Here is a 55,468-nt window from a genome sequence, read left to right as displayed (position 1 = left end):
CAGCGGGCCGTGCGGAGCCGCGTACATACGGGTCCTGTCCGAGCTGCGCCCCGACCTCCGGCTCGCCACCTTCGAAGTGGGGCCGCTGCTCGCCGACCCGCCCGGACTGCACGTGAAGAACATCGCCGACCCGGCCGAACGCGAGCGCGCACAACACCGCTCCCAAGGCCCCGACCCCGCCCCGGACGACGGCCGTCTCGCCCGTCCCGGCACCTTCCTGCTGCCCGGCACCGACCGCGAACCCGGCGAGGACGGACTCCCGAACGCGGCGATGTCCAGCAACGTCGGCGGCATGGGCGCCCACTGGACCGCCGCCTGCCCCCGCCCCGGCGACAGCGAACGCATCGCCTTCGTGCCCGGCCTCGACGAACTCCTCGACGAGGCCGAGCGGCTGCTCGGCGTCGACGCCCACGCCTTCGACGACGCGCCGTTCGCCGCCGAGGTCCGCAAACGCCTCGCCGACACCCTCGACGGCGGCCGGTCCCCGGAGCGCCGCGTCCGCCCGATGCCACTCGCCGTGCGCCGCGCCCCCGACGGCCGTGTCACCTGGTCCGGCGCCGACGTCGTCTACGGCGACGTGACCCGCGCCAACCCCCGACACACCCTCTTCGCGCAAGCCCTGGTGACGGGCGTCGTCGTCGAGGACGGTCGGGCCGTCGGCGTGCGCGTACGCGATCTGCGCGCGGGCGGCGACGCGAGTGAGCACGTCGTCCGGGCCTCCCGCGTCGTGGTCGCCGCCGACGCGCTGCGCACGCCGCAACTCCTGTGGGCCTCCGGCGTGCGCCCCGCCGCCCTCGGCCGCCACCTCAACGACCAGCCGCAACTCGTCTACGCGGTGCGGCTGCGGGACGTGGGAGCGGCCCACGACGGCGCCGCCGAGCCGGGGCTCGCCCGGCACAGCGGCGTGAGCTGGGTGCCGTACACCGACGACGAGCCCTTCCACGGGCAGGTGATGCAACTCGACGCCTCACCCGTGCCGTTGGTGGACCACGACGTGCCGGCGCCGGGTTCGATCGTGGGCCTCGGCTGGTTCTGCGCGAAGGACGTGCGGGCCGAGGACCGGGTCGAGTTCGACGCCGACCGCCGCGACGGCTACGGCATGCCCGCGATGCGCATCCACTACCGGCTCACCGACCGCGACCGCGCCGCGCTCGACGCGGCCCGCGCCGCCGTCCGCCGCGCCGCCGAAGCCCTCGGCGACCCCCTCGACGACGCACCGCGCCCCCTCGGACTCGGCGCGTCCCTGCACTACCAGGGGACGGTCCGGATGGGCGCCGTCGACGACGGCACGTCGGTCTGCGACCCGTCCGGCGAGGTGTGGGGTGTGCAGGCCCTGTACGTCGCGGGCAACGGGGTCATCCCCACGGCCACCGCCTGCAATCCGACCCTGACATCGGTGGCGCTGGCCGTGGCGGGTGCCCGGAGCATCGCCGACTCGCTTCAGGTGGAAGGGGGGTGACCTCATGTCGGACGGCACTGTGTCCGCTGCCGCCCACCCGTCCACCGACGCCCGCCCCGCGGGGCACCGCCCGCCCGGCCGCGCCTTCCAGCTCGGCTACGGCCTCGGCGACCTGGCCTCCAACCTCACCTGGACCACCCTCACCGCGTTCCTGCTGTTCTTCTACACCGACGTCGCGGGCCTGGCCGCCGCCACCGCCGGCACGATCCTGCTCCTCGGCCGCGTCGTGGACGCCGTGGTCGACCCGGTCGTCGGGATCGTCGTCGACCGCACGCGCAGCCGCTTCGGCCGCGCCCGCCCCTATGTCCTCTTCGGGGCGCCGGTGCTCGCCGCGGCCTTCGTGCTCGCCTTCACCTCCGTCGGCCAGGGCACGGGCGCGGCCGTGTGGGCGGGTGTCACGTTCGTCGTGGTCGGCATCTGCCACTCCCTGGTGAACGTGCCCTACGGCGCCATGCTGCCGATGCTCACCTCCGACCAGGACATCCGCCTGAAGATGAGCGGCTACCGGTTCGTCGGCGCCTCGCTCGGCCTGATCACCGTCTCCCTCGCGGTCATGCCCCTGGTGATGTCGATCGGCGGCGGCGACCTCGGGCGCGGGTTCACCGGCATGGCGCTCGTCTTCGGCGTCGTCGGCACCCTGCTCTACTGGACCGTCGGCGCGCTGTGCAGGGAACGGATCGCCCCTGCCGCGGTGGCGCCTGCGACCGGAGTCGCCCTCAAGTCCCTGCTGCGCAACCGGCACTGGCTCGGCGTCTGTCTCGCCTCGCTGCTGGCCTTCGTCCGCCTCGGCGTGATCACCGCGGGCGCCGTCTACTACGCACGCGACGTGCTCCACGACTCCTGGGCCACCAGCTACATCCTCCTCGCCTTCTCCGCCTCCGCGCTGGCGGGCTCCCTGGCCACCCCGTGGACCCTGCGCCACCTCGGCAAGCGCCGCGGCATCATCGTCGGCCTGATCGCCACCGCGGTGCTCTACGGCGCGCTGTTCCCGCTGCGCCACAGCCCGATCGGCTTCCTTGCGCTGTTCCTCTTCGCCAATCTGCTCGGCGGCTTCGGGTTCGTCGCGGCGCCCGCCCTGGTCTCGGACACCATCGACCACCACGAAAGCGTCACCGGACGGCGCGACGAGGGACTGCTGTACGCCGGGTACAGCTTCGCCACCAAGGTCGGCACCGCGCTGGGCGGCTCCCTGTTCGCCTGGGCCCTTGCCCTCGGCGGCTACCACGCCGGACACGTGGACGCCTCGGCGTCCCGCGCGATCGAGATCGCCTTCGTCGGAGCGCCGTTGCTGCTCTGCGTGCTCCAGGCCGCGGCCATGACGCTGTACCGCCTCGACCACCCGGCCGCCTGAACTCCCTCCACCTGCACCGCACTACCCGGAAAGGACGGGCCGACGTGCTCGAACGCACCCTCATCCAGCAGCGCGGCTTCCGCAACGTCACCGACAACGGCAGCGTCACCGGCTTCCAGCTTCGCCTGCGCAACCCCAACTACCGCGGCATCGCCGGCAGTCTCGTCGACGGCGCCGACATCGTCGTCGACGGCGAGAAGTTCGCCCCGGAGCAGACGAGTTGGACGTTGCAGGGTCGCACCTACACCCTCGACGCCCTGCGCGCCTCCACCGACGTACGCTGGCCACTGGACGAGGACGCCGTCGTCACGGTCCCCAAGCCGGGCGGCCTGAGCGCCGGAACGCACCGCATCGAAGCCGCCGTTCACATCCGGCGCCCGTACATCCCCGAGATCGCGGGTCCTTCGGTGTTCCGCGCGGCGGCGACCTGCACCATCGTCCCCGACCGGTCGCCCGCTCACGGAATCGGGTTGGGTGTCTCCCTCTACAGCTACTCCGGCGACCTATACACCTCGATGGGCCTCGAGGACGCCATGGCCGACATCGCCGACCTCGGCGGCACGGGCATCGAGATCCTCGGCGAAGGCAACATCCCCGGCTACCCGCACCCCGAGCCGGCCTGGATCGACACCTGGCACACCCTCCTCGACCGATACGGCCTGACCGCCACCAACTACGGCTCCTGGGTGGACACCGCGATGTGGCGCGAGCGCGATCTGACCGTCACAGAGGGCCGTGCGCAACTGGAGACGGACCTGCGCCTGGCCAAGCAGCTCGGATTCACCTCCATCCGCCCGAAGTTCGGCGTCGTCTCCCCGGAGCTCGACCCGCACCCCATCTGGCGGCCCGCCGTCGAGCAGGTCCTCGATCTCGCCGCCGACCTCGACATCGTCATCTGCCCCGAGATCCACAGCCCCACCCCGATCAAGCACCCGGTGACCAGGGCGTACCTCGACTTCATCGAGGACACCGGCAGCGAGCACTTCAAGCTCCTCGTCGACACCGGCATCTTCCAGACGGCGCCGGTCGACGACGGCCACGAGGGCTTCGAGGGCAAGAAGCGCCCGCCGTTCCTGGAACCCCTGGCCGTCCCCATGGGCGACCTGATCGACGTACTGCCGCATGTCCACTTCATCCAGGCGAAGTTCTTCGAGATCGACGACCGGCTGAACGACCTGCACGTCCCCTGGTCCGACATCCTCGACGCCCTGCGCACGGCGGGCTGGAGCGGCTGGCTCTCCAGTGAGTACGAGGGGCGCCGGGAGCCGTACCGGGGGCGTGACCAGGTACGGCGTCAGCATGCGCTGCTGCGTTCGCTCCTGGCCGGGTGACCCGGGGAGCCGAGGCAGGCGCGGCCGCTCAAGCCGCGCTGCCTCCGGCGGCATCCCCTTCCGGCGCGGGCTTCCAGCGGCCGAACAGCCGGGCGCCGCCCCCGTCGTAGACGAAGCCCACGAGTATGCCGACGGCGAGGGAGGCCAGAAGAAGAACCATGTCGTTCCGCTCGATGGTGAAGAGCGAGTAGCAGCCGACGAACGTGCCGGGAACGAACGACGTCCACCGGAACCGGCCGAGCAGCACGATGCACGTGACGAAGACCCCGACCGTCAGCGCGTACGCGGAGTCGGCGCTGCCCAGTACCTCGGCGCCCCGGATCATCAGCCACGCGCACAGCGGACCGGCGTAGCTGCTCGTCAGGGTGAGGGCGGCGCCGGGCAGGAGCCGCTTGTCGCAGGCGAAGTAGGCGGTGCAGCCGGCGAATCCCGCCCGGGCCGACAGGTCGAGCACCCCGGCGAAGCCTCCCCACGGATCCGGTGCGTCGCTACGCCTGTTCGGCGTTTTTCGTCCCGTCGTACGCCTCGCGCGCCGCCACCACTTCGGACAGTCGCCGGTCCGTCCAGTCCGCGAGCGCGCGGACCTGGGCCGCGGCCTCGCGGCCGAGTGCGGTGAGCGAGTAGTCGACGCGGGGCGGGATCACGGGCTTGGCGTCGCGGTGGACGATGCCGTCGCGCTCCAGGGTCTGCAGTGTCTGCGCCAGCATCTTCTCGCTGACCCCGCCGATCTCCCGGCGCAGCTCGCTGAACCGGTACGACCGCTCCTCCAGCGCCAGGAGCGCGAGAACGCCCCAGCGGCTGGTCACGTGCTCCAGGACCAGGCGCTGCGGACACATGCCCTCGCTGGTCGACGTCCATTCCCTGACCCTGCTCACCTTCACACCAGTACCTTACTTCAAAGTGGGTACTTACGAATCCTTAGTGGTCGCTTTACGGTGGAGGCGAACCACCGATCAAGGAGATTTCAGACATGAGCTACGTCGTCACCGGCGCCACCGGGAAGCTCGGCCGTTTGGTCGTCACGGGACTGCTGGACGCGGGCGTTCCCGCCGCGGAGATCGCCGCCGTCGTGCGCGACAAGGACAAGGCCGCCGACCTCGCGGGCCGCGGCGTCGAGCTGCGCGTGGCCGACTACAGCGCCCCCGAGACGCTCGCGGGCGCCTTCCGCGCGGGCGACCGCGTCCTGCTGGTCTCCGGCAGCGAGGTCGGGCAGCGCGAGGCCCAGCACCGCGCCGTGATCGATGCCGCGAAGAACGCGGGCGTCGCCCTCCTCGCGTACACCGGTGTGCTCGGCGGCCCGGACGCCGACTTCGAGCTCGCCGCCGAGCACAAGCTCACCGAGCAGGCGATCCTCGACTCCGGTCTGCCGTACACGTTCCTGCGCAACGGCTGGTACAACGAGAACTTCACCGAGAACCTGGCCCCGGTCCTGGAGCACGGCGCCGTCGTGGCCAACGCGGGCGAGGGCCGGTACGCCTCCGCCGCCCGCGCCGACTTCGCCGCGGCCGCCGTCGCCGTACTGACCGGCGAGGGCCACGAGGGCAAGGCGTACGAGCTGAGCGGCGACGTCGCGTGGTCGCTCGCCGAGTACGCCGCCGAGGTCGCGCGGCAGTCCGGCAAGGAGATCGTCTACCGGCCCGTCACGCCCGAGCAGAACCGGGAGATCCTCCTCGGTGCGGGCCTCCCCGCCCCCTTCGCCGACATCCTCGTGGGCGTGGACACCGCGGTCGAGAAGGGGCTGCTCGCGCGGCGGAACGGCGACCTGGCGCGGCTCATCGGCCGCCCCACCACCCCGATCGCCGACTCGATCGCGGACGCGCTGCGGTAGCCGGGCCGCAGGCGGGCGAGGTGGGGGAGGGGGCGCGGAGCACCCCGAATAGACTCGTCCGCATGGTTCGAACGTCCCGTGGTGCGCAGAGCCCCGGGACGTCTCCGCGCGTGGCGGGTGCGACGGCGGCGGGTACGGCGGTGCGCGAGGTCGTGCCGCTCCCGGAGCAGGTGGCGGCCCCTTTCGCCATCGCCTCCGGGTTCCGGGTGCCCCGCGTTCCCACCGAGTGGGCGCCGCACTCGCACCCCTTCCACGAACTCGTCTGGGTGCGCGGCGGGACGCTGACGTCCCGTGTGCGGGACCGCGTCTTCACCGTCTCCGAGGGGCAGGGGCTGTGGATGCCCGCCGGCGTCGCCCACGGTGGCCGGTCGACGGCGGGCGCCCGGTTCCACGACGCCTTCTTCGCCCCGGACCGCACGCCGCCCGCGTTCGCCTTCGAGGAGCCGAAGGCGATGGCGATGACGCCGCTGCTCGAGTCGCTGCTGATCCATCTGTCCCGCACGGATCTCGACGAGGCGGCCAGGATCCGGGCCGAGTCGGTCGTCTTCGACGTACTGACCCCCTCCGAGCGGCAGTTCACGCTCCAGCTGCCCAACGATCCCCGGATCGACCCGATCGCCGAGGCGCTGCTGGACGATCCGGGCGACACCCGCTCCCTGGAGGAGTGGGCGGCGCGGCTCGGGATCAGCGATCGCACGGTCACCCGCGCGTTCCGCGGGGCGACGGGCCTCTCCTTCGCGCAGTGGCGGCAGATGCTGCGCGTGCACCGGGCGCTGACACTGCTCGCCGACGGCTTCGACGTACTGACGGTCTCCGAGGCGCTCGGCTATGCACAGCCCAGCTCCTTCATCGCCGCGTTCCGGCGGGTCATGGGCACCACGCCGGGCGCCTATTTCGACTCGGCCGACGACACCTCGGGCGATGTCCGGAATCCCGTATCGGGTGTCCCGAACACGTGATTGTCGACGCGGCGGGCGGAATATAACCTGCTCGGAGTTAGGTAACCCTTAGTTGTTGCTCGACGCGAACGGTGCTGCCCGTGCGCGGGAGAGTTCGCGGCCCGGTCGACGGCGACCGGACGGAGGGTGCCGCGGTCCACACCCCTCCGACCACCGGGACTGATCGATGTTCACGCGCTCCCCTCGCCCCACCGAGCGTTCGGTCGCCGACACGTCCGCGCCGCCGGCCGCCGCCCTCAACGGGCACGACCTGGTCCTGCGGTACGACGGCAAACCGGTCGTCCACGGCGTCTCGATCGACCTGGCACCCGGCCGCGCGACCGCCCTCGTGGGGCCCAACGGCAGCGGGAAGTCCACGCTGCTGCGGGCCCTGTCCCGGCTGCACCCGGTGGACGGCGGCCGGGTCACGCTCGGCGGCCCCGACGGCCCGGACGAGCGCGACGCGGCGCTGCTCAGCGCGCGTCAGTTCGCCCGAGAGGTCACCCTGTTCGCGCAGTCGAGGCCCGCGCCCCAAGGGCTGACGGTCGCGGAGGTCGTGGCCTTCGGGCGCCACCCCTACCGCCGGGGCTTCGCCGGGCCGACCGCCGAGGACCGGGCCGCCGTCGACCACGCCATGGGTGTCACCGGCGTACGGGACATGGCCGGCCGTCCGGTCGGGGAACTCTCCGGCGGCGAACTGCAGCGCGTCTGGCTCGCCGCCTGCCTCGCCCAGGACACCGGCGTCGTCCTGCTCGACGAACCCACCAACCACCTCGACCTGCGCTACCAGTTCGAGACGCTCGACCTGGTGCGCGACCTCGTCGAGCAGCACGGCATCGCGGTCGGGATCGTGCTCCACGACCTCGACCAGGCGTCGCGGGTCGCGGACACGCTCGTCCTGATGCGCTCCGGGCACGTCCACGCGTCCGGCGCACCCGCCGACGTCCTCACCGCCGAGAACATCGGCGAGGTCTACGACATCCGGGTCGAGGTCAGCACGGACGCCCGCACGGGCCGCCTGCGCATCGACCCGATCGGACGCCACTCCGCCTGAAGCGGCATACCGCCTTTCCTTCCTCTCTTCCCTCCTCACTTCCGCGTACCGCGGTCACATCTCAAGAAAGAGGCCCCTTCATGAACCGTGCCCGTCTCCTGGCGGCAGCAGCCTCCACCGGGCTCCTCCTCCTCGCCGCGACGGCCTGCGGCACGACCGGTGTCGACGAGGCCGGCAAGGCCGGAGCCGGCAGCGGTGCCAGTGCGTCGCCCGCGTCGAAGGACTGCGCCTCAGACACCACGACCACCTCGACGAAGCCGGTCTCCTTCAAGGACGGCGTCGGCCGCACCGTGAAGCTCGACAAGCCCGCCGAGCGGATCGCGGTCCTGGAGTGGCAGCAGGTCGAGGACGCGCTCACGCTGTGCGTCACCCCCACCGCCGTGTCCGACGCGAAGGGCTACAGCACGTGGGTCAGCGCCGAGAAGCTGCCCAAGGGGGTGACCGACATCGGCACCCGTGAGGAGCCCGACCTCGACACCCTCTACGCGGCGAAGCCCGACCTCGTCGTGGTGGAGGCGTTCGACGCCGACGACGAGACCGTCAAGAAGCTGGAGAAGCGGAAGGTCCCCGTGCTGGTGACGAAGGGGGCCGACCCGAAGGACCCGATCGGCAACATGCGCGACGTGTTCAGCATGATCGGCAAGGCGACGGGCCGCACCGAGCGCGCCGATCAGGTGCTGAAGGAGTTCGACGAGCACCTCGCCACGGCGAAGAAGAAGGTCACCGACGCCGATCTGCCCACGAAGGACTTCCTGTTCTTCGACGGATGGCTGGAGGGCGGCAACCTCACCGTCCGCCCCTACAGCGACGGCGCCCTGTTCACCGAGATAGGCAAGGAACTCGGCATGAAGCCGGCGTGGACCAAGGCCGTCAACAAGAACCACGGTGACGGCGGCGTCGACAAGTCCTACGGCCTGGCCCAGACCGACGTCGAGGGACTCACCGCCGTGGGCGACGCCAACCTCTTCTACGCCAACGACGAAGGAGCCGGCGGTTACGTCTCGGCCCTGAAGAAGAACCCGATCTGGAAGACCATCCCCGCCGTCAAGGAAGGCCGCGCGCACTCCTTCCCCGCGCGGGTCTGGGGCGCCGGCGGCCCGCGCTCCTGCGAGCAGGCGATCGACGCGTACGTCGACGTACTCGACAAGAAGTGAGCACACGACAGGACATGGGCGCCCCGACCGAAGCGAAGGCGTCACCAGAGGCGGGCGCGCCCCTCGTGCCGTCCCCCGGAGGGCAACCGCCGCCGCGCGTCGAGCGTGGTGACGGCCCGTCCGGCGTGGCGGTCCTCGTGACGCTCCTCGGCGCGACCGTCCTCGTCGGCATGTGGCATCTGACGCAGGGGACTTCGGGGGTCGGCGTCGGGGACCTGGTGCGGTATCTCGTCGGAGGCCGGGAGCACACCGGTGACGGCGGGGCGCCGGTCGGTGAGATCTTCACCGGTTCGCGCCTGCCGCGCCTGCTCGCGGGCGTGGCGGTCGGTGTCGCCCTCGGCGCCGCCGGCGCGCTGCTCCAGTCCGTCACGCGCAACGCCCTCGCCTCGCCCGACACCCTCGCGGTCACCGCCGGTGCCTACTTCACCCTCACCCTCGTCGCGGCCTTCGGCCTCGCCGTCCCGCTGTGGGCGTCCGGCGCCGTCGCGTTCGTCGGCGGGCTCGTCGCGGCGGGGCTCGTCCTGATGCTCGCGGGCCGCGCGGCGGGCACCTCCGGCACCCGCCTCATCCTCGCCGGATCGGCCACGGCGATGGCCCTGGACGCGGCGACCGGGGCGCTGCTCATCCTGTTCAACCAGAACACGACCGGCCTCTTCGCCTGGGGGAGCGGCTCGCTGGCGCAGCTGAACATCGACGCGGCGGTGCGCGCCTGGCCCCTCGTGGTCCTGGTGTTGTGCCTCGCCCTGGCGCTTTCCCGGCGCCTCGACGTGCTGAACCTCGGCGACGACACCGCGGCCACCCTCGGCGTCCCGGTCCGGAGCACCCGCGTCGCGGCCGTGCTCTGCGCGGTCCTGCTGACCAGCACCGCGGTGACGCTCGCGGGGCCGATCGGGTTCGTCGGCCTCGGCGCCCCCGTCCTGGTCCGCCTGCTCGCGGGGCGCGTCCGGGCGCTGCGCCGGCACCTCTACGCGGTGCCCGCCTCCGGGCTGCTCGGCGCGCTGCTCATCCTGCTCGCGGACGCCGTCCTGCGCGCCGTGCAGGGCGCGGACGGAGCCGCCGCCATCCCCACCGGCGTACCGACCGCGCTGCTCGGGGCCGTCGTGATCGTGGCCCTCGCGCTGCGCATGCGGGACACCGGTCGGACCGCGCGGCCACCGCACGCGCGGATCGCCGCACGGACGCGCCGCGCGTTCCTCCTCGTCGTGCTCGGCGCGGTGGCACTCCTGGCGGTGGCGGCCGTCGTGGCGGTCCTCGCGGGAAGCCTCTGGCTGCGTACGGGGGACATCGCGCTGTGGGTCCAGGGCCTGGCACCGGACCTGATCGGCCAGGCGCTCGACGACCGGGTGCCGCGCGTGACCGCAGCGGTGCTCGCGGGCGCGGCGCTCGGACTGGCCGGCTGCGTCGTGCAGGGCGCGGTACGCAACCCGTTGGCGGAGCCCGGCGTGCTCGGCATCACCGCGGGCGCCGGGCTCGGGGCGGCGAGTGTCGTCACGTCGGACCTGCCCGGCGGGCAGCCGGTGCTCATCGCGGTGGCGGTCGCGGCGGGGCTCGCCACGTTCGCTGTGGTCGCCCTGCTGTCCTGGCGCGGCGGTTTCCTGCCCGACCGGTTCGTCCTGATCGGCATCGGCTGCGGATACGGGCTGAGCGCGATCACCACGTTCCTCCTCCTGCGCGCCGACCCGTACAACACGCCCCGCATCTTCACCTGGCTCTCCGGTACGACGTACGGCCGCACGCTGCCCGACGTCGTACCCGTCGCCGTGGCCCTGGCGCTCGCGCTGCCCGTGCTGCTCGCCCTGCGCGAGCGGCTCGACCTGCTCGCCGTCGACGAGGACACCCCGCGCATCGTCGGCGTCAAGGTCGAACGCACCCGCTTCACCGCACTGGCGATCGCCGCGGTGCTGGCGGCGCTCAGCGTGGTCGCCGTCGGCGTCGTCGGCTTCGTGGGGCTCGTCGCCCCGCACCTCGCCCGCTCATTGGTGGGCGCCCGGCACGCCCGCGCGATCCCGGTCGCGATGCTGCTCGGCGCGGTGCTCGTCTGCGTGGCCGACGCCATCGGCCGCACGGTCGTCGCACCCGCCCAGATTCCGGCGGGCCTCATGATCGCGCTGGTCGGCGCCCCGTACTTCGTGTGGGTGCTCCGGAGGTCCCGCGCATGACGCCGCGCCACAGAACGTCCCCCGCGAAGGAAACACCCGTGCACCCTTTCGAGCCCGATACGTCACCAGCCTTGCTGAAGCGCCTCGCACACCTCGACGTGCCGGAGCGCTGGCACACGGTCGACCGCTCGCCCCACGGCCCGCACCTCGTGACCGTCCCCGGCGACGACGGCGCGGAGTGGGCCGCCGCCGCTCTCGTGTCGGCGCGCCCGGGCACCGCCTACCTCAAGATCGTCGACGCGGTCGGCGACGTACAGGCGGCCGTCGCGGCCGTCGTCGCCCACGCACGCGACCGGGGGCTTGCCCAGGTCAAGTGGGAAGGCTGGACGGCAAGCCCCGAGGATGCCGAGGCCGCCGGCTTCACCCCACTGCGCGCACCACTCACGCCGCCCGGGGAGGGAGAAGGGCCTGCCACCGGTTACGTACGCTGGCTGCACGACGGCGAGGTGGGCGAACCCCCGTACTACCGCCAGACCACACACTTCACGTGCGGCGCGGTCACCGCCCTGATGGCCCGGGCGCACGCGGGGACGGTGCCGCCGGAGACGGTCGACCGGCGGGCGGAACTGACGCTGTGGCGCGACGCGACCAACTTCCCCGCGTGCGAACCGGTCGGCCTGGGCGTCGCCGTGCGCCGGGCGTGGCCGTCGTCCCCGGTCACGATCCACCTCGACGTGGACGAGCCGGTCCTGCTCGACCACCTCCCGGACGACGACCAGGACTGGCGCGCCCTGCTCCAACGCGAGTCACGCGAACAGGCCGCACGGATCGGCGTCCCCGTCGACTCGCGCCACCTCTCCATGAACGCCATCCGCGACGCGCTCGCCCGACAGGAACACGTGCTGCTCCTGCTCTCGCTCGCCGCGATGCAGGGCTTCGACGTACCGCACTGGGTGCTCTGCCACGGCGCGGTCCCCGGCGCACTCGTGATCGACGACCCGTGGGCCAACGCGGCGACGGGCGACACCTGGGTCGACGCCCACCTGCTCCCCGTCACCGACATCTCACTCGACACGATGTCGACCATCTCGGCGACGCGCTTCCGGGGCGCCGTGACGATCGGCAAACCAGACGCCAACGTGAGCTGAAGGAAAGCGAGTTGGTGCGCGGGTCCGGGGAGGGGGAGCGGTGGTCTCCACCGTCTCGTCCGGTCGATGTCCACCCGGAGGTCCACCCATGGGTCCAGGTGGTTCGCGGGCTTCCGCAGCAGTCTTGGGGCATGACAACGACCGAGTGGATCACCGACATCGCTCTCATCCTCGTCGTCTTCCGGCAGCTGCGGGAAGGGCGGCTGGACTGGAAGTCCTTCCTCGTCCCGCTGGGGATCGTGGCCTTCGTGGCGCACCAGTACCTCGACTCCGTCCCGACCGGTGGCAACGACCTGGTGCTGATCGGCACCCTGGTGGCCGTCGGCGCCGCGCTCGGCATCGGGGGCGGCGTCTACACCCGGATCCGGGTGTCGGGGGAGCACCTTCTGATCAAGGCCGGTGCGGTCTCCGCGGTGCTGTGGGTGCTCGGCATGGGGGCACGCATGGGGTTCCAGCTGTGGACCGAGCACGGCGGTGGTGACGATGTCGCGCGCTTCAGCATCACCCACCACATCACCAGCGATCAGGCGTGGGTCGCCGCGTTCGTACTCATGGCACTCACCGAGGTCGTCACGCGACTGGCCACCATCTTCGTCCGCAGCCGTCTCGTGGACCGCGGGCGGCGCACGTCGGTGACGGGACCCGTGCCGAGCGTGGACCGTGCCGCCTGATGGTGGGTTATCGTCACGCCGTGGCAACACCTGAGAGCCGTCCGGACACCGGGCCCGCCCCGGAGTCCGGGCGACCGGCGCTCCCGCGCAGGGACCCCAGGATGCACGGAGCCGTCACGCTGGCGGTCATCGCCTGCGGCTTCGCGACCGTCCGGCCGCTGGGGTTCGGCGGGCGGGGCCTCGCGGTCGCCGCCCTCCTCGTGCTGTGTTCGCTCGCACTGCTGGCGCGGCAACTGCCCGAAGACAGGTTCTCGCAGCGCACCGTTCTCGTAGGACTGTCGCTGGGTGTCGTCGCGTCGGCCGCGCTCATCGGAGTCAGCCGAAGCGGTGCCTGCTATCTCTTCGCGTTCTTCCTCGTCGGCCACATCGGCTACCGCTTTCCTCCCAAGTGGTCGATTCCGCTGGCCGCGTCGAGCAGTCTCTTGTGCGGCGCCGTGCTGTACTTCGGCGTCGGCGCGCAGCAGGAGCTGCCGTGGGGCCTGGGACTCGCCACCGGGCTTCCCGTGGTGGCGGGCATGCTCAGCCGGAGCAAACAGCGGGCGCTGGAGGCCGTGATCGAGGCCGCCGAGTCCTCCGAGCGGGCGGCGCGTGCCGAGGCGCAGGCCGCCGTACTGACCGAGCGCGGCCGGATCGCCCGCGACGTGCACGACGTCCTCGCGCACTCGCTCGCCGGGATCAACATGCAGCTGGAGCTCGCCGACGCCCTCCTGGACACCGGCGACCTGGACAAGGTCCGCGAGGCGAACCACAAGGCGCACAGCATGGTCAAGGAGAGCCTCAAGCAGGCGCAGTGGACGGTGCGCGCGCTGCGCGAGGACGCCCTGCCGCTCGTCGAGACGCTGACCGCGATGCTGGAGTCGTCCGGTCACCGCGACGCGCTCACGGTCACCGGCACCGTCCGGCCGCTGTCGGCGCGCGGGACGCAGAACCTGCTGCGGATCGCCCAGGAGGCCCTGACCAACGCGGGCCGGCACGCTCCGGGCGGGACGGTCGCGGCGGCGCTCGCGTTCGGCGGGGCATCGACGACGCTGACGATCCGCAACGGGCCCGCGACCCGCGCGGTGACCGCCGGGCTCGGCAGCGGGATGGGACTCATCGGGATGCGCGAACGGGTCGCCCTGCTGGGTGGCACGCTTACGGCAGGGCCGGTCACCGAAGGACCGGACGCAGGTGGCTGGCAGGTGGAGGCGGAGATCCCCGATGAGTGAACAGGCCGACGGGACACAGCGGTTGAGAGTGGTCGTCGCCGACGACCAGGCCGCCGTCCGCGAACCCCTCGCGGCGGTGCTCGCCCTGTCCGAGGACATCGACGTGGTCACGGCCGCGGCCAACGGTACGGAGGTGCTGGCCGCCGTGGCGGCCGGACCGGTCGACGTGGTGCTGATGGACCTGCGGATGCCGGAGATGGACGGCACCGAGGCCACCCGCCGACTGAGCGCGGAACACCCCGGCGTGGCGGTGGTCGTGCTGACCACGTTCGCCGACGACGAGTCCATCCTGGCCGCACTGAGCGCGGGCGCCCGCGGCTACCTGACCAAGAACGCCGGACGGCAGGACATCCTGCGGGCGATCCGCGCGGCCGCCGCAGGCCAGTCCGTCCTCGACCGCGAGGTCCAGGACCGGCTCCTCGCCACGGTGCGCACCACCCCGCCGACGGCCGCCGCGCCGCAGTCGCTGCCCGCCGACCTCACGCCGCGCGAACGCGAAGTGCTCACGCTCATCGGCCAGGGCCTGCCCAACCGCGCCATCGCCGAAAAGCTCTTCATCAGCGAGGCCACGGTCAAGACACACATCAACAACCTGTTCGCCAAGGCCGACATCCGCGACCGTGCGGACGCGGTGCGCCGGGCTCTCGCGGCGGGCCTGGCCTGACCCGGCGGACCCTTACATGCACTTTACGTGCGTGATCCGTTACGTTCTGTCGCGATGGGGATCTCGTCCGTGCGTCGCGACCACCGCACCGGGTCATGGGCCGGTGCGGTTCTTGTGGTGCTGCTGGCGGCGCTGCTCCATGTCCTGTGCTGCGCCCACGGCCCCGCGCCGACGGGCTCCGTCGCCCGCGCCGACACCATCGCCGCCGTCTCCTTCGACCCGTGCGACCGGTCGGCCGCCCATCCGTCGCATCCCGCACACGACGGAGACGAGGAGTGCCGCGGCGCGGACGAGCCCGGCATGCAGGCGCCGCGCGGCGTTCACGTCGCGCCCGACGCAGTGCAGTTCACGGTGCCTCGCGCCGAGGCCGGCGTAGCGACGCGGCAGCGCAGGCTCCCTCCTGACGGGCCACCCAGTGCCCTTCCCGATGTGCGGGAACGCTCCCGGCTCGGTGTCTGGCGGACCTGACGGCGCACCGCGCAGTCACGTCCGAACAGCCGGTCCCGTACACCGAGCGGCCGACCGTCCAGGCATCCCCTGACGTCGGCCGTAGGAGAGCCACGCCATGAACCCGAGTCCGACCACCGCTCCTCGCACGCCCGCCCCGCCCGCCCAACTCCTCGCCGACGCCAAGCGCCCCCAACGCACCCCGGCCGGTCTGGTCGGCGACACCCCCGTGCTGTGGATCGGCGCCCCCTTCACTGCCGACGGCCGCGGCTTCTGGGCCAAGCTGGAAGGCCACAACCCCGGCGGCATCAAGGACCGCACCGCCCTCCACATGGTGCGCGCGGCCCGCGAGCGCGGCCGACTGGCCCCCGGCGCGCGGATCGTCGAATCCACCTCCGGCACCCTGGGGCTCGGCCTCGCGCTGACCGGAGCCACGTACGGACACCCGGTCACCGTGGTCACCGACCCCGGCATGGAACCGCTCATGACCGGGCTGCTCACCGCCTACGGCGCCGACGTCGACCTCGTCGTCACCCCGCACCCCGTCGGCGGCTGGCAGGAGGCCCGGCGGCTGCGCGTCGCGGAACTCCTCGCCGACCACCCCGACGCCTGGTGCCCCGACCAGTACAACAACCCCGACAACGTGGCCGCGTACGCCCCGCTCGCCCATGAACTCGTCGCCCAGCTCGGCCGGATCGACACTCTCGTCGTCTCCGTGGGCACCGGTGGCCACTCGGCGGGGATCGCCTCCGTGCTGCGCGGCTTCTTCCCGCACCTGCGCGTCGTCGGCGTCGACACCACCGGATCCACGATCTTCGGCCAGCCCGCGGCGCCGCGCCTCATGCGGGGCCTCGGCAGCAGCATCCATCCGCGCAACGTGGCCTACGACCTGTTCGACGAGGTGCACTGGGTCGCCGCGCCCGAAGCGGTGTGGGCGGCCCGCCACCTGGCCCGCCGCCACTACGCGACCGGTGGCTGGAGCGTAGGCGCCGTCGCCCTGGTGGCCCGCTGGCTGGCCCGCACGCTGCCCGCCGAGGAGCGCATCGTCGCCGTGTTCCCCGACGGGCCGCAACGCTACGTCGGCACCGTCTTCGACGACACGTACTGCCGTGAACACGGCCTGCTCGGCGGTGATCCGCCCGCCGACGATCCCGAGGAGATCGAGCGCCCCCGCGACCGTGTGGTCACCCGCTGGACGCGCTGCACGCACGTCACGGACCCGCTGGCCGAGGAAGCCGGGGTCGAGCGGTGATGATCGGCATCTGGCGTCAGACCCGCTCCTTCTCGTCCCCCGTACAGCTCTTGATGGTCAATCAGTTCGCCATCAACCTCGCCTTCTACATGCTGATGCCCTACCTGGCGGCGCACCTGTCCGGCGCGCTCGGCCTCGCGGCCTGGGCGGTCGGGCTCGTGCTCGGCGTACGCAACTTCTCCCAGCAGGGCATGTTCCTCATCGGCGGCACCCTCGCCGACCGCTTCGGCTACAAGGCGCCGATCATGGCGGGCTGCCTGCTGCGCACCGTCGGCTTCGGGCTGCTCGGCTGGGTGGACAACCTGCCGACGCTGATCGTCGCGTCCGCGGCCACCGGTTTCGCGGGCGCCCTGTTCAACCCGGCCGTCCGCGCCTACCTGGCCGCCGAGGCGGGGGAGCGACGCGTGGACGCCTTCGCCACCTTCAACGTCTACTACCAGGCGGGCATGCTGCTCGGCCCGCTCGTCGGACTCGCCCTGCTGGCAGCCGACTTCCGCCTCGTGTGCACCACGGCCGCCCTGGTCTTCGCGGCGCTCACCGTCATGCAGGCGCGGTCGCTGCCCGCGCGGCGCGGGGCGGGCGCGGAAGCGGGACGGGAGAGCGTGCTCGCGCAGTGGCGCACCGTCGTGGCCAACCGGCCCTTCCTACTCTTCTCCCTCGCGATGATCGGCTCGTACGTGCTGACCTTCCAGGTGTACCTGGCGCTGCCGCTCGCCGCGCGGAGCGCACTGGGGGACCGGGGGACGTGGGCCACGAGCGGACTGTTCGTGGTGTCCGCGGCGGTCGCCGTGACCGGTCAACTGCGCCTGACGGGTTGGGCGAAGCAACGCTGGGATCCGCCGCGGGCGCTGGTGCGCGGGCTGACCGCGATGGGGCTCGCGTTCCTGCCCCTCGCCCTGGCCCCGGCCGGTGCCGCGTGGGCGGTCGTCGGCGCGCTCGTCGTCGCCGTGACCCTGCTCGCCCTGGGCAGCGCCGTCGTCTACCCCTTCGAGATGGACACCGTCGTGGCGCTCTCCGGCAACCGCCTCGTGGCCACGCACTACGGCCTGTACAACACGGTCTCCGGCCTCGGCATCACCCTGGGCAACCTGGCCACGGGCGCCCTGTGGGACTTCGCCGTACGCCACGACGCCCTCTGGCTCACGTGGTGCGCACTCACTCTCACCGGTCTCGGCTGCGCCACGTCCGTCGCGGCCCTCGCCCGCGGCGGACGCCTCGGCGACCGTCGACCGGATCCGCGTGCCGAGCGGCAGTCAGGATGCGTTCAGGCATCCGGTGGCACGGTCGTCCGCCATGACCCATGAAACGTCCGAAACGTTCGAGACAACCGATCCCACTGAGGCGCCCGGGCTCGGGGACCCCGCCACTGCGGCGCGGCCCCGGCCGCGCTGGAACAAGGTGCCCGAGGTCACCGCCTACTTCTGGATCATCAAGGTGCTGTGCACCACGGTCGGTGAGACCGCGGCCGACCTGCTGAACGAGAAGGCGGGCCTCGGGCTGACGGGCGTGTCGCTGCTGATGAGCGCGCTGTTGGCCGTCGTGCTCGTGGTGCAGTTCCGTACGCGTGCCTACCAGGCCGGCGTGTACTGGCTCGCCGTGGCCCTGATCAGCGTCGTCGGCACCTTGATCAGCGACAACCTCACCGACAACATGGGGGTGCCGCTGGAGACGAGCACGGCGGTGTTCGCCCTCGCTCTTGCCGTCGTGTTCGTGGTCTGGTTCCGCAGGGAGCGGACGCTGTCCATTCACAGCATCGACACCACCGGCCGCGAGTCCTTCTACTGGCTCGCGGTGCTCTTCACGTTCGCCCTCGGCACCGCGGCCGGTGACCTGGTGTCGGAACGCATGGCTCTCGGCTACTGGCTGTCCGCCGTGCTGTTCGCCGCCGCCATTGGCGCGGTGGCCGTCGCGCACTTCGCGCTAGGCCTCGACGCGGTGTGGAGCTTCTGGATCGCGTACGTCCTCACCCGGCCTCTTGGTGCCTCCATCGGCGACTACCTCTCGCAGCCGACCGGGGACGGCGGCGTGGGCCTGGGCACGGTGGTGACCAGTGCGCTGTTCCTGGCCGTCATCCTCGGCCTGGTCCTGTACCTGGCGGTGACCCGCAGGGACGTCACCGATCCGGAGCGGGCCAGCGGGGCTCCGGCCTGATCCCGACGAAAGGGTTCGCGTTCAGGATGCGTTCAGGGTGTTGGTGCAAGCGTCGGAGCTGCCGGCCGCCGTGAGTGGCCGCGGCAACTCTCAGGGTGCTCGTCCGGTTCGGGGACGGGCACCCTGTCGTCCGACCTGAGTGGAGCAAGACACGTGCCGAAGTCCGAAGTCCTCGCCGACGACGTCGCTGTGGGCCCGACTGGATGCGCCCAGTTTCGGTGCCTGGAAGGTGAGCGGGATGACGTTCCAGCTCCGCGACATCGTCAGTTTCAGGGGCGAGGCGCTGTTCTGGTCGGTGATCCTGGCCCGTCCGCCGTTCTTCTTGCGGTGCTCCTCGGGATGACGGCCTTCGCACAGGTACGCGAACGCCGGGCGCTCAGCCGCTCGGCAGGCTGACGGTGAACCGGGCCCCGGGCGCGTGTCCGGGGTCGTGGGTCACGTCGCCGCCGGCCCCGCGGGCCAGGCGCCGTGCGAGCGGCAGCCCCAGGCCCGCGCCGTCGTGCCCGTCGCGGGCGTCGGCCCGTCGCCCGGGCTGGAACAGCTCGCCCATGAACCACTCCGGCACGCCCGGACCGTCGTCGACCACATCGATACGTACGGTTCCGGGGGTGCCCAGCACGGACACGTTCACCCGCGAGCGGGCGTAGCGGGTGGCGTTGGTGAGCAGCGGGTGGAGGATGCGTTCGAGCACGGCGGGGGAGACGGCCGCCGCCTGTACGGGAGGTCCCTTCGCCAGCGTGGTTCTCACCCCGTCCAGTGGGGAGAGGCCGCGCAGGACGCGGTCCAGGACGCGCGCGACATCGGTGGTTCCGGGGGCCGTCGCCGAGTCCGTGGCCCGTTCGCGGGCGTCGTCCAGCAGGGTGTCGCAGATCGTGCGCATGGACCGGGCGGCCTCGGCGATCACCTCTTGGGTGGCCCTGGTCTCCTCGTGGGTGCGCGGGCGGGAGCGCCACCAGTCGAGTTCCACGACGATACGGGTGAGCGGCGTACGCAACTCGTGGGACAGCTCGCCCGTCAACTGCCGCTCATGACGCAGTACGGCACGTATCCGGTCCAGCAGCGCGTCCAACGAGGAGCCCAGGCGGGCGAGTTCGGCCGGGCTGCCGTCCGCGCCGAACCGTTCGTCGGACGTCACGGCGCTCCACTGGGTGGCCTGGTCGGTCATGGTTCGCACCGGGCGCAGGGCCCGGCCGACGGCGAGACGGGTGAGTGCGTACGTGCAGCCGAGCATCACGGCGTCGAGGGCGAGCGAGCCCAGCAGCAGGGTGTCCGCCGAATTCCGGTACGGGGTCAGGTCCAGGGCGGTGACGACGGTCGCGGAAGCGGTGGCACGGTGGCCGGGTCCGGGGACGGGCTGGGTGCACAGTCGGACCGGCCGGTGGCCTTGGCCGGTGAGGGTCGCGCAGGTCGCGCGCTGCCGTGCGGCCAGTCGGCCCGCTGCCCGGGGCAGGGGCCCGTGCGCCGCCGTGGAGGGCGGCTTCTCCAGCAGTCGGGGCCCGGCGTAGATCCACACATTGGCGTCGAGCAGTTGGTCGTTGGCGCCTTCCAGGACGTGCACGCGGGGACCGCTGGTGTAGACCGTCGTGGCCACCGCGGCCGCCCGGTCGCGCAGTTCGTGGTCGGCCTGGTGTTGCAGCCGCTCGCCCACCACGGCGTTGAACACCACGGTCAGGACCGTCATCAGCAGGGCGGCGGTGGCCAGTGCCACGAGGGAGAGGCGGCCGCGCAGTGTGCGCGGTGCCATCGTGAGGCGCGCGAGGGTCCGGGCACGCCTCACGACAGGCGGTGTCCGATCCCGCGCGCGGTGCCGATCGTCAGTCGGCTGCCCGCATCGCGCAGCTTGCGGCGGAGCCGGCTCAGGTACTGGTCCAGGGTGTTGTCGCTGACCTGCGCGCCTTCCGGCCACGCGGCCCGGACCAGCTCGCGGCGGCGTACGAGGCCACCCTCCGCCGAGGCGAGTGTGGCGAGGAGCCGGAACTCCGTAGGAGACAGGGCGACTCGGACGCCGTGCACGGTGACGTGGTGACCGACCGCGTCGACGACCAGATCACCGGTCGTGGCCGGGGCGCGCGGACCGGCCCGCTTGAGTGCGGCGCGCAGCCGGGCGGCGAGCTCGGCGAGATGGAACGGCTTGGGCAGATAGTCGTCCCCTCCGGCGGAGAACCCGGACAACCGGTCGGTTAGCCGGTGACGGGCGGTCAGGAAGATGACAGGGGCCACGAACCCGTTGGCCCGCAACGCCTGACACACGTCCCGTCCGTCCGCGTCCGGCAGACCGACGTCCAGGATCAGCGCGGCGATGGCGTCCGTGGCCAGACGCAGAGCGGTGGCCCCGTCCGTGGCGGGCACCGGATCGTAGCCCTCGTCCTTCAGGCCGCGACGCAGGACGTCCCGCAGAGCATGGTCGTCCTCCACGACGAGGACCTTGGGGCGCAGGGCTCCTTCGACCGGAGCGACCCCGACCCCGCTCCGGCTCCCGTCCCGGGGCCCGCCGTTCACGACGCCCTCAGCAGCATCCGTAGCGGAGCCGCCGCCTCCAGCCGCCGGGTCAGTGCGGCGGACGTGCGGCGCACCGCAAGCATCGTCACGAGCGCCACCAGCCCGCCCACCAGGACCCCGGCCACGACGTCGTGCGGATAGTGCGCGCCGACCCATACCCGCGAAGCCGCCATCGCGGCCGCCGCCCCGCAGGCCACCGCGCCGAGCCGCCGCGCGACGAACAGCAGAGCCACGGCCGCCGCCGCGGCGATCGCCGCGTGGTTGCTGGGGAAGGACCAGTCGCCGGGCGCCGGGCACGCCTCCAAGGTGTGCACCCGAAGGCTCTGGCACGGCCGGTCCTCGCGCACCAGCAGCTTCACCACGTCATTGACGGCGTAGGCGAGGCCCACGGTCACCGGGGCGGCCAGGGCCGTCAGAGCGGCGGCCGCTCCCGCCCGTCGGGCCCACCACCAGCCCAGGAGCATCAGCACGGCGAACAGCGCGAGCCCGTACGCCGACCAAGCCGTCACCGCACCGTCCAGCCAGCCGGGGGAGCGCTTGGCCAGCCCGGTCACGTCCAGGTACACGGAGCCGTCGACCGACGACCCGTCGAACGCGAGGATCATCCGCGGACCTCCTTCGTGGAGCCCCGCCTGCGGCCGCGGTAGAGCTCGGCGGCGAGCGGGAGCAGGGAGAGCGCCACGATCAGCGCGACCAGCGGCAACAAGTAGCGGTCCACGTTCGGGATCGAGGAGCCCAGCGCGTATCCCGCGAGGGTCAGGCCGACGCTCCACACCAGGCCACCGGCGACCTGCCACACCGTGAAGACCTTGACCGGCACCCCGAGGGCGCCCGCGAGCGGATTGAGTACGGTCCGCACCACGGGAACGAATCGCGCGAGCACGATCGCCTTCGCGTGCCCGTACCGCGCCAGCAGCTCCTCGGCTCTGGCGGCCCCCTCGTGCAGCCGCCGCGACCGGCGCCTCGCGAGCAGGGCACCGCCCGCGCGACGCCCGATCAGATACCCGCACTGCGCGCCGAGCAGCGCCCCGAGCACCGCAGTGGCAAGCAGCGGTCCGAGCGAGAGCCGCACGCCGTGCTGCCCGCCGCCCGTGCACAGCAGCCCCGCGGTGAACAGCAGGGAGTCGCCCGGCAGGAAGAAACCGATCAGCAGCCCCGTCTCGGCGAACATCACCGCGCCGACCCCCAGCACGCCGAAGGCGGCCAGCAGCGACTGCGCGTCGAGTGGGTTCACGGCGAGCTGCGACGATAGAACCACGGGTGTGGTCATCGGCATGCGTTCCTCTCCTGTGGGCGACCGGCGGTACGGCACCCGGCTTGCACAGCACACGATCGACTACAAAGCTGTAGACGGTCTACGTTACTGTAGACGATGCGGAGGGGAGGATCGTTCCCATGGCTACCGAGAAGGACGACCGTAGGCCCGCGGGTGAACTGGAGGCCGCGGTGCTGGCCGCGTTGTGGGCGGGCGGCACCGCGCTCACCCCGTCGCAGGTCCAGGCCGAGCTCGACTCCGGGCTCGCCCGGACCACGGTGACCACGATCCTGTCCCGGCTGTACGAGAAGGGGACGCTGGAGCGGGAGCGGCAGGGCCGCGGCTTCGCCTACCGCCCCGTGCAGGACCCGCACGGTCTGACCGCCCTGCGCATGCACGGCGAGCTCGACAGGGACGACGACCGGGAGACGGTGCTGGCCCGCTTCGTCGCCCAGCTCGACCCGGACGACGAGCAGGTCCTGCGCCGGCTCCTGGAAGAGAGTCCGTAAAGGGGTCCCATGACGATCGCGATCCTGCTGATCCCGCTGCTCCTGCCCTGCGCGGCACCGCTCCTGGCCCGTCGGGTCACGGGCCGCTGCTCGCCCGGATTCGCGCTGTGGACGCTGGCCCTCTCGGCGCTGCTCCTTGCGGCGGGGACCGTCGGGGCGCTCGGGACGCTGGCGTTGACCGGACTGCTGAAGATCCCGGCCTTCGCGGCTCTCGGTGAACTGGTGCACCCGCTGCGGACGCCCTCCGGGCACCTGGTGCTCCCGCTCGCCGCGCTCGCCACCGGTCTACTGGTGCTCGCCGCGCTCGCCCTGGGGCGCGCGGTGGTGCGGCAGACCACGGCGCTGCGCACCGCGCGCTCCCGAGCCGCCGGCCGGCCCACCGCGGGCGACCTGTGTGTCGTCGAGTCCCCGTATCCGGACGCGTACGCGCTGCCCGGCCGCCCGCACCGCATCGTCGTCACCAGCGCCATGCTGCGCAGCCTCGGAGCCCGCGAGCGCGAGGCGCTGTTCGCGCACGAGCGCGCCCACAACGCCGGGGGGCACCACTACTTCCTCGCCGCGGCCGAGGTCGCCGCCCACTGCCACCCCGCCCTGCGCCCGGTCCGCGAGGCCATCCGCCTCGCAGTCGAACGCGCGGCCGACGAGGTCGCCGCCATCGTCGTAGGGGACCGCCGCCTGACCGCGCGCGCCATCGCCCGCGCCGCCCTTGCGACGCGCGAGGCCGACTCCCCGCGCCCCGTACTGACACCCGCGGCCGCGACCGGCCCGGTACCGCAGCGGGTGACCGCACTCCTCGGTCCCGCCCCCGCGCCCCGCAGGGCCGCGCCCTGGATCGCCGCCCTGCTGGCGGTCTGCGCGCTGCTGTCCTTCGGTGCGGCGGCCGACGGCGCGGTCAGTACGCACCAGGACATCGAGGTGGCCCAGGGTGAAGCGGGGCCCTGAGCCGTTCTCCGGCGTGCGTGAGGGAAGCTGCTTACGGAGCCTTGGTGGGATCCGTGACCCCCGCCTCCTTGACCACGCGGTCGCCCGAGCCCAGTGACTCCCAGAGCGCCTTGTCGACCCGGACCTTCTTGGTCGTGCCGTCCTGGAGGCGGATCTCGACGTAGTGGTACAGGTTCGACCCGTCGGTGGCCCCGCGGCTCTTGTCGACGACGACGCCGTCCCAGGCGTCCTCTTTCCGCACTTTGCGAGATTTGAACATATTGCCACTGTAGCGATCCGTGGCCGTCACCGGCCGGTCCGAAGTCGCTCTCGACCGGTGGTACTTGGCCGAGTCCGGGCCTGCCGCGCCGGGCCTGTCGTGCCGGGCCCGGCGCCCGCCCGTCACCTAGCCTGTCGCGATGATTACCTGTGTGGTGGAGTACGTGATCGACCCGGCGGAGATCGAAGCGTTCGAGCGGTTCGGCCGACGCTGGATGGAACTGGTCGACCGACACGGCGGCACACATCACGGCTACTTCCTGCCGGCGGAGGGCGCCAGCGACAAGGCGCTCGCCCTGTTCAGCTTCCCCAGTCTCGCCGTGTACGAGGAGTACCGCGCGCTGTTCGGCCAGGACCCCGAGTTCGTCGAGGCGGACCGCATCAGGGACGAGAGCGGCTGCGTGCTCCGCTACGAACGCAGCTTCATGCGGCCCGTACTCCCCGATTCCCCGGCCCCCGCCCCGTAGGAGGGCGAGCGGCGGGGACGAAGGGCGAGTGGGGCGTTTCGTCAGCCGATCGGCTCGGGTAGGGGCGTCACCGTGTAGGAGAGCGGGATGGTGTGGCCGGTTTCCGGGTCGGACAGTTCCACGCGCCAGGCCTCGCCGAACTGGTCGACGCCCTCCGCCATCGGGATGGTGCCGGAGATCAGAACCGTGCCGGGGAGCAGTTCGCCGCGCTCGCGCAGCACGTCGGCCCAGTAGCCGGGCGTGAGGAGTTCCGCGAGGGTGCCGTCCTGGATCAGGAGTTCCTCGCCCTTCACGGTGACCCAGGCGCGCAGCGTGAGTCCGTCCAGGCGCCCCTCCACGTCCGAGAGCCGCCAGGCGCGGCGGGCCAGGACGTCGGGGCTCGCGTTCTTGCTCCAGGCCACGCCGTGCACCTCGAGCTCGCGGTCGGTGTGGTCGCAGGCCGCCGTGAGCAGCAGCTCGCCGTCCCCGGCCACGACGAGCGCCCACTCCGCCTCGCCGGAGGTCCGCCCGTGCTGCACCGCGACCCGCTCGGTCTGCTGCGCGAGGTAGGGCGAGATCGGGTACAGCGCCGGGGTCGTGGTCGGCGCGGGCACCCCGAGTTCGGCGAGCTCGGCGACGTGCGCGGCGACATCGTCCTGGCTGCGGCCCGCGTATCCGGCGTTGAGGACCTGGACGACGTCCACGTCGCGGGTGGAGCCGTCGGGCAGTTCGAAGGTGAGCAGAGCCATGGAAATCTCCAGGGGTGAGCGTGGGAGGGCAGGGGTGGGGTTGCGAAGCGGTTAACTTCCCGTTCAGGGCTTGCGCATACGACCTGTATACAAGAAGTATGCCGGAAGGTCGATGTCCCCCCGAACGTCGACGTCCCTCCCCGACCGTCGAAGTCCCCCGAACCGAGGTCCGAAATGCTCCAAGACACCCCGAGCGGCCAGGCCGCCCCACCGGCCGTACCGCCGAACCGCTCCGGCCTCGTCCGCGCCTTCTTCGCCAGCCTCACCGGCACCGCCCTGGAGTGGTACGACTTCGCCGTCTACTCCGCCGCGTCGGCGCTGGTCTTCGGTGACCTGTTCTTCCCCTCCGAGGACCCGCTCACCGGCACCCTGCTGGCCTTCTCCACGTACGCCGTCGGCTACGTCTCGCGCCCGCTCGGCGGCATCGTCTTCGGACGCCTCGGCGACGTGATCGGCCGCAAGAAGGTGCTGATCGCGACGCTCGTCCTGATCGGCGCGGCCACCTTCCTGATCGGCCTGCTGCCCACCCACGGCAGCATCGGCGCCGCCGCGCCCATCGCGCTGGTCGTGCTCCGGTTCGCGCAGGGCGTGGGCGTCGGCGGCGAATGGGGCGGCGCCGTGCTGCTCTCCAGCGAGTTCGGCGACCCGAAGAAACGCGGCTTCTTCGCCTCGGCCGCACAGGTCGGACCGCCCGCGGGCAACCTCCTCGCCAACGGCGTCCTGGCCGCGCTCGGCGCCCTGCTCACCGAGGACCAGTTCCTCTCCTGGGGCTGGCGCGTCGCCTTCCTCATCTCCGGCGTCCTGGTCGGATTCGGCCTGTGGATCCGCGCGAAGCTGGAGGAGACCCCGGTCTTCCAGGCCATGGAGGCCGAGCAGGCCCGCCCCGAGGCGCCGGTGCGCGAGGTGCTCACCCGCCAGCCCCGCGCCCTCGTCGCGGCGATCCTCTCCCGCGTCGCCCCGGACGTGCTGTACGCCCTGTTCACCGTGTTCGTGCTGACCTACGCGACGGACGAGCTGGACATGTCGCGGGGGTCCGCGCTGACCGCCGTACTGATCGGCTCCTCGCTGCAGATCTTCCTCATCCCGCTGGCGGGCGCCCTGTCCGACCGCATCAACCGACGCCTTCTGTACGGCTGTTCCGCCGTCGGCGCCGGTGTGTGGCCCTTCATCTTCTTCGGCATGGTCGGCGGCGGCTCGTGGGGCCTGCTGGTCCTCGGCGTGATCGTCGCGCTGGTCCTGCACTCCCTGATGTACGGCCCGCAGGCCGCGTTCGTCGCCGAGCAGTTCTCCCCGCGGCTGCGCTCCACGGGTTCTTCGCTGGCCTATACGCTGGCCGGTCTGATCGGTGGGGCGATCGCCCCGCTGCTGTTCACGGCGCTGCTCGGCGCGTTCGACAGCTGGGTGCCGCTCGCCGTGTACGTCGCCGTCACCGCGGCGGTCACCGTCACGGGACTGCTGCTCGGCCGGGACCCGAAGGCGGCCACGGAAGAGGACGCCGAACTGGTCGCGCAGGCTACCGCCTGACCCATCAGGCGCCCCAAGCCCCACTGCCCAACGACACCACGGCTTTACTGCTCCAAGGCCTTACAGCTCCACAGCTCCACAGCTTCACGGCTCCACCGCCTCACAAGGAGGGACTCCTCATGCGCATCGCCCTGAGCCAGCTCACCACCGGGCCCGACCCCGCCAAGAACCTCGACCTCATCGAGGAGCAGGCGCGGCGCGCGGCCGACGAAAGCGCCCGCGTCGTCGTCCTGCCCGAGGCGGCGATGGCCTGCTTCGGCACGCCGCTCGCCCCGCTCGCCGAGCCCCTCGACGGACCGTGGGCGAACCGGCTGCGGGCCATCGCCGAGGCGGCCGGCATCGTCGTCGTCGCCGGGATGTTCACCCCGGCCGACGACGGACGGGTGACCAACACCCTGCTCGCGACCGGTCCCGGCGTCGAGGCGACGTACGACAAGATCCATCTCTACGACGCCTTCGGCTTCGCGGAGTCCGACAACGTCGCCCCCGGCTCCACGGTGGTCACCCTCGACGTCGACGGCGTCCGCCTCGGCCTGGCCACCTGCTACGACGTCCGTTTCCCCGAGCTCTTCCGGGCCCACGCCGACGCGGGCGCCGTCGCCACGCTGCTCCCCGCCTCCTGGGGCGCGGGTCCCGGCAAGCTCGAGCAGTGGGAACTCCTCGTACGGGCGCGGGCCCTGGACGCCACGGTCTGGGTCGCCGCGGTCGACCAGGCCGACCCGGCGGCGAGCGGCATCGACGTGGCGGGTACGGCCCCGACGGGCATCGGCCACAGCATGCTGGTCGGTCCGGACGGCACGGTGCGCGAGTCCCTGGGCGCCGAACCGGGTCTGATCGTCGCGGAGTTGGACGTCGCGGAGGTCGGTCGGGTGCGCGAGAAGACCTCGGTGCTGGCGAATCGCAGGCTCGGGCGCGACGACACGCAGATCACTTACCCGAAGTGATGCGACCGGATCGGTTCCGGCGCCCCAGGGCCTTCAGGGGGCGTCGGAACCGGCCCGGTTCAGCCTGCCAGCAGTACCTTCAGCGTCGACTCCAAGTGGCTGTCGATCGCGGCGTCGACCGCTTCCGCGTCCCCCGCGGCGAGCGCGTCCAGGATCAGCCGGTGCTCGTCGATGACCGACTTCTGCCGACCGCTCTGGTTGTACAACGCCACCACGCCCGCCCGTACTTGGCGGCTGCGCAGCCCGTCGTAATGACGGTCGAGGAGGCTGTTGCCGACGGCCGAGACGATCGTCGCGTGGAAGCGGTGGTCGATGGCGATGAACTCCTTGGCGTCGTCGGGCCCGCTCAGCCCGCGCTGCCGCTCGAGCAGTTCGCGCAGCTCGTCGAGCGGCACCCGGTCCGACTTGATGACCTGCTCCGCCGCGTACCGCTCCACCATGCCGCGCAGTTCCATCAGCTCGGTGATCTGGCGCCCGGTCAGCCGGGAGACACGTGCGCCGCGCCGTGGCACCATCTCGACGAGGTCCTCGGCGGCGAGCAGCAGCAGGGCCTCGCGGATGGGGGTGCGGGAGACCCCGATGCGGTCGGCGATCTCCTGCTCGGAGAGGAACTCGCCCTGCATCTCCGGGTCGGTGAGCACCGTCCCCTTGAGGTAGGCGTACGCCTTCTCCCTGCCGGACGTCCCCATGTGAGCTCCCGTGGAACTGGATCGCATACAACTTGTATACGGAAGTTACCACGGGGTGGAGCGTCGGGGAGGTGTGCAACCGGACAGTGCGGGCGACCGTGCGGGCGCCTCGCCCGCGAACCGGTTCCGCCGGGCCGAGCGGCGCCGGGCCGTCTAGTCTGACGAGCCATGAGCGCCTGGCTGCCGTCGTCCGCGGTTCCCCGCCTCCTCGCCTCCGTGGGCGTCGGGCTGGTGGCCGCGGTGGCCGTCGGCCTCTCGGCCGGCTTCCCTCTGGGGATCCTGACGGGCATCGCCGCCGCGGAACTCGTCTTCGTCGTGGTCGGCTGGTCGGTGCTGTGGCCGATGGACGCCACCGCCACCTGCCGCGAGGCCCGGCGCGAGGACTTCGCCCCGGTCACCGAGGAGTTCGCGGTGGTCGGCACCGCGCTCTGCGGACTGGCGGCCATCGTGGTGCTCCTGCTCCTCCACGGCTCCGACGCCCGGAACGTCGCGGCGGCGATCGCCCTGGGCGGTGTGTTCATGGCGTGGGCGGCCCTGCATCTGATGTACGCCGCGCGGTACGCCTACCTCTACTACCAGGGCCCGCCGGGCGGCATCGACTTCAACTGCGACGACCCTCCGTCGTACCGGGACTTCTTCTACTTCAGCTACAACCTCGGCATGACGTACCAGGTCTCCGACACCAACGTCACCAACTCGGTGATCCGGGCGGTCGTGCTCCGGCACACGCTGCTGTCCTACCTCTTCGGCACCAGCCTCCTGGCCACCGCCATCAATCTGGTCGCGGGCATGGTCACAGGCTGACCGGTGATGGGGCCGATGGATGCCAGTGGACGTCGATGATGGAGAAGGACCAGCCCACCCAGGAACGGAGCACCACCCATGAAGGCGGCACGATTCAGTCGATTCGGCGGTCCCGAGGTCCTCGAAATCGTCGACCTCCCCGATCCGCACGCCGGGGCGGGGGAGATCCGGATCGCGGTGCGCGCCGCCGGGGTGAACGCCAGCGACTGGAAGAAGCGGCAAGGGCTGATGGACCAGGAACTGCCCCAGACGATGGGGTACGAGGCCGCTGGAGTCGTCGACGAGATCGGTGCCGGGGTCGGGGGAGTCGCCCTCGGGGAACGGGTGTTCGGATTCGGCGGTGACGGCGCCGCCCAGGCGGAGTACGTGGTGCTGTCCGCGTGGGCGCCGATCCCTCCGTCGCTCGACTTCGCCGGCGCCGCCGCCCTGCCCTCCTCGGTCGAGACGGCCGCGCGGGCCCTCGACCAACTGGGCGTCCGCGACGGCGACACGCTGCTCGTCAACGGCGCGTCCGGCAGCGTCGGCGCCGCCGCCGTCCAACTCGCCGTCGCGCGCGGCGCGCAGGTGATCGGGACCGGCAGCCCGGCCACCCACGACCGGCTCCGCGCACTCGGCGCGGAACCCGTGGCCTACGGGGACGGCATGCCCGACCGGGTGCGAGCCATTGCCCCGAACGGCGTCGACCTGGCCCTGGACGTCGCCGGCAGCGGCGTCCTGCCCGAGCTGATCGACCTCGCCGGCGGCGCGGAAACGGTCGTCACCGTCGCCGACTTCGCCGGTGCGCAGAAGTACGGCGTGCGCTTCAGCCGCGGCGACGCCGGCCGCGCCCTCTACGCGCTCGGTGAGGTGGCCGACCTGATCGAGGCCGGCCGGTTCACGCTCCCCGTCGGCCGGACCTTCCCGCTGGCCGACATCGCCGAGGCGCACCGGGTCGGGGAGTCCGGCAGCGTGCGCGGAAAGCTCGTTCTCCTGGTCTGAGGACCTTCGTCCCTGTTCGTGGGTGACGGAAATCGATTCAATTCCGTCATGACCGAAAAGGCCGATGCCGAGGTCGCGGGACTGTCTGCCCCTACCCGGACCCGGCACGGGCCTGACGTCTGTCCACTCGCGAGCCCCAGGAGTGCCACCCCATGGTTTCCGTCCCGATCCACACCCAGTACGTACGCGGTGACATGCCGGTCGTCCGTATCGACCCGCAGAGCGGCCCCTGCAAGGACCTCGCCGCCGCCCGCGTCCAACTGCTCGCCCGCACCCGCCTGGAACCGCACACCTACGCCGAGTCGGAGCTGCTGCTCACGGGCGTCGAAGGCGAGATCTGGGTCGGCGCGGACGGTGCGGCCCCCGTCCGCCTGACACCCGGTGGCTGCGTCATGGTGCCGCGCGGCGAGCGCGTGTCCATGACCAACCACACCGACCGGCCCGCCGTCGCGCTCGCCGTGCTCACCCGCAGCGAATTCGTGGACGGCCTGCCGCGCTCGCGGCGCAGGACCGAGGAAGGCGCACGCCACCTGGCCGTAGCCGCCTGACACCCCGGTCGGTCACCGTGCCACCGCGGTACGGCTCCAGGTTCCGGCGGGCGGCACCTGACCCCGACGCCGCCGGGGCCGGGGTCAGGCCGGAGGCAGGGGGCTGCTCCGCGCGCCGCCGTGGCCGCCCTGCCCGCGAGACCCGCCCTGCACCCGAGGCCCGCGGGAGAGCATCTCTCCCGCGATGCCCGACAGCACCAGCCCAGCCGCGATGAGCAGCCCGTGCGCGGCCGCGATCCCGGAACCCAGCATGACCAGGGCGACGGTGAGCAGCGTCCAGGCCCGCGCGTTCCGGTACTCGCGCGGTCTGCACGGGCGGCCGGACCCGAGCGCGTGCGCGAACCGGGGATCCTCGCGGCGCAGGCAGTCCGCGATCTCGTCGAGCCGGTGGTCGTCGGAACAGGTCATGAGTCCCTCCTCGCAGAGTCGGGCATCGCGATCACACCACTGCGAGCCGCCACTGCGCCGCACCCACGACGGGTCCTCTCGCCCTCCCTGTCCCCTCACCCTCGCCCGCCCCGGGGGCCGCGCACCATCGGTACCGACACCCATTCGGGGCGGGGTCAGACCTGTATCTGTCACGGGGCGGGCGGTGGAGCACGCCATGATCACGGAATCGCGCGCCGTCGAAGGGGCACGGCGGCGATAGTGGAGGTGAGGACCCACTCGACGCGCAGTACGGACGAAGGAGGCGGGACGCGGTGCCCTTGTTCTGGAGGATCTTCCTGCTCAACGCGGTGGTGCTCGTCACCGCGACGGCGCTGCTGCTGGGCCCGGTCACCGTGTCGACGCCTGTGCTGCTCACCGAGGCGGGGATCCTCACGGCGGGTCTGGCCGCGATGCTGATCGCCAACGCGCTCCTCCTGAACGTCGGCCTCACCCCGCTGCAACGACTCGCCCGAGCCATGAAGACCACCGATCTCCTGCGCCCCGGCGCCCGTACACCCGTACCCGTCGGCGGCCACGGCGAGGTCGCCGAACTCATCACGACCTTCAACACGATGCTCGACCGCCTGGAGGCCGAACGTGCGAGCAGTGCCGCCCGCGCCCTGAACGCGCAGGAGGCCGAACGCCACCGCATCGCCCGCGAGCTCCACGACGAGATCGGCCAGACCCTCACCGCCGTGCTGCTCGACCTCAAACGCGTCGGCGGGAAGGCCCCCGACCCCGTGCGCGAGGAACTGCAACAGGTCCAGGAGACCACCCGCGCCAGCCTCGACGAGCTCCGCCGCATCGCCCGCCGCCTGCGGCCGGGCGTGCTGGAGGAGCTCGGCCTGACCAGAGCCCTGAAATCCCTCGCCACCGAGTTCTCCGGCCCCGCCCTTTCGGTGCGCCACCGCATCGCGGGGGACCTGCCGACGCTGGGCGAGAACACCGAACTCGTCATCTACCGTGTCGCGCAGGAGGGCCTGACCAACGCCGCCCGCCATGCGGAGGCCACCCGCGTCGACCTCACACTGGAATCCGTGGAGTCACCGGGGCGTGCGCCGGGCGCCGTGGAACTGCGCGTGCGGGACAACGGCCGGGGCATCGACGGCACCCACGAAGGAGCCGGCATCAGCGGCATGCGGGAACGGGCCCTCCTCATCGGCGCCGAACTCGCCCTGGACGCCACGCCCGAAGGCGGCACCCGCGTCCGCCTGACCGTCCCCACCCCCGACCGGAGTCAGTGACATGCCCGAGGCGCAGCCCACCCGCATTCTGTTGGCCGACGACCACCACCTGATCCGCCGCGGCGTCCGCCTGATCCTCGACGGCGAAGCGGACCTCAGCGTGGTGGCCGAGGCGGGCGACGGCGCGGAAGCCCTCGAAGCCGCCCGCACCCACCGCCCCGACCTGGCGATCCTGGACATCGCCATGCCCCGGATGACCGGACTGCAGGCCGCCCGCGAACTCTCCCGCACCCAACCGGACCTGCGCATCCTCATGCTGACCATGTACGACAACGAGCAGTTCCTCTTCGAGGCGCTGGCGGCCGGCGCCTCCGGCTACGTCCTCAAGTCGGTCGCCGACCGGGACCTCGTGGAGGCGTGCAGGTCCACCATGCGCGGCGAGCCCTTCCTCTATCCAGGGGCCGTGGGCGCGCTCATCCGCACCTATCTCGACTGCATCCGGGAAGGCCAGTTCCCGCCCGCCCGCACCATCACGGACCGCGAGGAGGAGATCCTCAAGCTCGTCGCCGAGGGACACACCTCCCAGGACATCGCCGACCTCCTCGTGATCAGCGTCAAGACCGTGGAACGCCACCGGGCCAACCTGCTGCAGAAGTTGGGCCTGAAGGACCGCCTGGAGCTCACCCGCTACGCGATCCGCGTGGGCCTGATCGAACCCTGAGCCTCAGGTGCGGACGGTGACTTCCAAGTGTTCAAGGCCGCGCAGGCCATTGTTGAGCATCGGGGTCGCGGACACGGTCTCGAACCGGCTCACCCGGTCGGCGAGGCGGTCGAGCAGCGCAGTCATTTCGAGGCGGGCCAGGTGCATGCCGACGCAGACGTGTTCGCCGCGGCCGAAGGCCAGGTGGTCGGAGGGGCGGCGGGTGATGTCGAAGCGCTCCGGGTCCGGATAGTGGCGGTCGTCGCGGTTGGCGGAGCCGTAGAGCAGGGCCACGCGGCTGCCCGCGGGCAGGGGGACGCCGTCGATCACGTGGTCCTCGGTGAGGACCCGGCTGAACTGGGGGACCGGGGTCTCCAGACGCAGCGACTCGTTGATGGCGTGGGGGATCAGGGACCGGTCGGCACGCAACATCTCCCACTGGTCCGGGTGTTCGGCGAAGAGCGCGACCGTGTTCGTGATCGCGAGGATCGTCGTGTCGAGGCTCGGGGTGACGTAGTCGAGCATCAGCGCCGGGCACTTGTCGCGCGGCAACTCCCCGCGGTCGGCGGCCTGATGGAGGTGGGCGGCCCAGCCGTCGGGGCGGATGTTCCCCGGCACCGCCTCGTGGGCGACGTAGTCCATGAACTCGCCGACCACGGGCGCCGCCTCCGTGAAGCGCTCGTTGGCGGGCCCCTGCATGTCCCACATGGCGGCGGCCCACTCCAGCATCTTGTCGCGGCCCCGGTCGGGCAGGCCAACGAGGTCGGAGACGACGGCCATGGGCAGCTGCTCGGCCAGCTCCGTCGCCGCGTCGAACCGGCCCCGCTCGACCAGCTCCGCGACGATCCGTCCGGCCTCCGCCTCGATGGTGGGGGTGACGTCGCGCATCCGGTCCTGGCGCAGCGGGCGGCCCAGTACGGAGCGCATCTCGGTGTGCTCGGGCGGGTCGCTGCACAAGGTGATGCCTTCGAGCTGGGCGTTCATATCCGGGTCGACGAACACTCCGCGGGCCGAGGAGAACGTCCGCCAGTCCATGAGCGCCGCGCGCACTTCCTGGTAGCGGGGGAGAGCGTAGAGGTCGTAGCGGGACAGGTGGACCACCGGACCGAGGTCCCGTAACTCCTGGTAGATCCCGTACGGGTCGGCCCGCGCGCCGGGCGTGTAGAGATCGACATCGCTGACCGGTATCGCGGACATGCACGCTCCAGGGGACGGGGTGGCCCGAACACCCTTCGGCGCGGGCCCGGTTCGTCATTGGGCACGAAGGTCCCCGCGATCGTCGCATGCGGCACGTGGCGGTGTGGGGAGAATTGTCGGGAAACCCGCCGAGACTCCCCAGAATCCCTCGCCCTCCTTGCCCTCCTCGCCTGCCTCGCCGTCCTCGATCCCGGAGGGACTCAACGAAGGCCGAGTCGCTCGGCCCAGGCGCCCACCTCGGCTGTGGACGTGTTGCCTCCGCAGACCACCAGGCCGAGCTGGACGCCCTCACCGACGCGCTCCACCACCTGGCGCGCCGCGGGCAGCAGGCATCCGGCGGCGGGCTCGGTCCAGACCTTGGCGTGGTCGGCCAGGTCGAGGGTGCCCTGGACGGCCTCGGAGTCGGTCACCGTGAGTACCTCGGTGACCAGCGACGAGACGTGCTCGTAGGTGAGTTGGGACGCGCTGGGGGCGCTGAGCGTCGAGACGATGGAGGACAGTTCGACCGGGACGGGCCGCCCGGCGTCCAGGGCCGCCGACATGGCTCGGGCGCCCACGGTCTCCACGCCCCAGACGCGGATTCCCGGCCGCCGCGCGCGAAGTGCGGTGGCGACACCGGAGATCAGCCCGCCGCCACCGATGCTGACGAGTACGTCGGTGAGTTCACCCGCGTCCTCGGCGAACTCCAGGCCGACCGTGCCCTGGGCGGCGACGACGACGGGGTCGTCGAAGGGGTGGACCAGCGTGAGGCCCGCGTCCCTCAACTCGTCGACGAGGGCGAACGCGCCGTCCATCGTGTCGGCGATGTGGACCTGCGCCCCGGCGGTCTCCGCGGTCCTCCTGGCGCCGAGCGGGGCGGACCGCGGCATCACGACGGTCGCCTTGATGTGCAGCGCCTCGGCCATGACCGCCAGGGCGACGCCGTGGTTGCCCCCGCTGACCGTGACGACCCCGGCGGCGCGCTCGGCCTCGCTGAGCGCGAGCAGCCTCGCGGTCGCGCCGCGGGCCTTGAACGAGCCGGTGCGCTGGAGCAGTTCGAGCTTCGTGGTGGTCGGCACACCCAGTAGCGCGGAGAGGCCCGGGCTCGGCACCGTCGGCGTCCGGACGACATGTCCCGCGATCCGCTCGGCCTCGGCTTCGACGTCCGCGACAGTGATCAGCAATTCCGTCTCCCTCGTACGACCCGAGTGGTGGGTGAGCCAAGGAAGGACGTTACCCCCGCCTGTCGTGTCATTCCTCCGGCCACCACTTCATTCCGGCCTCATCCCGCCGGAATCGAGCCATCCGCTTGATGCGGACCGTCCTCGAGGTGCTGCTGCGCCGCCTTCCGGACCTGGAACTCGCGTTGGACAAGGGCGAGTTGCGTCAGGTCGAGGGGCTCCTGGCCGGTCCGCTGCGCGAGCTGCCCGTGCGGTGGTGAGCATGCCTCCCGAACGGACGGCCCGGCCCGCAGCCCGTCCGCTGGAGACGCGACACGCCATCATGGCCGCGGCCGAGCGCCTCTACGCGGAGCAGGGCATCGCGGGTGTCTCCAACCGGCAGATCAGCGAGGCGGCGGGCCAGGGCAACGTGGCGGCCGTCGGCTACCACTTCGGCTCGAAGAACGACCTCGTACGCGCCATCATGGCCCACCACTCCGTCGCCGCCGAACGCATCCGCCAGGACATGCTCGACCGCATCGACGATCCCGGGGACGTCCGCGCGTGGGTCGAGTGCCTGGTGCGGCCCGTGCCGGAGTACCTGGCCGGACTCGACTCCCCGACCTGGTACGCCCGGTTCTCGCCCCAGCTCCCGTCCCTCCTGGCGCGAGACGGCCACACTCCTCACCGGCGCCGTCAGCGGCATGTTCGCCGCACCGTCCACCCCCACACCGAAGGAGCGACCCGCATGAAGATCACTCTCGACGAGGGCAAGTGCTGCGGCGCAGGACAGTGCGTACTCATCGCGCCGACACACGTTGGCAGACGAGGCCGCGAGCGTCTGCCCGGCCGCCGCGATCGAGGTGAACGAGAGCGCGTGAACGCGCGGTGACCCCATCTGCACGGGCCCCCTGGAATGAACCAGGGGGCCCGTCGTTCATTTTCTCGTTGCCGTGAAGACTCCTGGAATACACCCATGATTCTCATGCGGTCCTCATGTGCCGTTGGTTGCGTGTGCCTCGCCGGTCGGTCCGCAACGAAGAGCGAAGGAGGCGCATGGTGTTCCTGTCCAAGGCAGCCGAGGCGCGCGAGGGGAGCGAGGAACCGGTGCATGTGGCCAGCCGGCTGCACGCGTTCAACCGGTTCGAGCTGAAGTACCTGGTCCCGGTCGATCAGGCGGCCGAGATCCGTGACGAGCTGGCACAGCGGATGGATACCGATCCGCACAGCCCGGTCGGCGGATACGGGGTGTGGAGCCTGTACTACGACAGCCCTCAACTCCGTTTCTACTGGGAGAAGATCGAGGGCCTGAAGTTCCGGCGCAAGCTGCGCATCCGGCACTACGGCAACCTCGACGGCGTCACCGACGACTCGTCGGTCTGCGTCGAGATCAAGCAGCGCGTCAACCGGGTCACGCAGAAGCGCCGCATCATGCTCCCCTACGGCGTGGCACGGCAGCTGTGCGACGACCGGGAGATGCCGGAGCACTCGGCGAAGGAGAGCGCCTTCATTCAGGAGGTCCTCGCCCTCGTCGTCGAGGCGAACCTGCAGCCCACCGCCATCACCGGCTACCAGCGCGAGGCGCTGGTCGGACGGGAGGCGGACACCGGTCTCCGTGTCACCTTCGACCGGCGCATCCGCGGCCGGGACCGGGACTTCCACTTCGGCACCCCCACGCCCGAGAACCGGTTCACGATCCCGCCGCACCTCTCGGTCATGGAGATCAAGGTGAACGAGCGCACGCCGACCTGGATCACCGACCTGGCCGCGCGGCGCAACCTCAACCTCGTACGGATCTCCAAGTACGTGCAGTCCATCGAGGCGTTCGGGCTCGCCCCGCGTTCCGTTTTCCACGTCAACGAGGCGGACTGTCCGCCGCCCACCCCCACTGAAGAAGCGCTGCTGGAGCAGCGGACGGCGCGGCACGACGCGTCGTTGAAGGTAGGAGCACAGTGAATTTCGATCTGCAGGAACTCAGCGGCACGTTCAGCGTGGCCGATGTCGTGGCGGCGATGGCGCTGTCGTTCATCCTGTCCACGGTGATCGGCTACACGTACCGGTACACGCACCGGAACGTGTCGTACAGCCAGTCGTACGTGCAGACGCTGGTCATCGTCGGCATGATCGTCGCCCTCATCATGCTGGTCGTCGGCTCGAACCTGGCGCGGGCCTTCTCACTGGTCGGCGCCCTGTCCGTGGTCCGCTTCCGCAACGCGGTCAAGGAGACCAGGGACGTCGGCTTCATCTTCCTGGCGATGGCCATAGGCATGGCCTGCGGTGCCCGCTTCTACACGCTGGCCGCGGTCGGCGCCGTCGTCATCTGCGTCGTCATCCTCGTGATGCACAAGTTCAACTGGTTCGCCCTGAACGTCCAGCGTCAGGTCGTCAAGGTCCAGGTCCCGGCCGGTGAGGACTACACGCCGCAGCTGCGTGACGTCCTCATCAAGTACACCACCGAGTTCGAGCTGGTCAGCACCGAGACCATCCGCGGCGGCGCGCTCAACGAGATCTTCTACACCGTGCGCCTGAAGAAGGGCGCCGAGCCCAGCGACCTGGTCAGCGCCCTGCAGGAACGCACCTCCGGGCAGCGGGTCACCGTGCTGACCGGTTACGACACGACGGACCTGTGATGAGCGGCGAGACCCCTGTGCAGCGCAGGCGGCGGCTGCGGGACCGGCTGCCCGTGCGCCTGCGCCACCACTGGAAGCCGGCCGCGGCGCTGGGTGTCGGGCTCGCCGCGATGGTCTGTTTCCTCGGGGATGTGCGGATCTCCCCGTACGTCACGTCGTCCTCGCGCGTCGAGGCGGACGCCATCACCGACGACGTCCGGGGGACGGTGGACCTGTACGACGCCTCGGTGCCGCACTCGATCCAACTCTCCTACCAGCAGACCGACTTCAACAAGATGATGAAGGAGTTCAAGGACGACGGCACCAAGGACTACATCGAGGCCGACCTCACGATCGACGGGGTCTACCTCAATGACGTCGGGATCCGTCTGAAGGGGAACTCCACCCTGTCGTCCCTGCGCGGCTCCAAGGGCATGCCCGGTGGCGGCCGGGACATGCCGGGCGCCGGCAAGCAGGGAGCTCGGGCCGGCGGCGCCCCGGGCGGCGCCGCCGGCAAGGGGGCGGCCGGGGCCGGCAAGGGCGGTGCGGGTGGCATGGGCGGGATGATGCAGTTCAACCTGTCCGACAAGAAGCCCGAGGAACTGCCCTGGCTCGTCAAGGTCGACGAGTACGTCGAGGGCCGCGCCTACCAGGGCGAGCGGGAGATCTCGCTGCGGCCCGGCAGCAACGGCCAGGTCCCTGCGAACGAGGCACTGTCGCTGTCCCTGACCGATGCCAGTGGGGAGAAGGCCGAGCGGTATGCCTTCACCGAGCTGAAGGTGAACAACCGGCCGACGGCGACCCGCCTGATGGTCGAGAACCCGGACACCGACTACGCCGAAGACGTGGGCGACGGCAACAGCGTGCTCTACAAGGCGCGTGCGAGCAGCAGCTTCGACTACAAGGGCGACGACCCCAGCGACTACGAGACGTCCTTCAAGCAGCTCAACAAAAAGGGCAGCCAGGACCTCGAACCCGTGATGAAACTCATCAAGTGGGCCAACAGCGCCTCGGACCACGAATTCGCGCGCGACCTCCACAAGTACGTCGACGTCGACTCGTTCGCCAAGTACGTCGCTTCGCAGAACCTGCTGCTGAACTTCGACGACATGGCGGGCCCCGGCAAGAACTACGTGCTGTCGTACGACCTCGACACCAAGAAGTTCTCCGTCCTGGGCTGGGACTACAACCTGACCTTCAGCGGTGATGCCACCACGGGCCCCGAGGACTCGATCAGCATGGGCGGCGGAGGCGCGCCCGGCGGCAACGCCGGCAAGGGAGCGCAGAAGGGACAGGCGGGCACGGCGCCCGAGGGCATGCCGGAGGGCATGCCGGAAGGTGTGCCGGAAGGTGTGCCCGAGGGGATGCCGGAAGGTGTGCCCGGCGGAGCTGCCGGGGGCCAGGAAGGCGGTCAGAAGGGCGGCGGCGACGCCAAGGGCGGCATGGGCGGACGCATGGGGGGACATGTCCTGAAGGAGAAGTTCCTCGCCTCCGACGCGCTCGACGGCGTCTACAAGAAGGCGTACCGCGAGCTCTACCAGAAGTTCTACGGCTCGGGCACCGCGGCGAAGAACCTCAAGGAGATCGCGGCGCAGGCCCGCAAGGCCGGTGCCGACTCCAAGGAGCTGACCACCGCCGTGACCAAGCTCCAGAAGACCGTCGCTCAGCGGTCCGCGGCCCTGGCCAAGGACAAGAAGGTGACCGGCTGACAGCTCCGGCGTCCCGGGCCACCTCCACCGCCCCCGACGGTGGTCCGGGATGCCGGACTCCTTACGTTTGTCAACGGTTCACGGCTTTCGTGTACAGGATTCGCACCTACGATCGCCCGACCTGTCCGTACCCCGAGGTGTCAGAACGTGATCGACCAGCACACCCCCACGCGTACGCCCGTGGCCGGGCACACCGTCCTGGTCGTGGAGGACGACGCCAGCATCCGCACCCTGCTCACCTCCGCCCTCAGCGCCGCAGGCTACGCCGTGGCGAGCGCGGCCAGCGGGCAGGAGGCCATGTTCGAGGCCGGGAGCCGCCGCCCCGACCTGATCGTCCTCGACGTGATGCTGCCCGACACCGACGGCTTCCAGGTCACCCGCGACCTGCGCGCCCACGGTGTCTACACCCCTGTGCTGTTCCTCACCGCTCGCAACAACGTCGAGGACCGCATCATCGGCCTCAGCTCGGGCGGCGACGACTACGTCACCAAGCCCTTCCACGTCCAGGAGGTACTGCTGCGCATTCGCGCCATCCTGCGCCGCACCGGGGCCTCCGCCGCGGGCGGCGGCCGGCTGCCGCTGCGGTACGCCGACCTCTCCCTGGACGAGGGAACCCACGAGGTACGGCGCGGGGACCGCCCTCTGAAACTGTCACCCACCGAGTTCCGGCTCCTCGCCTGTTTGTTGTCGCAACCCGAACGCGTGGTGGAGAAGGCCGAGATCCTTCAACAGGTCTGGAAGTACGACTTCTCCGGTGACACCCGGATCGTCGACACCTACGTCAAGAACCTGCGCCGCAAGATCGACCGGGACGGCCCCGCGCTGATCCACACGGTGCGCGGGGTCGGCTACTGTCTGCGGCTGCCGCGCGACGAGGCCGACGCGGTGACACGGTGACGCGCCCGCGCCTGCGCCGTCTGTTCCCGCGACGACTGCGCAGGTGGCTCCGGCTGCCGCGTTCGCTGCGCAGCCGCCTCGTCCTGATCGCGGGGCTGCTGGCCACCGCCGCCGTCCTGCTGTGCCAGCTGGCCGCCCTGACCGTGCTGCGAAGCTGGCTCACCGACCAGGTGGACAACCAGCTCTTCCACTTCCGGCCGCCGGGCCGCGTCTACGAGGACATCAGGGCGGACGGTGCCATCCGACCGCCGCACACCGACAACACACTGCCCTCCGCCTACCGCGTCTACTTCTACGACGACAAGGGCCGACTGCTGAGCGACTCCCTCGGCAGCAGCGAGCATCCGGGCCCCGATCTCCCTTACCGTGTCGCGGACTTGAGCCTGTCCGCCGGACGCCCCGGTACGGTGCCCGCCGAGGACGGTGCGGGATCCGGCTGGCGGGCGATCTCCTACTCCGGGCCCGACGGGATGCGCGCCGTCGTCACTCTGCCCCTGAACACCGTGGACGGCGCCACCACCAAACTCCTGTGGGTCAGCCTCGGCCTCGGTGCCGCCGTGGCCGTCGGGGTGGTCGTCCTCGGCAACGGCGCCGTCCGCCTCGGCCTTCGTCCGCTCACCCGCGTCGAGCGCACCGCCCAGCACATCACCGAAGGTGCCATCGAACTCAACGTCCCCGGAGCGTCGCCCGACACCGAGGTCGGCCGGCTCGGCCTGGCCCTCAACACCATGCTCGACCGGCTGCGCACAGCCCTGCACCGCACGGAGGCCTCGGAACAGCAGCTGCGCCGCTTCCTCGCGGACGCGGGACACGAGCTGCGCACCCCGCTCACCGCGGTCCAGGGCTTCGCCGAACTCCTCCTCGACGAACCCGGCATGGCGGACCGACGGCGCCACGAGGCACACACCCTGATCGCCCACAATGCTGACCGGATGAGCCGACTCGTCGACGACCTGTTCCTCCTCGCCAAGCTCGGTGAGGGCGGCAGCGCCCCGCACGCGCCCGCCGCACACCGCGAACCGGTCGACCTCCTCTCCCTGGCCGCCGATGCCATCGCCACCACCGCGATACGTCACCCCCGCCGCGCCATCACCCTGGAACCGCTCGGCGGGCGCACCATGGACACCGGCGCCGAGCACGGCCCCGCATCCGGCCCGGAACACGACCTCGACATCGTCGAGGCACCCGGTGACCCCCACCAACTCGCGCAGGTCCTGGGCAACCTCCTCTCCAACGCCTGCGCGCACACCCCCGACGAGGCCAGGGTCCGCGTCCGTGTCGGCGCCACCCGCACATCCGCCGAGCAGAGCCCGGGCAGCGGAGCGGTCCTCGCGCCGGGCACCGCGGTGTGCGCCGTCGAGGTCGCGGACAGCGGCCCCGGCATCGAGCCCGACGAGGCGCCCCACGTCTTCGACCGCTTCTACCGGGCCACTCCGCCCCACGCGTGCGAGGAACTCGCCGAACCGGGGACCGAGGACACCACCCCGCAGCCCGTGCCCGAACCCGGTTCGGGCCTCGGCCTCGCCATCGCCTCCGCCATCGCGGCCGCGCACGGCGGACGCCTCGAACTGGACAACCGCCCCGGCCTGGGCTGCACCTTCCGCCTGCTCCTGCCGAACTCGACCACCACGCCGAAGGACGACGCCACCGACGAGACCCGCCACCGTGGTGACACCCGCACTCAACGGTTTACCCTTGAGTAATGAGGTCCGGCGCGCCGTCAGAACCCCTGCGCTTCAGCACGATCGGTCTGCCCGAGGCCCAGCGGGTCGCCCTGTGGGAGGACCACAACGCCACGGCTCTGATCGGGCTGCTGTGCCGGTCGCTCGACGACGAGGCCGTCCTTGAGGCGACGGAGATCAACCTGCAGCTGCCGAGGCTGCACGTGGCGCGCGTGACCGGGAGCCCGCATGTCGTCGAGCGCAGCCGGGCCGTGGTCCGGCGCACCCCGTCGGATGCCGTCGCCTGCTATCTGACGCTGGAGGGCGACGCGTTCTTCTACCACGACCACGGCGTGCAGACGGTCCGGCCGGGCCAGTTGATCGTGTGCGACGCGGACCGGCCGTTCATGCGCGGCTTCTCCAGGGGCCTTGAGGAACTCGCCGTCAAGGTGCCGCGCGAGGTGTGGCGGGAGACGGTCGGACCCGAACCGCTCGCCCGCCCCCGGGTGTTCGACTTCGCAGGCGGCAACCTGCCCGCGAGGACACTCGCCCGGCTGACCGGTCGCGCGGTGCACCCCGAGGCGTCCCGGCCCGTGGAGGAGAGCACCCTGCTCGACCTGCTCGGCAGCGTCGTGACCGGCCGCCCCGCCGAACTGGCCGCCGTCCACCTCGCGATGGCCAAGGCGCACATCGAGGAGCACCTCGCCGACAGCGGGCTGACCGCCGCCCGCCTTGCCAAGGGCATCGGCATCAGCGAACGCCATCTGTCGCGGGTGTTCTCGGCGGGCGGCACGAGCGTGCCCCGCTATCTGCTGGGACGCCGCCTCGAACACGCCAAGGCCCTGCTGTCCCGTGGCGGCGACACGACCGTCGCCGCGGTGGCCGCGCGCTGCGGCTTCGGTTCGGCCGCGTACTTCTCGCACCGCTTCAAGGAGCGCTACGGCCTGCGGGCCACCGACGTCCTGCGCGAGGCCCGCAGGTCGGCCGCCGCGGGCGGGTGACCGAAGCGGCCCCCGCGCAGAGGAGTTCAGGTGTGCTGCGGCGGGGAGTTCAGGTGTCCTCCGGCGCGAGCACGATGTCGAACCGGACCCGCGACCAGGCCCGCCCGCCGAGGTCCCGACCGTCGGGCGGCACTGTGTCCGCCGACTGCCGGTGGAAGTCCTTGACCAGTGACTCCTTCACGCCGAACACCGCGTCCCGGCCCAGGAGTTCGTCGCCCGCCACGAAGATGTGCGTGACCAGGGTGCGCAGCCCGCTCGCTCCCACCATGAAGTGCAGATGCGAGGCCCGCATCGGCGACCGCCCGGTCGCCTCAAGGAGCCGCCCCACCGGACCGTCGTGCGGAATCGGGTACGGGGTCGGGGTCAGCCCCCAGAAGCTGTACGAGCCGTCGGCACCGCTGAACAGGTGCGCGCGGGCCGCGACCCGGTCGTCGCCGTACTGCGTGTCGTAGTAGCCGTCCTCGTCCGCCTCCCACACCTCGATACGGGCGCCGGGGACCGGCCGCCCCGAGGTGTCGGTGACGGTGCCCTCCACCCAGCAGGGCTCACCGGCCGCGCCGAACGCGATGTCCTCGCCGTGCTCGATCCGCGGACTGTTCTCGACGAAGAACGGCCCGAAGACGGTGGCCTCGGTGGCGTCCGCGTACGCCTCGTTGTTGACGGCGACGGTCTGCATGGAGGCGCCGAGCACGTCCGACAGGAGGATGAACTCCTGGCGCCGGTCGTCGGTGATGTGTCCGGTCCGGGTGAGGAACTCGATGCCTCGGCTCCACTCGTCCTCCGTGAGCCGCACGTCCCGGACGAACGCGTGCAGGTGGCTCACCAGCGACCGCATGACCTGCTGGAGCCGTGGATCGGCGCAGTCGCGCAGCGATTCGAGGACCTGCCGGGTGATGTCGGCCTCCCGCGCCCGCTGTTCGGCGGGGACTGTACCGGGATCCTGCTCGTCGCTCATGGCCTTGCTCCCTCCAGGGCTGCGCGCAGGAGCCCCTGGATCGCCGGGCGGGTGACGGCCCGTGGGTTGCCGGGTGGTGCGGCGGAGACGACCGCGTCCGCCGCCGCGTCGATGCCGTCCTCGGGCATGCCGAGCTCGCGCAGGCTGCGCGGCGCGTCCAACTCGTCGTACAGCAGGCCGAGTCCGGCGGTCGCGGTCGGGGCGCCGAGGGCCGCCGCGAGCCGCTGCTCCGCCTCGGGCGCGTACGGGGCGTTGAACGCGAGGACGTGGGGGAGGACGACGGCATGGGTCTGGGCGTGCGGCAGGTCGAAGGTGCCGCCGAGGACATGGCAGATCTTGTGGTGCAGCCCCGAACCGGCGGAGGCGAAGGCGACCGCCGACAGGTACGCGCCGAACAGTGCCCGCTCCCGGCCCTCAAGACCTTCCGGCTCCGCGGCGACCGACGGCAGCCCGGCGCGCAGGGCACGTACGCCCTCGGTGGCGAGGGCCTGGTTGACCGGGTCGGCGCGGGGAGCCCACAGGGCGTCGACGCAGTGCGCGAGCGCGTTGAGCCCCGAGGCGACGCTCAGGGCGACCGGGAGGGACAGCGTGAGCGCGGCGTCGTAGACGACGGCACGAGGCAGCACCCGCGGGTCGTTGCCGGTGGTCTTGCGGCCGTCCTCGGTGAGGCCCCACACCGCGGTGGCCTCGGAGCCCGCGTACGTGGTCGGCACCGCGACGACCGGGATCCCCGAGGTCAGGGCGACCGCCTTGGCGAGCCCGGTCGTCGAGCTGCCGCCGACGGCGACCACGACGTCGACGGCGTGCTCGGCCGCCGCGGCGCGGGCCCGCTCGGCCACCGCGACCGGCACATGCATCACGACGTCGCCGTCCCGGTCGTGCCAGTGCACGACGGGCAGCCTGTCCGCGATCTCCCGGGCGACACCCCGCGACGCGCGCCCGGCGATCACCATCACCCGGCGGCCGTCGAGGGCCGCCACCTCGGCGGCCAGATGGTCGGCCGCCGCCCCGGACGCGAAGCGCACCCGCTGCGGCAGCGTCTCGTGGTCGAAGCGCACCTGCTCCTCAGCCCCTTCCCAGTACGGCGGTCAGTGCCTCGCGCAGCCGGCCCTCGGGGTCGTCGGGCAGGCTCGTCGAGCGCCAGGCGATGTGCTTGTCCGGGCGGACCAGCAGTACCCCACTCTCCTCGACCTCGCGCAGCTTCGCCCAGTCGTAGTACAGGTCGTTCACCTCACGGCCGGGCCCGATGACGACGGTGGCCAGCGGCACGCCGAGCTCCTGCCCGACCTTCTCGGCGACACGTTCCCACACCTCACCCGCGATCCCGGTGAGCAGCGTCCAGCGGTCGTACGGCGCCAGGTCCATCAGCGCCTTCTTCTCCCGGCTGTCGCCGACCCAGGCGTGCGGCAGATGCGAACCCGGCACGGTGGACATCTCGTAGTAGAGCTCGGGGTCGCGCGCGGGGGCGGGCAGCGCGCTTCCGTCGGACAGGACGGCCGACGAGTCGTAGAACTGCCCGAGCTCGACACCGTGCGCGTTGAACTCGTAGTTCTTGAGGTCCATCGCCTTCATCAGCGCGGCCCGCTTGGCGGCGCCCTGCGGGGTGTTGGCCTTGCGCTCCTCGATCGCCGCCGTCATCCCGGCCTCCGTCGTCTCCTCAAGAAGCCCGAGGGCCTTAAAGATCTCGACGAACTCCCGGCCCGACTGGTTCGCCCGCTTGACGATCCGCTCGGCCACCGGAGCCCGCTCCGCCGAGTACGTGTCGAGGAGATCGGGCCCCGCCTGCCCCTTGAGGACGGCGGCCAGCTTCCATACGAGGTTGTAGGCGTCCTGCACCGAGGTGTTGGAGCCGAGTCCGTTGCTCGGCGGGTGCCGGTGCACGGCGTCGCCCGCGCAGAACACCCGGCCGCTGTGCAGACGGGTCGCGTACATCTCGTTGTTGCCCCACAGGCTCGTGCCGGTGATCTCGACGTCGAGGTCCGGCATGCCGAGGAGGTTGCGGACGATCTGGACCGCCGCCGCCTCGTCGACCTGCGGCGGCTCCTCGTTGATGTCGTAGCCCCACACGATCAGCCACTCGTTCCAGGGCCGCACCATCCGGACGAGGCCCGCGCCGATCCCGCCGACGTTCGAGCCCGGCTGCACGACCCAGTACAGGACCGAGGGACGGTGGGCGACGTACCGGCCGATGTCCGCCTTGAACGTGATGTTCATCGAGCCGGCGATGTCCATCGCGCCCTCGAAGGGCAGGCCGATGTCCTCGGCCACCTTGGAGCGGGCTCCGTCCGCACCGATCAGGTACTTGGCGCGGATCGTGGAGGTGGCGCCGGTCAGCCGGTCGAGGACGGTGACGGTGACACCGTCGGCGTCCTGCGTGTGCGAGAGGTACTCGGTGGAGAACCGGGTCTGCGTGCCGCGCTGCGCGGCGTTCTTGACGAGGATCGGTTCCAGGTACGTCTGCGGGATGTCGACGGTGAGACACGGCGAGGCCAGCCGGTAGTCCGCCTCACGGTCCGGACGGGTGCCCCAGGTGTGGATCCGGCCTATCTCCTCGCCTGCGATGCTCGTGCAGAACACGGTGTCACCGACGAGCGCGTGCTCGGTGGCGTCGGCGAGCACCTGGTCCTCGATGCCCAGGTCCCGGAAGACCTCCATGGCCCGCTGGTTGGTGATGTGGGCGCGCGGAGTGTTCGCCGTCCAGCGGTACTTGGTGATCATTACGTGGTCGATGCCGAGCGTGGCCAGCAGCAGGGCGGCGGTGGCCCCGGCAGGACCCGACCCCACGACGACGACATCCGTGACCATGACGGGACCGGGAGCCGCCCCGCCCTCGCCGTTCCCGCCGTTCAACTCCGCCATCCCCGGGCACCTTTCGTCCAACCGGCCTTGTCGCCGCAGCCGCCACTATGCGGCCGCCGAGCACCGGAGGCGACGGCAGCCCGTGATCTTGGCGGAAACCGTAAGAGATGGCGGATCCGCGAAGCGCGGTCAGTCCCCGAGTGCGAGGCGCACACCGAAGACGCCGATGACGGTGCCGGTGATCCGGTCCAGGACACGGCGGGCGCGGGGCCTGCGGAGCCAGGTGTGCAGGACGCGGGCGAAGCCGATGAGGAGCGCGGACCAGAGCAGGCCGATGAGGATGTGCACCGCCGTGAGCAGGAGACCCATGGTGAAGTGGCCGGTGCCTGCCGGCATGAACTGGGGCAGGACGGCGACGTAGAAGGCGCCCATCTTCGGGTTGAGGAGGTTGGTGAGCGTCCCCTGCCGCCAGCCGCCGCCGAACGAGTCGGTGCCGGCCGTGAGGAGGGAGTCGTCGGTGTCCGGTGCGGACCGTCCGCGGAAGGTGTCCCGGAGCATGCGGGCCGCCATCCAGATCAGGTAGGCGGCGCCGACCCAGCGCAACGCCGTGTACGCGAGGTGGGAGGCCGTGAGGAGCGCGGTCACTCCGAGAGAGGTGAACGCGCCCCACACCAGCGTGCCGGTCTGGATTCCGAGGACGACGCCCCAGGCTCTCCTGCGCCGGCCGAGGGCCGAGGTGCGCAGGATCAGCGCGGTGTCGAGACCGGGAGTGAGAGTGAGGAGCCCTACGACGAGGGCGAAGGACCAGAGGGCGGAACTCATTGCCATGGAAGGCCAGCGTACCCCGGCTGTCTCAGAAGGAGATCTCCAGGCCGACGACCGGGTGCCTGCGGTGGCGTCCGGAGAGGGCGGAGTACCAGTCGCCGATCCGGGCGAACACGTACTTCCGGCGCAGCAGCGCACCCGCCTTCTTCGTCCCCGCCTCGTCCAGCACCCGGCCGGTTCCCGAGGCCCGTACGGCGTCCGGGGCGACGCGGCCGCGCACGTCGCAGACGGCGACCTCGGCGCGGGAGTCGCGGCGCAGCCGCTTCACCTTCCAGGCCGCCGCGGCGCTGCGCACGTAGAGCCGGTCCCCGTCCACGGCATGCCAGACCGGGGTGGCGCGCGGTGTGCCGTCCTTGCGGTAGGTGGTGAGGCTGACATAGCGGGCGCGCTCGAGCGCGGCGAGGGTGGCGGAGTCGAGTGAGGTCACAGGGGGACGGTACCGGGCGCTCGGACCGTGACACCGCCCGGCCTTCCTGTCGGCGCATGCGGTGTGCGGGTCAAGTTCCGTGTGGTGCAGCAGGGTTGACGGTGAAAATGGTGCCCGGTTACGTTCTCGGGGAGTGTCGCCAGGAGGCTTGTTGACAACGATGTCAGAGCCGCGAGGGGCACCTGCCGCGGCACCGGCCACCGTTCCGCCTCTGCGAAGGGACCGCTCGATGAGCACCCGCACAAGAAGGCTCTCTCTGCTCCTCACCACCGCCACCCTCGGCCTGAGCCTGCTGGCCGCGGGACCCGCCACCGCCGCCCCGCGGGCCGACCGGCACCAGGACGCCGTGGATGCCGTGGACGGCCTGATGACCTGGTGGAACGAGGACACCGGCGCCTTCGAGAGCACCGGCTGGTGGAACAACGCCAACGACCTCCAGGCGCTCCTCGACTTCTGGCAGGCCCCCGGCGACACGGGCGGCCACGACATCAAGAAGATCGCCGACAAGATCTACGACAAGAACGTCGACGCCAAGGACGGCCGGTTCCGCAACGAGTACCTCGACGACACCGGCTGGTGGGGCCTGGCCTGGCTGAGGGCCTACGACCTCACCGGCGAGAAGCGGTACCTGGACACCGCCATCGCCGACGCCGACCACATGTGGAAGCACCACGACGACACCTGCGGCGGCGGGGTGTGGTGGAACTACGAGCACAAGTACAAGAACAGCATCACCAACGAACTCTTCATCACCCTCTCCGCGGGCATCCACAACCGCCTCGACCGCGACGCGACGTACCTGGGGCGGGCCCGGGACGTCTGGGACTGGTTCCAGGCGAAGAAGCTCATCAACAAGGACAACCTCGTCAACGACGGCCTCAACGACGCGTGCGTCAACACGGGCGAGTCGACCACGTGGACGTACAACCAGGGCGTCATCCTCGGTGGCCTCGTCGAACTCCACAAGGCCACTGGCTCCAAGGCCGTCCTCACCAAGGGCCGCAAGATCGCGGACGCGGTCGCCGCCTCGCCGCTGCTCGCGCCCGACGGGATCCTCTCCGAGCCCAACGACGACAACTCCGACGGAGGCGCCGACGGCCCGTCCTTCAAGGGCGCCTTCATGCGCGGCCTCGGCGCCCTGAACCGCACCCTGCCCGACCACCCCTACTCCGCCTTCATCGACCGGCAGGCCGACGCCCTCAACACCCTCGACCGCAGTGGCAACTTCTACGGCTTCCACTGGAACGGCCCCTTCGACAAGGCCGACGCGGCGCGCCAGCACAGCGCGCTCGACGCACTGACGGCCGCCCTCTACTGACCGGACCGCGATCAGGGCGCCGGGCGGGCGCGCGATGAGTTCCTTCCCCGGGCGGAGTCTCCACCTGTGTCACCGCGACCGCGGACGACCGCCCAGGGGAAGGACGACCCGTGACCACCATCCACACCCTCGCCGTGCCCGGTGCGCGCCTGCACTACGAAGTACGTGGCTCCGGACCGCTGCTCCTCCTCGTGGGGTCGCCGATGGACGCGGAGGCCTTCGGAACGCTGGCCGACGCGCTCGCGAGCGACCACACGGTCGTCACCCATGACCCGCGGGGCATCTCGGGCAGCCGCCTCGACGACCCCGAGCAGGACTCCACCCCCGCGCTGCGGGCGGACGACGTGGCCGCCCTGCTCGACGCGCTCGGGGCGGAGACCGCCGACGTGTTCGGCAGCAGCGGCGGCGCCGTCACGGGGCTCGCACTGGTCGAGCGGCACCCCGCGCGGGTGCGCACGCTCGTCGCGCACGAGCCCCCGCTGCTGGAACTGCTCCCCGACGCCGCGGAGCAGCGCGCCGCGACCGACGACATCGTCGAGACCTACCACCGGGAGGGGCTGGGTGCGGCATGGGGGAAGTTCATGGCCAACGCCGGACTTGATGCCGGCGACGGCGAGGACTCCGGCCCGCCGCCCGGTGCCGAGCCCTCGGAACAGGACCTCGCCAACAGTGCCCGCTTCTTCGCCCACGATCTGCGGGGCACCACCCGCCACGTGCCCGACATCTCCGCGCTGAAGGGCGCCCCTGCGCGCATCGTCGTCGGTATCGGCGCCGCATCGGGGGCCCTGCTCACGGACTCGACCTCCAGGGCACTGGCCGGACTTCTCGGCACCCCGCCGGTCGAGTTCCCCGGTGAGCACGTCGGCTTCATCGAGCAGCCCAAGGAGTTCGCCGAGCGGCTGCGGGAGGTACTCAGGGGGTGAGGGGGCGGGAACGGCCGCAGGCGGCCCCGCCGGAGCGGGACCGCCTGCGTTCATCCGTCGGGGCGTCGGCCCCTGAAGGACCTCAGTTGTCGAGGTCGACCCACCCGTAGTGGTGGTACGTGGCGCCGATCTTGTAGCCGCTGTCAGTGGCACCGCTGTAGGTGATCCCGTTCGGCCCACCGATGTTGTACGACTCCTGGGCCGAGTGGCGCCCGTCGTTGTAGTAGTGGGCGTGCGTGTGGCTGGCGCCATCGGCGTCAGCGACAGCGGGACCGGCCGCCACGAATCCGGCGACCGTGGCCACCGCGAGAGCGGATGCGATACGACGCATCATGTAGTTCTCCTTCGTTGTGATCGGATGATCATTTTGATCCTCGCCCGGCCTCGGAGATCCCGCTCGTCGGGCAGGGGGCGCGGCACTCCGATGCACCAACGGGTTCACACCGCCAGCCCTGTGGAATCCGGCACGGACGCCGGTCCGTGAGCCTCGTCCGATCGGCTTTCGCGCGCCGTTGCAGGCTTCTGACCAGGCTTGTCGACGAATCCGACGGCCAGAGTCGCCGTGCTGGACCTGAGCGTGCCCCGTTTGCCGTACCGGGTGTCCTCGGGACGCCGAGCGCCTCTGCTGTCTGCTGGTGCACGGCGCCTGCCCGCCGCTCGTACGGCTCCGCGCCACGCGCACGGCCCCCCGAACGTGTGGGGGGCCGAGGCCGGAGTTCACGAGGTGACGACTGTCATGTCACGAACGTGTCTTGAACACGATCATGAAGCAACTGGAGCAACCGCGACCGCAGTCTGAGGGGGCGGAAAGCAACACGGGCGAACACCCGCCCCGTTCACTCGCCCGCCGCTCCCCAGGGAGCGGCAGACCCACGCGGAGGACAGCAGTATGCGCACCCGGAAGATCTCGGCCCTGACCCTGACCGCAGTGGCCCTCGGCCTTTCGCTGACGGCCTGCAACGGCAGCGGCAACGACGGTGCCGGTGCCACGTCCTCCAGCGCGACCTCCTCCGCGAGCGGTTCCGCCTCGGACACCGGCACGCCGAAATCCGACGCGGCGGACGGCAAGACCTCCGCCACGACCACCACCTCGGACGCGAAGTGCACCGATCAGCGCGACTACGCGGGCGACCCGCGCTCCAACGCCGAGATCAACTCCATCGGCGCGGACACCGGCACCTGCCCGCCGGTGCAGAAGCAGGAGTCCGACACGAAGTGCACCGACCAGCTCGACTACGCGGGTGACCCGCGCTCCAACGCGGAGATCAACTCGATCGGCGCGAGCACGGGCAGCTGCCCCGAGCCGCAGAAGTCCGGCGGCTCGAAGGGCACCCCGAAGGACCCGGGCACCAAGTGCACCGACCAGATCAACTACGCGGGGGACTCCCGCCCCAACGCCGAGATCAACTCGATCGGCGAGGACACGGGTTACTGCCCGCCGGTCAAGAAGTAGCACGCACCACTGACGCCGTGGCCGCGAAGTCGCCACGGTGAGCGGAGTGGCGGATAGGTGCCGTGGCGCCAATCCGCCACGGCACGACAAGTTCTGTGCCAGGAAAGGTAGTTGACACTCTTCTCAGCTCTCGGAGCACACCCCTGCACCCGATGGTTCCAGGAGAAGAGGCAACGATGACACGAGGTACCGCGCGACGCGGCGCGGCCCTGCTGTCGGCCGGGCTGGCGTTCGCGCTGCTGCCCGCCGGCGGGGCGCACGCCGCGCCGGACGACGTGAGACCCGGGGCCGCGAAGGCCGCCCGCGCCGCACACACGGTGACGCTGGTGACCGGGGACAAGGTGACCGTGACGGACATCGGCGGCGGCAAGCGGACCGTCGACGTCAAGCGGCCCGCGGGCGCCGAAGGCCTGGTCCGCACCCAGGTCACCGACGGTCGGATCCGCGTCGTCCCGGACGAGGCGGCCCCCTACCTCGCCTCGGGGAAGCTGGACGCCCGGCTGTTCGACGTGAGCGGACTGATCCGGCAGGGCCTCGCCGACAGCAAGGCCGAAGCGACCCCGCTGATCGTCACCTACGCGGGCAGGAGCGCGCGAACCGCCGCCACACCCAAGGGCGCTCAGCGGTCCCGCACCCTGGGCAGCATCCGCGGCGCCGCGCTCGACGCCGACAAGGGGCGCGCCTTCTGGAACGACCTGACCACCAAGAGCGGCTACAGCGACGGCATCGGCAAGGTGTGGCTCGACGGCCGCGTCGAGGGCGACATGGCGCAGTCGAACGCCCAGATCGGCACCCCGAAGGCGTGGGAGGCCGGGCTCACCGGCAAGGGCGTCAAGGTCGCCGTCCTCGACACCGGCTACGACACCGCACACCCCGACCTCGCCTCCCGCGTCACCGAGTCGAAGTCCTTCATCGACGGCCAGGAGGTCGCCGACCGGGCAGGACACGGCACCCACGTCGCATCGACGGTCGGCGGATCCGGCGCCGCCTCCGACGGCAAGGAGCAGGGCGTCGCACCCGACGCCACGCTCGCCGTCGGCAAGGTGCTCTCCGACGAGGGCTACGGAACCGAGTCCCAGATCATCGCCGGTATGGAGTGGGCGGCCAAGGACATCGACGCCAAGGTCGTCTCCATGAGCCTCGGCTCCGACACCGGCAGCGACGGCACCGACCCCATGGCGCAGGCCGTCGACTCCCTCTCCGCCGACACCGGCGCGCTCTTCGTCGTCGCCGCGGGCAACTCCTACGGCCCCGGCACCATCGGCTCGCCCGGCGCCGCCGACTCCGCGCTCACCGTCGGCGCGGTCGACGCCGACGACCGGCGGGCCGACTTCTCCAGCCAGGGCCCGCGCCTCGGCGACGACGGCCTCAAGCCCGACGTCTCCGCCCCCGGCGTGGACATCCTCGCCGCCCGCTCCTCGCTCGTGGACGGCTCCGGGAGCTACACCACCATGAGCGGTACGTCGATGGCGACACCGCACGTCGCCGGTGTCGCCGCCCTCCTCGCGCAGGCCCACCCCGACTGGCCGGGGGACCGGCTCAAGAACGCGCTGATGTCGACGTCCGAGCGGCTCGACGACTCGGCGTACGCCATCGGCTCCGGCCGCGTCTCGGTCCCCGACGCGATCGCCACGCAGGTCACCGCGACGGGCAGCGCCGACCTCGGCGCGTACCGCTGGCCCTACGACAGCAACAAGCCGGTCACCAGGACCGTCACGTACGCCAACTCCTCCGACGAAACCGTGGAGTTGGACCTCGCGGTGTCCGGGGCGGCCGAGGGGGTCGCGAAGCTCGCCGACTCCAAGGTGACCGTCCCCGCGCACGGCACCGTCTCCACCACCGTCACCGGCGACGGATCCAAGGCCGCCGTCGGCACCAACAGCGGCCAGATCGTGGCCAGTTCGGCCGGAACGCCCGTCGCGCACACCGCCTTCGGCCTGGTCAAGGAGGACGAGCGGTACACGCTCACCGTCCACGTGAAGGACCGCGACGGCGAACCGGCCGCCGCCAACCTCATGTACCAGCAGCTCACCAAGGACTCCCTGCCGGAGTCGGCGACCGCCGACGCGTCCGGCACGGTCGAGCTGCGCCTGAAGCCGGGCACGTACTACGTGGACTCGTTCCTCGACGTGCGCGGCGCCCACGGCAAGGACTCCCTCGGCACCGCGTATCTCGCCGACCCCGAGGTGAAGGTCGACAGGGACCGCGAGATCACCCTCGACGGCAGCCGGCTGCGCGAGGTCGCCACCCGGGTCGCGAAGGACACCGACCCACACCAGACGCTCGTGCAGTACGACCGCAAGGCAGGCGGCACCGACGTGTTCGGCATGGCGCTGCTGCCCATCAAGTACGACACGCTGTACGCCCTGCCCACCCGCCGGGTGAGCGACGGCAGTTACGCGTACCGCACCACCTGGCGCCAGGCCCAGCCGCGCATCACCGTCGACGGCGTCGACGAGGTGTGGGAGCAGCCCGGCTCCACGCTCGTCGAAGGCGACAGCAGGCTCGCCCTGGTGAACGCCGGAGCCGGTGCCCCCGACGACTACGCGGGCAAGAACGCGAACGGCAAGGGTGTCCTCGTGCACGCCGACGGCGGCCGCACCCCGGCGCAGCTCGCCCGGGCCGCCCAGGACGCGGGCGCGAAGGCGCTGTTCCTCACCGACGACAGCCCCGGCCGCCTGAACACCCTCTTCTACAACGACGACAACACCAACCGGCCGCTGCAGATCGCGAGCGTCACCAACGCCGACTTCTCGCGGTTGCTCGCCCGCCAGAAGCGCGGCGAGCGCATCAAAATGAAGGGCGTCGACAACGCCACGTACTCCTACGACCTGTCGAAGGGGTACAAGGGCGCGATCCCCGACCGGAGCCTGCTCTTCGCGCCGGACCCGGACGACCTCGCCACCGTCGACACCGCCTTCCACGGCGCGAAGAAGGCCGTGGGCAGCGAGTTCCGTTACTCGGTCGACCCGTCCTTCCCGGTCGCGGGCGGCTTCCAGGAGCGGTACGAGTTCCCCGCGCACCGCACCGACCATGTCTCCGTCGAGCCGGACCAGAAGTGGCACGAGTCCGTCAACCTCGGGCCGCTGGAGGAGCGCAGCGGCCTGGTCGCCTACCGGCCCGGCAAGCGCACGGAGCTGAACTGGTTCAAGCCGGTCTGGCACCCGTATGGAGGCAGCGGTCTCGGCTGGGGCCAGGAGCGCAGCGGCGATCTGCTGCGGTTCAACATCCCCGGCTGGGGCGACTCGGGCCCCGACCACACGGGCTTCGGCGACCCGTACAGCGAGGAGTCCGGCATGACGCAGTACACGGAGGCCTTCGTGAACGGCGAGAGCGCGGGCC

General features: G+C 71.5%; 54 protein-coding genes and 2 pseudogenes (2 of these 56 running past the window's edge). 38 read left to right on the top strand and 18 right to left on the bottom strand.

The window, feature by feature from the left end; all coding sequences use genetic code 11:
- The 3 genes in view from ACY34M_RS17585 to ACY34M_RS17575 are tightly spaced (at most 44 nt apart) and all read left to right on the top strand, a layout consistent with a single transcriptional unit that may run on beyond the window.
- Positions 1-1,459: the 3' portion of a GMC oxidoreductase gene (locus tag ACY34M_RS17585; protein WP_462716809.1), read on the top strand. The gene continues 68 nt to the left of window position 1, outside the view; 1,459 of the gene's 1,527 nt are visible here — the last part of the coding sequence; its start codon lies off the left edge, out of view; it ends in the stop codon at positions 1,457-1,459.
- Between the two features lie 4 nt (positions 1,460-1,463).
- A complete protein-coding gene (locus ACY34M_RS17580; protein ID WP_462716810.1) occupies positions 1,464-2,810 on the top strand; it encodes an MFS transporter in 1,347 nt (448 codons plus the stop codon).
- Positions 2,811-2,854: 44 nt separating this feature from the next.
- A complete protein-coding gene (locus ACY34M_RS17575) occupies positions 2,855-4,141 on the top strand; it encodes a C-glycoside deglycosidase beta subunit domain-containing protein (RefSeq protein ID WP_462716811.1) in 1,287 nt (428 codons plus the stop codon).
- 28 nt (positions 4,142-4,169) lie between these two features.
- Here ACY34M_RS17575 and ACY34M_RS17570 read toward each other — a convergent pair.
- Positions 4,170-4,601, bottom strand: a pseudogene (locus ACY34M_RS17570) (DUF1097 domain-containing protein); the annotation flags it as partial.
- Between the two features lie 28 nt (positions 4,602-4,629).
- Positions 4,630-4,977 (bottom strand): winged helix-turn-helix transcriptional regulator, encoded by a 348-nt coding sequence (locus ACY34M_RS17565; RefSeq protein ID WP_462717197.1) that lies wholly within the window; start codon positions 4,975-4,977, stop codon positions 4,630-4,632.
- Between the two features lie 134 nt (positions 4,978-5,111).
- Between ACY34M_RS17565 and ACY34M_RS17560 the strand changes: the two genes are divergently transcribed.
- The 13 genes from ACY34M_RS17560 (at position 5,112) to ACY34M_RS17500 (ending at position 18,755) form a co-directional block, all read left to right on the top strand.
- On the top strand, positions 5,112-5,969 hold the full coding sequence (locus ACY34M_RS17560; protein ID WP_462716812.1) for an SDR family oxidoreductase: 858 nt from the start codon (positions 5,112-5,114) through the stop codon (positions 5,967-5,969).
- A gap of 62 nt (positions 5,970-6,031) precedes the next feature.
- The gene (locus ACY34M_RS17555; protein ID WP_462716813.1) at positions 6,032-6,928 is read left to right on the top strand and encodes a helix-turn-helix domain-containing protein; all 897 of its coding nucleotides are present in this window, start codon (positions 6,032-6,034) and stop codon (positions 6,926-6,928) included.
- A 166-nt stretch (positions 6,929-7,094) separates the two neighbouring features.
- Entirely contained in the window at positions 7,095-7,961 is an 867-nt protein-coding gene (locus ACY34M_RS17550) for an ABC transporter ATP-binding protein (RefSeq protein WP_462716814.1), read from the top strand.
- 80 nt (positions 7,962-8,041) lie between these two features.
- Positions 8,042-9,115 carry an iron-siderophore ABC transporter substrate-binding protein gene (locus ACY34M_RS17545; protein ID WP_462716815.1) on the top strand — a complete coding sequence of 358 codons (1,074 nt, stop codon included), beginning with the start codon at positions 8,042-8,044 and terminating at the stop codon, positions 9,113-9,115.
- 14 nt (positions 9,116-9,129) lie between these two features.
- Positions 9,130-11,274, top strand: a complete 2,145-nt coding sequence (locus tag ACY34M_RS17540; protein ID WP_462717198.1) for an iron ABC transporter permease — start codon at positions 9,130-9,132, stop codon at positions 11,272-11,274.
- Complete coding sequence (locus ACY34M_RS17535) at positions 11,271-12,362, top strand: peptidase C39 family protein (protein ID WP_462716816.1); 1,092 nt, start codon at positions 11,271-11,273, stop codon at positions 12,360-12,362. Before ACY34M_RS17540 ends, ACY34M_RS17535 begins: the two co-directional genes overlap by 4 nt.
- A 131-nt stretch (positions 12,363-12,493) precedes the next feature.
- On the top strand, positions 12,494-13,033 hold the full coding sequence (locus ACY34M_RS17530; protein WP_462716817.1) for a hypothetical protein: 540 nt from the start codon (positions 12,494-12,496) through the stop codon (positions 13,031-13,033).
- Positions 13,034-13,134: 101 nt separating this feature from the next.
- Positions 13,135-14,241, top strand: a complete 1,107-nt coding sequence (locus ACY34M_RS17525) for a sensor histidine kinase (RefSeq protein WP_462716818.1) — start codon at positions 13,135-13,137, stop codon at positions 14,239-14,241.
- On the top strand, positions 14,234-14,905 hold the full coding sequence (locus tag ACY34M_RS17520) for a response regulator transcription factor (protein WP_462716819.1): 672 nt from the start codon (positions 14,234-14,236) through the stop codon (positions 14,903-14,905). The genes ACY34M_RS17525 and ACY34M_RS17520 overlap by 8 nt, the downstream gene beginning before the upstream one ends.
- 54 nt (positions 14,906-14,959) lie before the next feature.
- Positions 14,960-15,373, top strand: coding sequence for a hypothetical protein (locus ACY34M_RS17515; RefSeq protein ID WP_462716820.1), 414 nt, complete (start codon positions 14,960-14,962; stop codon positions 15,371-15,373).
- Positions 15,374-15,470: 97 nt separating this feature from the next.
- Positions 15,471-16,604, top strand: a complete 1,134-nt coding sequence (locus ACY34M_RS17510) for a PLP-dependent cysteine synthase family protein (protein ID WP_462716821.1) — start codon at positions 15,471-15,473, stop codon at positions 16,602-16,604.
- Positions 16,604-17,908, top strand: a complete 1,305-nt coding sequence (locus ACY34M_RS17505; RefSeq protein ID WP_462716822.1) for an MFS transporter — start codon at positions 16,604-16,606, stop codon at positions 17,906-17,908. Before ACY34M_RS17510 ends, ACY34M_RS17505 begins: the two co-directional genes overlap by 1 nt.
- Positions 17,898-18,755 (top strand): COG4705 family protein, encoded by an 858-nt coding sequence (locus ACY34M_RS17500; RefSeq protein ID WP_462716823.1) that lies wholly within the window; start codon positions 17,898-17,900, stop codon positions 18,753-18,755. The genes ACY34M_RS17505 and ACY34M_RS17500 overlap by 11 nt, the downstream gene beginning before the upstream one ends.
- A gap of 376 nt (positions 18,756-19,131) precedes the next feature.
- On the opposite strand, the gene ACY34M_RS17495 is transcribed toward ACY34M_RS17500, so the two are convergent.
- From ACY34M_RS17495 to ACY34M_RS17480, 4 genes are read right to left on the bottom strand one after another with little or no spacing between them, the layout of a single operon-like run.
- On the bottom strand, positions 19,132-20,499 hold the full coding sequence (locus ACY34M_RS17495; RefSeq protein WP_462716824.1) for a sensor histidine kinase: 1,368 nt from the start codon (positions 20,497-20,499) through the stop codon (positions 19,132-19,134).
- 29 nt (positions 20,500-20,528) lie between these two features.
- Positions 20,529-21,191 carry a response regulator transcription factor gene (locus ACY34M_RS17490; RefSeq protein ID WP_462717199.1) on the bottom strand — a complete coding sequence of 221 codons (663 nt, stop codon included), beginning with the start codon at positions 21,189-21,191 and terminating at the stop codon, positions 20,529-20,531.
- A gap of 59 nt (positions 21,192-21,250) precedes the next feature.
- Positions 21,251-21,859, bottom strand: a complete 609-nt coding sequence (locus ACY34M_RS17485) for a phosphatase PAP2 family protein (RefSeq protein WP_462716825.1) — start codon at positions 21,857-21,859, stop codon at positions 21,251-21,253.
- Positions 21,856-22,524, bottom strand: a complete 669-nt coding sequence (locus ACY34M_RS17480; RefSeq protein ID WP_462717200.1) for a DedA family protein — start codon at positions 22,522-22,524, stop codon at positions 21,856-21,858. The genes ACY34M_RS17485 and ACY34M_RS17480 overlap by 4 nt, the downstream gene beginning before the upstream one ends.
- Before the next feature lie 125 nt (positions 22,525-22,649).
- Here ACY34M_RS17480 and ACY34M_RS17475 point away from each other — a divergent pair, with 125 nt between their 5' ends.
- Both ACY34M_RS17475 and ACY34M_RS17470 read left to right on the top strand, forming a co-directional pair.
- Positions 22,650-23,018, top strand: coding sequence for a BlaI/MecI/CopY family transcriptional regulator (locus ACY34M_RS17475; protein ID WP_462716826.1), 369 nt, complete (start codon positions 22,650-22,652; stop codon positions 23,016-23,018).
- Between the two features lie 9 nt (positions 23,019-23,027).
- The gene (locus ACY34M_RS17470) at positions 23,028-23,960 is read left to right on the top strand and encodes a M56 family metallopeptidase (RefSeq protein ID WP_462716827.1); all 933 of its coding nucleotides are present in this window, start codon (positions 23,028-23,030) and stop codon (positions 23,958-23,960) included.
- 31 nt (positions 23,961-23,991) lie between these two features.
- Here the strand turns inward: ACY34M_RS17470 and ACY34M_RS17465 are convergent, their stop codons facing one another.
- On the bottom strand, positions 23,992-24,219 hold the full coding sequence (locus ACY34M_RS17465; RefSeq protein ID WP_462716828.1) for a DUF7489 domain-containing protein: 228 nt from the start codon (positions 24,217-24,219) through the stop codon (positions 23,992-23,994).
- 139 nt (positions 24,220-24,358) lie between these two features.
- Here ACY34M_RS17465 and ACY34M_RS17460 point away from each other — a divergent pair, with 139 nt between their 5' ends.
- Entirely contained in the window at positions 24,359-24,685 is a 327-nt protein-coding gene (locus ACY34M_RS17460; RefSeq protein ID WP_462716829.1) for an NIPSNAP family protein, read from the top strand.
- 41 nt (positions 24,686-24,726) lie between these two features.
- Here ACY34M_RS17460 and ACY34M_RS17455 read toward each other — a convergent pair whose 3' ends face one another.
- Positions 24,727-25,413 carry a DUF2848 domain-containing protein gene (locus ACY34M_RS17455; RefSeq protein WP_462716830.1) on the bottom strand — a complete coding sequence of 229 codons (687 nt, stop codon included), beginning with the start codon at positions 25,411-25,413 and terminating at the stop codon, positions 24,727-24,729.
- 174 nt (positions 25,414-25,587) lie between these two features.
- On the opposite strand from ACY34M_RS17455, the gene ACY34M_RS17450 reads away from it, so the two are divergent.
- Positions 25,588-26,937: an MFS transporter gene (locus ACY34M_RS17450; RefSeq protein WP_462716831.1), complete on the top strand. Its 1,350-nt coding sequence runs from the start codon at positions 25,588-25,590 to the stop codon at positions 26,935-26,937.
- 119 nt (positions 26,938-27,056) lie between these two features.
- Positions 27,057-27,881: a carbon-nitrogen hydrolase family protein gene (locus ACY34M_RS17445; RefSeq protein WP_462716832.1), complete on the top strand. Its 825-nt coding sequence runs from the start codon at positions 27,057-27,059 to the stop codon at positions 27,879-27,881.
- A 59-nt stretch (positions 27,882-27,940) separates the two neighbouring features.
- On the opposite strand, the gene ACY34M_RS17440 is transcribed toward ACY34M_RS17445, so the two are convergent.
- A complete protein-coding gene (locus ACY34M_RS17440) occupies positions 27,941-28,570 on the bottom strand; it encodes a GntR family transcriptional regulator (protein ID WP_462716833.1) in 630 nt (209 codons plus the stop codon).
- Between the two features lie 168 nt (positions 28,571-28,738).
- Between ACY34M_RS17440 and ACY34M_RS17435 the strand changes: the two genes are divergently transcribed.
- The 3 genes from ACY34M_RS17435 to ACY34M_RS17425 all read left to right on the top strand — a co-directional run bounded on the left by ACY34M_RS17435 (position 28,739) and on the right by ACY34M_RS17425 (position 30,900).
- Entirely contained in the window at positions 28,739-29,374 is a 636-nt protein-coding gene (locus ACY34M_RS17435; RefSeq protein WP_462716834.1) for a DUF1345 domain-containing protein, read from the top strand.
- Between the two features lie 78 nt (positions 29,375-29,452).
- Positions 29,453-30,352 carry an NADP-dependent oxidoreductase gene (locus ACY34M_RS17430; protein ID WP_462716835.1) on the top strand — a complete coding sequence of 300 codons (900 nt, stop codon included), beginning with the start codon at positions 29,453-29,455 and terminating at the stop codon, positions 30,350-30,352.
- Between the two features lie 152 nt (positions 30,353-30,504).
- Positions 30,505-30,900: a cupin domain-containing protein gene (locus tag ACY34M_RS17425; protein ID WP_462716836.1), complete on the top strand. Its 396-nt coding sequence runs from the start codon at positions 30,505-30,507 to the stop codon at positions 30,898-30,900.
- A gap of 84 nt (positions 30,901-30,984) precedes the next feature.
- Here ACY34M_RS17425 and ACY34M_RS17420 read toward each other — a convergent pair whose 3' ends face one another.
- Complete coding sequence (locus ACY34M_RS17420; RefSeq protein WP_462716837.1) at positions 30,985-31,308, bottom strand: DUF3040 domain-containing protein; 324 nt, start codon at positions 31,306-31,308, stop codon at positions 30,985-30,987.
- A 293-nt stretch (positions 31,309-31,601) separates the two neighbouring features.
- Here ACY34M_RS17420 and ACY34M_RS17415 point away from each other — a divergent pair, with 293 nt between their 5' ends.
- A complete protein-coding gene (locus tag ACY34M_RS17415; RefSeq protein WP_462716838.1) occupies positions 31,602-32,573 on the top strand; it encodes a HAMP domain-containing sensor histidine kinase in 972 nt (323 codons plus the stop codon).
- A gap of 1 nt (position 32,574) precedes the next feature.
- Positions 32,575-33,234 carry a response regulator gene (locus ACY34M_RS17410; RefSeq protein ID WP_462716839.1) on the top strand — a complete coding sequence of 220 codons (660 nt, stop codon included), beginning with the start codon at positions 32,575-32,577 and terminating at the stop codon, positions 33,232-33,234.
- 3 nt (positions 33,235-33,237) lie between these two features.
- On the opposite strand, the gene ACY34M_RS17405 is transcribed toward ACY34M_RS17410, so the two are convergent.
- Both ACY34M_RS17405 and ACY34M_RS17400 read right to left on the bottom strand, forming a co-directional pair.
- Entirely contained in the window at positions 33,238-34,410 is a 1,173-nt protein-coding gene (locus ACY34M_RS17405; RefSeq protein ID WP_462716840.1) for a cytochrome P450, read from the bottom strand.
- A gap of 200 nt (positions 34,411-34,610) precedes the next feature.
- A complete protein-coding gene (locus tag ACY34M_RS17400; protein ID WP_462717201.1) occupies positions 34,611-35,570 on the bottom strand; it encodes a pyridoxal-phosphate dependent enzyme in 960 nt (319 codons plus the stop codon).
- A gap of 131 nt (positions 35,571-35,701) precedes the next feature.
- On the opposite strand from ACY34M_RS17400, the pseudogene ACY34M_RS17395 reads away from it, so the two are divergent.
- The 8 genes and pseudogenes from ACY34M_RS17395 to ACY34M_RS17360 form a co-directional block, all read left to right on the top strand.
- A pseudogene (locus tag ACY34M_RS17395) lies at positions 35,702-35,830 on the top strand (cytochrome P450); the annotation flags it as partial.
- 2 nt (positions 35,831-35,832) lie between these two features.
- Entirely contained in the window at positions 35,833-36,441 is a 609-nt protein-coding gene (locus tag ACY34M_RS17390; RefSeq protein WP_462716842.1) for a TetR family transcriptional regulator, read from the top strand.
- A gap of 164 nt (positions 36,442-36,605) precedes the next feature.
- Complete coding sequence (locus tag ACY34M_RS17385) at positions 36,606-37,505, top strand: VTC domain-containing protein (RefSeq protein ID WP_462716843.1); 900 nt, start codon at positions 36,606-36,608, stop codon at positions 37,503-37,505.
- Entirely contained in the window at positions 37,502-38,179 is a 678-nt protein-coding gene (locus tag ACY34M_RS17380; protein ID WP_462716844.1) for a DUF4956 domain-containing protein, read from the top strand. The genes ACY34M_RS17385 and ACY34M_RS17380 overlap by 4 nt, the downstream gene beginning before the upstream one ends.
- Positions 38,179-39,867: a CotH kinase family protein gene (locus tag ACY34M_RS17375; protein ID WP_462716845.1), complete on the top strand. Its 1,689-nt coding sequence runs from the start codon at positions 38,179-38,181 to the stop codon at positions 39,865-39,867. The genes ACY34M_RS17380 and ACY34M_RS17375 overlap by 1 nt, the downstream gene beginning before the upstream one ends.
- Before the next feature lie 147 nt (positions 39,868-40,014).
- Entirely contained in the window at positions 40,015-40,764 is a 750-nt protein-coding gene (locus tag ACY34M_RS17370; RefSeq protein ID WP_462716846.1) for a response regulator transcription factor, read from the top strand.
- Positions 40,761-42,467, top strand: coding sequence for a HAMP domain-containing sensor histidine kinase (locus ACY34M_RS17365; RefSeq protein WP_462716847.1), 1,707 nt, complete (start codon positions 40,761-40,763; stop codon positions 42,465-42,467). The genes ACY34M_RS17370 and ACY34M_RS17365 overlap by 4 nt, the downstream gene beginning before the upstream one ends.
- Positions 42,467-43,426, top strand: coding sequence for a helix-turn-helix transcriptional regulator (locus tag ACY34M_RS17360; protein WP_462716848.1), 960 nt, complete (start codon positions 42,467-42,469; stop codon positions 43,424-43,426). The genes ACY34M_RS17365 and ACY34M_RS17360 overlap by 1 nt, the downstream gene beginning before the upstream one ends.
- Positions 43,427-43,475: 49 nt before the next feature.
- Here ACY34M_RS17360 and ACY34M_RS17355 read toward each other — a convergent pair whose 3' ends face one another.
- From ACY34M_RS17355 to ACY34M_RS17335, 5 genes are all read right to left on the bottom strand, one after another.
- Entirely contained in the window at positions 43,476-44,381 is a 906-nt protein-coding gene (locus ACY34M_RS17355; protein ID WP_462716849.1) for a dioxygenase family protein, read from the bottom strand.
- Positions 44,378-45,439 (bottom strand): maleylacetate reductase, encoded by a 1,062-nt coding sequence (locus ACY34M_RS17350; RefSeq protein WP_462716850.1) that lies wholly within the window; start codon positions 45,437-45,439, stop codon positions 44,378-44,380. Before ACY34M_RS17350 ends, ACY34M_RS17355 begins: the two co-directional genes overlap by 4 nt.
- A 7-nt stretch (positions 45,440-45,446) precedes the next feature.
- Positions 45,447-47,240, bottom strand: a complete 1,794-nt coding sequence (locus ACY34M_RS17345) for an FAD-dependent oxidoreductase (protein ID WP_462716851.1) — start codon at positions 47,238-47,240, stop codon at positions 45,447-45,449.
- 129 nt (positions 47,241-47,369) lie between these two features.
- Positions 47,370-48,008 carry a LysE family translocator gene (locus ACY34M_RS17340; protein WP_462716852.1) on the bottom strand — a complete coding sequence of 213 codons (639 nt, stop codon included), beginning with the start codon at positions 48,006-48,008 and terminating at the stop codon, positions 47,370-47,372.
- A gap of 25 nt (positions 48,009-48,033) precedes the next feature.
- Positions 48,034-48,432 carry a PPOX class F420-dependent oxidoreductase gene (locus ACY34M_RS17335; RefSeq protein ID WP_462716853.1) on the bottom strand — a complete coding sequence of 133 codons (399 nt, stop codon included), beginning with the start codon at positions 48,430-48,432 and terminating at the stop codon, positions 48,034-48,036.
- 229 nt (positions 48,433-48,661) lie between these two features.
- On the opposite strand from ACY34M_RS17335, the gene ACY34M_RS17330 reads away from it, so the two are divergent.
- The gene (locus tag ACY34M_RS17330; RefSeq protein ID WP_462716854.1) at positions 48,662-49,750 is read left to right on the top strand and encodes a glycoside hydrolase family 76 protein; all 1,089 of its coding nucleotides are present in this window, start codon (positions 48,662-48,664) and stop codon (positions 49,748-49,750) included.
- A 110-nt stretch (positions 49,751-49,860) separates the two neighbouring features.
- The gene (locus ACY34M_RS17325; RefSeq protein ID WP_462716855.1) at positions 49,861-50,673 is read left to right on the top strand and encodes an alpha/beta fold hydrolase; all 813 of its coding nucleotides are present in this window, start codon (positions 49,861-49,863) and stop codon (positions 50,671-50,673) included.
- An 82-nt stretch (positions 50,674-50,755) separates the two neighbouring features.
- Here the strand turns inward: ACY34M_RS17325 and ACY34M_RS17320 are convergent, their stop codons facing one another.
- Positions 50,756-51,007 carry a hypothetical protein gene (locus tag ACY34M_RS17320; protein ID WP_462716856.1) on the bottom strand — a complete coding sequence of 84 codons (252 nt, stop codon included), beginning with the start codon at positions 51,005-51,007 and terminating at the stop codon, positions 50,756-50,758.
- Between the two features lie 555 nt (positions 51,008-51,562).
- Between ACY34M_RS17320 and ACY34M_RS17315 the strand changes: the two genes are divergently transcribed.
- Together ACY34M_RS17315 and ACY34M_RS17310 are read left to right on the top strand one after the other, a co-directional pair.
- Positions 51,563-52,126 (top strand): hypothetical protein, encoded by a 564-nt coding sequence (locus ACY34M_RS17315; protein WP_462716857.1) that lies wholly within the window; start codon positions 51,563-51,565, stop codon positions 52,124-52,126.
- Between the two features lie 176 nt (positions 52,127-52,302).
- Positions 52,303-55,468 carry the 5' portion of a S8 family serine peptidase gene (locus tag ACY34M_RS17310; RefSeq protein WP_462716858.1) on the top strand. Its footprint extends 491 nt past the window's final position, so only the first 3,166 of its 3,657 coding nucleotides appear in the window; its start codon is at positions 52,303-52,305; its stop codon lies off the right edge, out of view.

This window comes from Streptomyces sp. EDA2-14 (assembly GCF_054963755.1).
This window is presented reverse-complemented; position numbering and strand designations above follow the sequence as displayed.

Excerpts from the sequence above, each read along its gene's own strand:
- ACY34M_RS17550 (WP_462716814.1), top strand. The coding sequence starts at position 7,095 with ATGTTCACGCGCTCCCCTCGCCCCACCGAGCGTTCGGTCGCCGACACG.
- ACY34M_RS17470 (WP_462716827.1), top strand. The coding sequence starts at position 23,028 with ATGACGATCGCGATCCTGCTGATCCCGCTGCTCCTGCCCTGCGCGGCA.
- ACY34M_RS17510 (WP_462716821.1), top strand. The coding sequence starts at position 15,471 with ATGAACCCGAGTCCGACCACCGCTCCTCGCACGCCCGCCCCGCCCGCC.
- ACY34M_RS17480 (WP_462717200.1), bottom strand. The coding sequence starts at position 22,524 with ATGACCACACCCGTGGTTCTATCGTCGCAGCTCGCCGTGAACCCACTC.
- ACY34M_RS17405 (WP_462716840.1), bottom strand. The coding sequence starts at position 34,410 with ATGTCCGCGATACCGGTCAGCGATGTCGATCTCTACACGCCCGGCGCG.
- ACY34M_RS17390 (WP_462716842.1), top strand. The coding sequence starts at position 35,833 with ATGCCTCCCGAACGGACGGCCCGGCCCGCAGCCCGTCCGCTGGAGACG.
- ACY34M_RS17330 (WP_462716854.1), top strand. The coding sequence starts at position 48,662 with ATGAGCACCCGCACAAGAAGGCTCTCTCTGCTCCTCACCACCGCCACC.
- ACY34M_RS17520 (WP_462716819.1), top strand. The coding sequence starts at position 14,234 with ATGAGTGAACAGGCCGACGGGACACAGCGGTTGAGAGTGGTCGTCGCC.
- ACY34M_RS17580 (WP_462716810.1), top strand. The coding sequence starts at position 1,464 with ATGTCGGACGGCACTGTGTCCGCTGCCGCCCACCCGTCCACCGACGCC.
- ACY34M_RS17340 (WP_462716852.1), bottom strand. The coding sequence starts at position 48,008 with ATGGCAATGAGTTCCGCCCTCTGGTCCTTCGCCCTCGTCGTAGGGCTC.
- ACY34M_RS17525 (WP_462716818.1), top strand. The coding sequence starts at position 13,135 with ATGCACGGAGCCGTCACGCTGGCGGTCATCGCCTGCGGCTTCGCGACC.
- ACY34M_RS17430 (WP_462716835.1), top strand. The coding sequence starts at position 29,453 with ATGAAGGCGGCACGATTCAGTCGATTCGGCGGTCCCGAGGTCCTCGAA.
- ACY34M_RS17410 (WP_462716839.1), top strand. The coding sequence starts at position 32,575 with ATGCCCGAGGCGCAGCCCACCCGCATTCTGTTGGCCGACGACCACCAC.
- ACY34M_RS17555 (WP_462716813.1), top strand. The coding sequence starts at position 6,032 with ATGGTTCGAACGTCCCGTGGTGCGCAGAGCCCCGGGACGTCTCCGCGC.
- ACY34M_RS17375 (WP_462716845.1), top strand. The coding sequence starts at position 38,179 with ATGAGCGGCGAGACCCCTGTGCAGCGCAGGCGGCGGCTGCGGGACCGG.
- ACY34M_RS17460 (WP_462716829.1), top strand. The coding sequence starts at position 24,359 with ATGATTACCTGTGTGGTGGAGTACGTGATCGACCCGGCGGAGATCGAA.
- ACY34M_RS17485 (WP_462716825.1), bottom strand. The coding sequence starts at position 21,859 with ATGATCCTCGCGTTCGACGGGTCGTCGGTCGACGGCTCCGTGTACCTG.
- ACY34M_RS17565 (WP_462717197.1), bottom strand. The coding sequence starts at position 4,977 with ATGTGTCCGCAGCGCCTGGTCCTGGAGCACGTGACCAGCCGCTGGGGC.
- ACY34M_RS17345 (WP_462716851.1), bottom strand. The coding sequence starts at position 47,240 with ATGGCGGAGTTGAACGGCGGGAACGGCGAGGGCGGGGCGGCTCCCGGT.
- ACY34M_RS17515 (WP_462716820.1), top strand. The coding sequence starts at position 14,960 with ATGGGGATCTCGTCCGTGCGTCGCGACCACCGCACCGGGTCATGGGCC.
- ACY34M_RS17360 (WP_462716848.1), top strand. The coding sequence starts at position 42,467 with ATGAGGTCCGGCGCGCCGTCAGAACCCCTGCGCTTCAGCACGATCGGT.
- ACY34M_RS17445 (WP_462716832.1), top strand. The coding sequence starts at position 27,057 with ATGCGCATCGCCCTGAGCCAGCTCACCACCGGGCCCGACCCCGCCAAG.
- ACY34M_RS17450 (WP_462716831.1), top strand. The coding sequence starts at position 25,588 with ATGCTCCAAGACACCCCGAGCGGCCAGGCCGCCCCACCGGCCGTACCG.
- ACY34M_RS17320 (WP_462716856.1), bottom strand. The coding sequence starts at position 51,007 with ATGATGCGTCGTATCGCATCCGCTCTCGCGGTGGCCACGGTCGCCGGA.
- ACY34M_RS17540 (WP_462717198.1), top strand. The coding sequence starts at position 9,130 with ATGGGCGCCCCGACCGAAGCGAAGGCGTCACCAGAGGCGGGCGCGCCC.
- ACY34M_RS17455 (WP_462716830.1), bottom strand. The coding sequence starts at position 25,413 with ATGGCTCTGCTCACCTTCGAACTGCCCGACGGCTCCACCCGCGACGTG.
- ACY34M_RS17315 (WP_462716857.1), top strand. The coding sequence starts at position 51,563 with ATGCGCACCCGGAAGATCTCGGCCCTGACCCTGACCGCAGTGGCCCTC.
- ACY34M_RS17355 (WP_462716849.1), bottom strand. The coding sequence starts at position 44,381 with ATGAGCGACGAGCAGGATCCCGGTACAGTCCCCGCCGAACAGCGGGCG.
- ACY34M_RS17505 (WP_462716822.1), top strand. The coding sequence starts at position 16,604 with ATGATCGGCATCTGGCGTCAGACCCGCTCCTTCTCGTCCCCCGTACAG.
- ACY34M_RS17495 (WP_462716824.1), bottom strand. The coding sequence starts at position 20,499 with ATGGCACCGCGCACACTGCGCGGCCGCCTCTCCCTCGTGGCACTGGCC.
- ACY34M_RS17475 (WP_462716826.1), top strand. The coding sequence starts at position 22,650 with ATGGCTACCGAGAAGGACGACCGTAGGCCCGCGGGTGAACTGGAGGCC.
- ACY34M_RS17500 (WP_462716823.1), top strand. The coding sequence starts at position 17,898 with ATGACCCATGAAACGTCCGAAACGTTCGAGACAACCGATCCCACTGAG.
- ACY34M_RS17435 (WP_462716834.1), top strand. The coding sequence starts at position 28,739 with ATGAGCGCCTGGCTGCCGTCGTCCGCGGTTCCCCGCCTCCTCGCCTCC.
- ACY34M_RS17530 (WP_462716817.1), top strand. The coding sequence starts at position 12,494 with ATGACAACGACCGAGTGGATCACCGACATCGCTCTCATCCTCGTCGTC.
- ACY34M_RS17420 (WP_462716837.1), bottom strand. The coding sequence starts at position 31,308 with ATGACCTGTTCCGACGACCACCGGCTCGACGAGATCGCGGACTGCCTG.
- ACY34M_RS17465 (WP_462716828.1), bottom strand. The coding sequence starts at position 24,219 with ATGTTCAAATCTCGCAAAGTGCGGAAAGAGGACGCCTGGGACGGCGTC.
- ACY34M_RS17545 (WP_462716815.1), top strand. The coding sequence starts at position 8,042 with ATGAACCGTGCCCGTCTCCTGGCGGCAGCAGCCTCCACCGGGCTCCTC.
- ACY34M_RS17440 (WP_462716833.1), bottom strand. The coding sequence starts at position 28,570 with ATGGGGACGTCCGGCAGGGAGAAGGCGTACGCCTACCTCAAGGGGACG.
- ACY34M_RS17535 (WP_462716816.1), top strand. The coding sequence starts at position 11,271 with ATGACGCCGCGCCACAGAACGTCCCCCGCGAAGGAAACACCCGTGCAC.
- ACY34M_RS17385 (WP_462716843.1), top strand. The coding sequence starts at position 36,606 with ATGGTGTTCCTGTCCAAGGCAGCCGAGGCGCGCGAGGGGAGCGAGGAA.
- ACY34M_RS17560 (WP_462716812.1), top strand. The coding sequence starts at position 5,112 with ATGAGCTACGTCGTCACCGGCGCCACCGGGAAGCTCGGCCGTTTGGTC.
- ACY34M_RS17425 (WP_462716836.1), top strand. The coding sequence starts at position 30,505 with ATGGTTTCCGTCCCGATCCACACCCAGTACGTACGCGGTGACATGCCG.